The organism is Teichococcus globiformis, from assembly GCF_042646265.1.
GTDB lineage: Bacteria > Pseudomonadota > Alphaproteobacteria > Acetobacterales > Acetobacteraceae > Pseudoroseomonas > Pseudoroseomonas globiformis.
Map to the genome: position 1 here is coordinate 1 of NZ_JBHRTN010000009.1, position 57,671 is coordinate 57,671.

Here is a 57,671-nt window from a genome sequence, read left to right on the forward strand (position 1 = left end):
ACCAGCGCCCATTCGTCATCAGATACATCAGACGGGTACGGCTTGCGGGCACTCATGTCCAACAGCCTGATCGTTACCAACCCGCTGGTCCATAACAGCCTCTAAAGACATTCGCCCAAAATCATAAATCTGATCGATCTGTTACCGAACTGGGCTCCGTGCGTTAACGCCTGTGATGTTTTACACCTACCTCATCCTGGCGCGATGGAATGCTGAGCTTCTCGTTTTGGCGACGAGATCGGTAAGCGATACCTGGATGCTGCTCGTGCCAACTGCGTTCTGGTCCCGCAGGGCAGCTGCATCGATGAGCCTCGACCTAACAACTTTAGGCCTTGATCGAATGCCCTCTTCCGCGGCCGATCTACGCCTCGCTTATCGCCATGCTGCGAAGAGGGTGCACCCGGACGTTGGCGGAAGTGCAGACGCTTTTCAGGCTGTGTCAGAGGCTTTTCGACGTCTAGCACAGCAGAGTATCTGAGCTATGCGACAGGTTGTGCGCAACAATAGAGCCATCTCAAGTAAGCCAACGTCCATCGGGGCGCAGTGCGATCGGAAGTGCACAAAGGCGCGTTGCATACACCGCAGCCAAGGTCCGAAGGACACCGCTGACCGTCAGATCTGACCCGCAACTAGCGGAAGAAGGCGAGGCCAAGTTCTGCTACGCCGCTGGATACTTCAGAGGAGCTTTGATTAACTGACGTGCAGGCGCTGCCTGATTCACGACAGAAAGCGTGGCCAAGACGTCTCTGAAGAGTTGGCCCACGTCAGCATGGACGTGGTCCCTCACAGGTATGTGACCGATCCGCGGGTGTTTCCCAGCGAAACCTTCGCAGAAAACGCATCAGCCGACCGCGAGAACCTTCGAAGTGGCCAACGAATCCGAAGAGGGCGAGCAAGGGCCCGGTCAGGCTTGACTGGCACGGGCGTCTCGGAAGCTGACCAGTCTGCGTCTATCCTCGCACCACAGGGCGAGCTGAGCACAACGAAGGCTTTCTATGAGCCCAATGCTAGGTGCTTCCCTCAACTCAGGCACCTCCGCAAACACGCTGGCCAACCGATAGTTCGGGATCCGACTACTAAGATGATGGATGTGGTGGTATCCGATGTTACCGGTGAGCCAATGCATCCATCTTGGCAGGCGGTAATACGAGCAGCCGGATAATGCGGCATCTACGAACGACCATTCCATATGTCGCTCCCAGTAAGTTCCCTCAAACTGATGCTGAACATAGAACAGCCACACGCCAACCGTGCTGGCGGCCATGACGGCTGGAAGCCAGACCGTAGCGACAGCCACCGGTCCCAAGAACCAGGCCAACCCGCAGAAAAATGCCATAAGCGCTGCATTGTGCAGAAGGATGCTACCCACCATGCGGCCACGCTGGACTTTCCCTAGTCCTATAGGCAACCGGTAACGCAGCAGAAATTGCCACGCCGGTCCGAAACCGAGAAGGACGACAGGATGCCGATAAAGCCGGTATTGGAGCTTTGCTCGCCAGCCTGAGCCATTATACTCGCGCACCGTTAACGTATCGACGTCGCCGGAGCCTCGACGGTCGAGATCACCTGACGTGGCGTGGTGCTTGTTGTGGTCACGGCGCCAGTATCCATAAGGTGTTAGCGTGAACAGCGACAGCACACGCCCTGTCCAGTCACAGGCCGTCGTATTGCGAAAGAAGGACCGGTGTCCGCAGTCGTGTTGGATCACGAACAGGCGAACGATGAGCAAACCAGCCAGGAATGAGAATGGCAGACTCGCCATTCCGTAGAAGGCGTGGGCGACGTGGCCGGCGGTGACGCTGGCCACGAACAACGTCAAACTAAGGACGAGTTGCCCAATGCTGCGGCGGTGGTCTGCACCCATATAAGGTGCAAGCCGCTGGCTCCACTGCGCGGCGGTGGATTGCATAGGCGGGTTCCGACAGAGGTTCATGCTTTAACCACCAAGCCCATCTGTTGTTGCCCCTGAGCCCCGGAACAAGGTCAGATTCGATATAGCTGTTGTGATGACATGCCGAGAGGTGTCGCCAAAGCCATCTGCTCCGGAGCGCAAGGCGGAGATCCAGCAAACTCCGTTCTGTGCCTCACTCTTGCATGCTGCACCAGGAGCCGATGACGAGGTGTCAGCATTGGCGTTATCCGTGCAAGCCGCAGACGTCCAGCGCTGGTACAATGCTCCCATCGACAACGGTTCCTAGCATGTGCTCAACAACCATTTCAGTCACTACGGCTGTCTGGCGTGTTTACTGCATCCTCAAAGGTTCATCCGGGTCGCTGAGGCATCCAATCGGACCTGAATCTATGCTTCACGCCTGGTTTAGGTGAGACTGTCCAGAGATCATGCTGCGGACTGGAGGGTTGGAGGAGTGACCACACCGGCGCAGCGCTGATGCTCGACTCCTTGCCTTCCGGACGTGACCGGATCGGTGCTCGGCTATAACAGCAACGGCTTCATCCGGTCCCCCTTTGGCCGGCGGCATCAAGCCGTGGATCGCGTGACCTTCGATCCGGGAGCAGCACAAACTGCGGCACTGCATCGGAGATCCATTGAGCATATCCGGTGACGCATCCCGCTTCGCCATGCGTTACGACCGCCACATCCATGCCTTCTCCGCCTCTGCTTCGTAAAGGCAGTGCTTTTCTACATCAGCTGCCGCTGAATGTTGGTCAGCGGCGCCCCTCGGTCGACAGGCTCAGATCACCAGAAGAGTGCGGCACCGCCCGAGGTGCCGCAAGTTAAGGGAGGACATCATGAACCTATGCGGATGCCGGGGCCGACGCACCCGATGATGTTTAGCGTGCGTAGTGCAGATGGTCGTTAAACTGGATTTCGTTCCGAGCTAACCATCAGCCTTTATCCCTTGTACCACATACTTTGCCGCCAGAAGGTTCTTGTTGCTTACACAGCAAACTGCGCCCCGGCGATGCTTCACATCCGCGGCATACCGAAAGATTTCTTACGGCTAACGAACAAAGATTGATCTGGATTAGCGGCATCTCAGCCGAGGGTGAGCGAGGGTGTCGCCATGAACAGCGCCTTCCCCTCAGACGCGAGCTTCTTCTGCTGCCTGGACGGAGTCTGGCAACTGATCCCGCATCCATCCTCTCCAGGAGCAATCTCAACCGTGGCACCACGCGATGCCCATCAGGCAGAAGCCTACATCGCCACGCTCGAAGGCCTCAACCAGACCCTGCGGCTTGAAGCTCAGAGATCGGCGGATCAAGCGCAGTTCCGTCTGGCCGAGGTGGAACACCGGTTGAAGAACACCTTTTCTACTATCGCCGCGTTGGCGAAGCAGTCTGCTCGGCGTGGCGACACCGGAGAAGCATTTCGCGAGTGCTTTGAAGCCCGGTTGCTTGCCCTGGCCCGGTCGCATGAGCTTCTAGGTCCGCACCATCCCGACGGAGTGCCATTGACCGAGGTGGTAGGGCGATGTTTGCAGCCTTATGATGATGCCCTCGCGCGGACTTCTGTGATCGGGCCGACAGTACATCTGTCGCCGCGTCACGTGCCTGCGCTGGGTCTTGCCTTCCACGAACTGACCACCAATGCTGTCAAATACGGGGCGTTATCAATTCCTGAGGGACGGGTTGCTGTGGAATGGCAGTTCGAGCAACCGGCTAAGGATGAAGCACCCGCCGTCGCAATTATTTGGCAGGAGCGCAATGGGCCGACTGTTGAAGCACCAGAGCGCCGCGGCTTTGGCTCGCACCTTCTGGAGTTCGGATTGGCTTACGAGCTTGGCGGCACCGCGCAACTCGAGTTTGCGCCGCATGGGGTGAATTGTCGTATTCGGATGCCGCTCACCGCCGACAGATAGTCCGATCTGAAGTGGCCTGGTACGAACTGCCCGCAGGAACTTCCTAATGGTGGAAAGCATGAACGGTGTTCCGAAGCCATGCATAGGGTTCAGGAAAGCTTGCTGCTAGCATCGTCTCAGGCCTTATCTGGCGAAGAAGCGTTGGCGTGAAGGGCTGATGATCGAGCCTCTACTCCATGATCTTGGAAAGTCACGACCTTGGCTTGCCAGATGGCATCATAGAGGGTCTAGGGTTTAGGTGGCGCACCTCTACAACGATGAACGGCGTTGCACGCTCCTGATTTCACCCAATGCGCCTTGTTGGATGCGTCGCATCATCCAACAAGCGTATGCAGTGGTGCAGAGTTCCGCACATCCTCGAGGTGAAGAGGCTTCGTGTCCTCCTGGCTCAGCCCGCAGCGTCATTGGCCAAAGCGCTTGACGATCCTATGGCAGACGCTGATCAGCCCCTGCCTGACCACTGGGTGAGCATTACCATGGTGCTGCACACTCATGGTTTTGCTGATCGTCCCTCCAAAGCATTGAAGTAGCGGACGATCTCGGCCGATGCTCCGCCGAGATGAAGGTAACTGCTGTTGAAGCCCGCTATCGACTGAAGTCTGTCGACGTTCAGCAGGCTGAGCATCTTCTGACTGATCGAGATGAGGCCCTGCTCTCGAAAGCCCTTAAGGACTCGGTTGACGTGTACCGGCGTCAGCCCGAGCGTGTCACCCAGCTCTGTCTGCGTTAGTGGCAACTTGAACACGTCGCCGAAAGTCAGTCCCACCGCGGCGTGCCGCCACAACAACTCACAGAGCAGATACGCAACTCGGCCCCGTGCGTCGCGACGACCGAGTGAGACAATCCGCTCTCGCAGCATTGCTTCCTCCTGCAGGGAGCTCCACCACAAGGCGGCGGAAATCCTTGGATGGGTTCCGAACAATCCCATGATGCTCTCACGGGAAATAGGTGCCACTCGCACGGGCGTAATCGTGCCGATAGAGTGGTCCATCTCCTTGAGCAGAAAGACGTGCATGTCGCACAGATCGCCCGGAATCAGGAAGGTCATGATCTGCCGTCCGCCATCGGGTAGGTCGCGATAGCGCATTGCGATGCCTTCCTTGAGCAGAAAGACGGATCGCGGCACCGCGCCTTCGGCTGCGATGTCGACGTCGATGGCAAACTGTTCTTCCGGTTGGGCCAGATCATCCAAGATCTGCCGGTCGGAGACCGACAGCGGAACGAAGTTGGACAGCTTGCGGATCAAAGGATTGCTGCTGAGAGGACCATCGGCCTGATGCGAGTCGGAGTTCTGGGCAGCAGGCACCATACGCTGTTTCCTTTGGACGAAGATGCTTTGCGGACGGCGAGTGGGCTTACCGAAGTGCCGCAGGAGGTACCATGTTACACAATTTACAACAGCAGGTCACGCAAGGCATCGCACACTCAGAAGGAACACGGTCTCTTTTGCCAGCGTCACGCATCAGGCGCCGGTTCGCTGGCTGAGGCTGCAGCGATGCTCAGGGCGACGATCCGGAGTAGGCCGATCGATGCCACGCTGACCACAACATCTTCAGTCCGGCCCGCGACCTCCTGTTTGACTTCGACGATGCCAGCAAGCGCTTGCGTCAACTGTTCCTTGGCGATGATGCCGTTCTCGACCAGGAGAAGGGCAAGCGCCTCGCACAGCATGAAAGCAGCTTGGCCGTGAGGATCAGGGGTGAAGGTCATCCAGCAGCATAGCGCTGTGGCACCCTGAAAGGGGCGAACGTAGATCAGTATCCGCGAATCTCATGCAACAGAGCCAAGTATCTGAATCAGCGACATCGCCCGAGGTGCTGGGAATGCAGGGAGCAACCAATGGGGTTGCGGAGGCCATGGGAACGTCGCATCGCATGCTGGGCGGTCATCTAAGCCGATGCACCGCATCGTGTTGCTGAGCCTGAAGGTTCTTCAAGGAATGGAACAGCAAAAGTTCAACGGCAGTGGTTCTCCCACGGTGCAGCTACAACTTTCTATGAACTCAGAACAAACCCTAATATGGATTAGCGGCATCTCCTCCAATGGCAAGCGACATTGCCCTCATGAGCAGCGCCTTATCCTTGGATGCCAACCTCTTTCGCTACACGGACGGAAGAGGGCGCGAGATGCCCAGTCCTTCCTCGCCGGAGGTGATCTAGGATGCGCGGCATCGGCAGCAGTGGAGCCCGGAGCGCATAGCGGCTGGACCGCAGCCACTGGAGGAGGATGTGATCGATGCCCTAGTGGCCTACTCCGCGTGTTTTGATCATGGCTCTGGTGCCAACACCGTTCTGGACGGATGCAGGCGCTGCACGGGCTGGGCCCGAGGGCGAGCAGGCGGTGTTGGATCGAGTGGAGCGGACCATGAGCCAGCCTGACGGCAGCGCCTTTCCGCGAATGACGCCATTGATGCGGGCCTTGCAGGCTTACCGCGCTCGCTTCGGTGAAGCCGCCACACTCGTCAACGTCCCGAGGCAGCGCCAAGCCGAGTATGCGGAGCTACTATGCGCGAAGACGCGTGAGGGCCGTCCGCTGGCGGAAGAGGACGTTCTGCACTGGCTAAGGCAAAGCCCAGGTCCGGTGGGGGGCGGTGGTGATGCCGCACCAACCGGCCGGGACGGCCCTCGCAAACCCTTTGGTTCTCGGCCCTGGACCTTGCGGCTCGTGCAGGAGGCCGGCCCGCTCGTGCTGCGCTTGCGGCGGGAAGGCGCTACCTACGACGCCATTGCCGCCGAGTTGACCCGGCGGGGCGTGCCGTCCCCGGGCTGGCGACCCTGGGTCAAGCAGACGGCCACAAACCTGGTCCGCGCGGCTGAGCGGCATCTCGGGAGCTAGGCTGCGCGATCTGCAAGGATGGAGGTCGACCAGGACTAGGAGCAAGCCGGCATTCGTGCCTTGCTGCTGCACGAAACGGCCGCTCTCGTACAGCAGTCCGTATGAGGGGTGCGGTTTGACTGGTCCTGGCATCAGGTCTACCGACCCCTTGGAGGGAGCAGTCGCGCTCATGGCGAGCCTCGAAGGCTCTATCCGGCGCAGCGGCAAGACTGCTGCACGGCCTGGATGAGGAGAAACGACCGTGAGCTCGCACATTGACTACTTCGTCTCGCTGAACTCGCCCTGGACCCATTTGGGAGCTGCACGGCTGGAAGCGATGGTGACACGTCACGGTGCTACGTTGAGGATCTATCCCGTAGCATTCAGCACCATCTTTTCCGCCTCGGGCGGACTGCCGCTCCCCAAAAGATCACCCCAGCGCCAAGCCTACCGGCTGCAGGAGCTGGCCCGGTGGCGCGACCACCTGGGCATCTCCATCCACCTTCGGCCTCGCTTCTTTCCGTCCGATGAGGGGCTCGCCGCCCGGTGCGTCATTGCCGCACGCGAGACCATCGGAGATGGTCCGGCCGTCGCCCTGGCGCACCGCGTGCTGAGAGCCCTCTGGGAGGAGGAGCGCGACCCTGGCGAACGGGAGGTTCTCGCAACGCTCATTGGTGAGGTCGGTCTCAGCGCCACGTCCTTGCTGGCGCTGGCTGCACAGGAGCGATGGGCAGAGCAGCGAGTGCTCGACACACAGTCGGCGCTTGCCCGGGGCGTCTTCGGCGCACCAAGTTACGTTATTGGCGAAGACATCTTTTGGGGGCAGGACCGGCTGGAGTTCCTGGAGCGCCGATTGAGCGAAGTGGGTAAGGTCCGCACCAGAGCTGATGCAGAACCCCGGTAACGTTTTGCACTTCCCGCATGTGCCTGACCGTGCAGCATCTTCCACAGCGATGATCGTAAGAACGCGATGGTGAGGATGTAGTGGGTCGGGCTCTCCCTTGTCAGAATAGAGCGTCTCGGCATCGATGTGGCAGAGAAGGCCTGCGAACCAGCTCCCAGTCGCCGCGGTTGCCCATGTTGCCAGCGAGGTTTTTGCCAGCGGCGGTCCTACAGTTTCCGACACCCGGTCCGACGCGGATTATCTACGCTGCTACCATCCGCTGTGGATGACGCGCCTGGTCAGCCGATTGTGCAATCCGTAGCAATCCGATCCAGCACGGGCATGATCTCGTCCGGCAGTTGTAGATCAGCCGCCGCAAGATTCTCGCGAAGATGGGCAAGCGAAGAGGTGCCGGGGATCAGCAGGATGTTGGGTGAGCGACGCACCAGCCAGGCCAGCGCCACCTGCATCGGCGTGGCGCCCAGGTACTGTGCCGCGGCAGACAGCGCCGAGGATTGCAACGGATTGAAGCCGCCCAGCGGGAAGAAGGGCACATAGGCGATGCCCCGCCGCGCCAGTTCGTCGATCAGCGCGTCGTCGCCGCGATGCACCAGGTTGTACTGGTTCTGCACGCAGACAATGTCGCAGATACTCCGGCCCTGCGCGACCTGAGCGGCGGTGACGTTGCTGAGGCCGATATGGCGCAGCTTGCCTTGGCGCTGCAGTTCGGCGAGCGCAGTCAGTGGCGCCTCGATGGAGCCTTCGGCCGGGCCATGCACGTCGAACATGACACGAAGATTGACCACCTCCAGTATGTCCAGGCCAAGATTGCGCAGATTGCTCTCCACCGCCTGGGCCAGCTCCGCCGCGCCGATGGCCGGCAGCCAAGCGGCCTTGTCGTCCCGCATGGCGCCGATCTTGGTCACCAGGGCAAGGTTGTCAGGGTAGGGCGAGAGCGCCTCCCGGATCAGCTGGTTTGTGACGTGCGGGCCATAGAAATCGCTGGTGTCGATGTGGTTCACCCCCGGCTGCGACGGCCTCGTGCAGCACGGCCAACCCCGCGTGACGGTCGCGGGGCGGGCCGAAGACGCCGGGGCCGGCGAGTTGCATGGCGCCATATCCAAGGCGGTTCACCTCGCGGCTTCCCAGGCGGAAGGTACCGGCGCGATCGATGCGGGTCATGATGGTTCTCCTGTGGAACGAAGCCGATCTAGCGCTTGGGTCGTATCGCGATAATCGGGCACAATCTTCACGGGCTGTGCGGGATGGCGGACAGTGGTGGCGGATCTGAACGACCTGAACGCCTTTCTTGCCGTGGCAAGGACGGGCGGCTTCCGTGACGCGGCGCGGAGGCTGGGCGCCAGCCCCTCGGGCGTCAGCGATGCGGTGCGCCGGCTTGAGACGAGGCTCGGTGTCCGCCTGTTGAACCGGACCACCCGCAGTGCGGTGCCGACTGAGGCCGGGGCGCGGCTGCTTGAACGGATCGCACCTGCGCTGGGCGAGGTGGAGGCGGCCCTCGACGTAATGAACCTGTTCCGCGACCGGCCGGCGGGCACGCTGCGGCTGAACGTGCCGGTCAGTGCGGCGCGGCTGGTGCTGCCGCGCATCGTGCCGGCCTTCCTGGCTGCCTATCCAGAGATCCAGCTGGAGGTCACAGCCGAGGATAGCTTCGTCGACCTGGTGGGTGCCGGCTGCGATGCCGGCATCCGCTACGATGAGCGGCTGGAGCAGGACATGATCGCCGTGCCGATCGGACCCCGGGTGCAGCGCTACGCCCTGGCTGCTTCGCCGGCCTATTTGTGCCGCCATGGTCGACCAGAGCACCCGCGCGAGTTGCTCGGCCATGCCTGTCTGAAGGGTCGTTTCAGCAGCGGCGCGATGATGATCTGGGAGTTCGAGCACGACGGTGAAGCGGTGCGGGTGGAGCCCAGAGGGCCCCTGCTGGTAGGAATCGGAGCCGCCACCGACTTGGCGGTGGAGGCGGCCGTGGCAGGTACAGGGATCATCTACCTTTTTGAGGACTGGCTCCGGCCCTACCTCGACGAAGGCAAGCTGGAGCCGATCCTGGAACCGTGGTGGCAGGCCTTTTCCGGCCCCTTCCTCTATTATCCCGGGCGGCGGCTGGTGCCGGCGCCGCTCCGGGCCTTTATCGACTTCGTTCGGCAGACGAAAACTTAGCCGATACTGGCGACGTGCGGTGTTGTGGGCCCGCAGCGCGGCATGATCTGGCCTTTTCAGATCCCCGGTTACCAAGACGAAAAGCACGTTGTTCGACAGCCGCACGTCGCAGGGCCAATGATCCTGCCGAGCTGGCCCGCGATTGGCTCCGAAAGGGGTATCGTCAATGCAAGCATCAGGAAGTACAGGGTCCCGAGGCTGGGCATCCCGTGGCCGCAGAAGGGGGCGATCTTTAAGTGAAGTTCGTACAGCGACGGCGGTGACGTGTTTCTCTGCCGAACCATGCAGTGAAGGAAGCGATCTTCAACTGCCCTCCCTGATCCGCCACTACAAATTTGCCGTGCAGCCTGTGAAGTGCGGAGCGACATCGGCCGTCAATATGCTCACGGGCTGCAAACCCTCTCCCTTACGAAGGTGAGGATTATCTTCAGTGTCGTGCCGCGATCCAGCCTGTGACACGAGCACCGGCAAATTAGGCTGATTCCCTTGATAGCTCTTGTTGCTTTGACGATCTGAGCGCCTAGTGGCTGCGCAGTTCCAGATGAAGCAGACTGCGGTTCTCCTAAGGAGACAAAGTTTGACGAAGTGGCTCGCCATGGACATAGCTCCGCGGGATCGAACGGCCATTCTGGTTTGCCTGAATTCAGAAGGTAACGCGAGCTACGCCATTGCTCTTTGGTCTTATGATCGCTGGGTGGCGTGCGCTGATGGTGTCCTGTCTCTTGATCCCGCCAACCCAACTGAGATGCTGGAGCTTCATCCTGATTGCTGGATGATGCTACCGCCGCCGCCGGAGGACCTTGCGGAGGTGACAGGCGGGGCCAGCTCAAGACCCCCATAGCGCTTAGAGAACGGGGGCAATCTATCTGCACAAGAAACGGGGGCAATCTATCTGCACAAGAAGTGTGTGCCGCCGCAGGGCGAAGTCGAACGAGTGCAGCTAGGACGGGGAAGCAGTTCTGGCGCAGGTCGATCTCGGCAGGGGTAGCTGGTAGGGCGGGACGGGGGTGCGCACCTGCCCATCTGACTGCCGCCTGCATCAAATCGCCTGGCGCTTACCTCCGGCAGCATCCCTGTAACCGCGTCGTTGTCGCTGGTGCAGATGTTCCGCCCAAGCGGAAAGCCGCGCCCCCTGCGACCATCGTGAGCGGTTCTCCATCTGTGTGCGCACCTTGCCAATTTCACATGGTCGGCGGCTCGCCTTAGAGGGGGCATGTCAAAGCGCGATAGGCTTCAGCCAATATCGCCCTTCTTCATTTTCATTATCCTGGTTGAAGGAGGCAGAATAACCAGTCTCTATTTAGACATGCCGGTAACGTGGATATTATTCAGGGGTGAGATGGGATAATTACGATAATAGTAAATCAGGATTATGTCAGTGAATTTTAAAACGATGATGCAAAGCAGCCCTGCCAAAGCTATCGAATTGTTTGCCCGTCTGGCAGAAACATCGGATGGTGCGGTGAAAACCAGGGAAAAGCTGTTCTCTGAGCTCAAGGCTGAGCTCGAGGTCCATACCAGCCTCGAGGAACAGCACCTGTTCCCGCTTCTCCGGAAGAACGCTGAGACCAAGCACCTCGTCGCCGACGCCGTCCGTGACAACAAGGAGCTTCGCGCAAAGCTGGCCGAGCTCGAGGCCGCCCCCAAGAACGATCAGGCGTTCTCTGAGAAGCTGGCCGATCTGCAGAAGGCGTTTCGCCAGCATGCCCGCGACGAGAAGAAGGAAATGCTGCCCGCAGTGGAGAGGGCGCTGAGTGAAGAACAGGTGCAGGATGTGACCGAGAAGATGGAAGCTGGCCACGCGGAGGCCGAGCAAGCCAAGCAGGATGAAGCGGAGCAACGTCGTGCAAAGGCAAGGCAGGAGCGGGAAGAGGCTCAATTCCTGACTCGTCAGGCCGAGTTGAGGACCCAGCAGGCGGCCGCTGCGGAGCGAGAGCGGGAAGCTGCTGAACAACGCACCCGCGCCGACGCCGACCGGATCATTGACGCAGCCCTCAAGCCGGTTTCCGTTGCAACGAAGGCCGCTGAAGAGGTGGCGCGTCTACCGGCAGTCCCGCCAGGAGCCGACCTCCGCAAGCGCGCTCAGGCGCAGACCGCCACGCTCACCAACATGTTCATGTGGCCTTGGATGGGTGCCATGCAGGGCACGTCGCAGCCATCCATCTTGACCAATGCGTCACGCGGTCCTTCCGGCATGGAGGAGGTCATTCCGCTCGGCGAGGAGGTTCTGGAGGTCGGCAAGCGGACCGAGAACCGCGGCACCGTGCGGGTCCACCGCTTCGTGGTCGAGACACCTGTTGAGCGGCAGATCAGTCTGCAAAGCGAAAAGGTCGTCGTGGAACGGCGCCGTCCGGTCAGCGACGAGGTGACAGGAGAGATCCTGACGGAGGTGACCGTTGAAGTTGTTGAAACGGAGGAGGTGCCCACGATCGGCAAGCGGATGCGCCTGCGCGAAGAGGTCGTCGTCCGGACTGAGCGGACCCAGCGCGTTGAAACCGTGACAGAAACAGTTCGCCACGATGAGGTCGAGATCGAGCAGGCGGGGAGGAAGCGGACCGCTCGGGCGCCTCGCCCTGTCAGCGCCGCAAGGTAAAGTCCGGAACGTTGACCGCAGTGAGCATGCCTACGCAGGCGACACACGCTGCTGCACCGGTGGAAGAGGCTGGATCGGAACACCGGCCGCGGCGGCCGGCTCGGCAGATTTCCTCGCCTGCGTTGGAAGCAACACTTGCCAGCATCTCCGAGGAAGTGACGATCCAGGCGCAGGAGCGACGCGACCGCGACGCGAAGCTCCGCTAGCGGGGTTCCTCCGGCAGGTTACCGCACTCCGCGAAGCGTCTTGTCGGTGCTATCCTCGCCCTGAACACCAGCATAACTGCCGGGGCGCTCTGGTAGGAACGGCCCACCGGCTCCTCCGCAGGGCGCCCTTCGTTATCAGGTACGGTCCGCGTACGGAGGGACGTCGACCAGAGTTCCGATGAGCCGCAAAAGGGCCTGATGTTCCGGGCCTCTGGCTTCGGTGTTCAGAAATGCGCCAAGCTCGATGTGGGACAAACGCCCACCGGATGGCCCGTTCGGCTGATGAATAATGAATGCGTAGCCATTCTGCGGCTCACGTCCCAGGAACCAGGTGTCACCGTTGGGGCTGCGATAAAGTTCACGTCGTTCAGGCACAAGAACGCCCTCCGCTTTCCCAGAAGCATAGGAGAGAGCGGCCCTCAACGCTAGTCGGGGCAGGCATGAAGCCCTGCGGCAAGCTGTTGGATTGATCGGGCTCCAGCACAGCCGGATGACTTCACCGAAGGCTGTGCCATGGGTCTGTTGCCGGATTGCCTGTAGGCGGAACCGCAGGACAAGGTGCCCGGAATTGCTAGTGGTGAAAGCGTGTCTTCTCCCACCTTGTCACCTCGCGGGATTGGCGTTCCGTGCCGGAGGGCTGAGGACGTCCGTAGAGGCTGCCAAAGTTTGGGGCTGTGCCATGCGGGTTCTGCCTTGAAAGAGGGGCGGATGAACTCACGGATCGCGGCCCTCTCCTGCTGCCTCAGGTGGTCGGTCGAGGCGGTGATCTTCCATTCAATGCGCCATAATCGAGTATCGGCAGCGGCTTTCCTGGTCCTTGCTATGAAGGTCCTGGTTGTGGAACTCGGTGGGGTTTGGCCAAAGGCGGAACGATCACTGATGACATCTCCCTATGGAGAAGCGGACGTCGCACAGAAATTCAGCCCATGTGTGCCGCCCCGGAGCTGCTGCGCAATCAATCGAAAGCATCGCGGAAGTTGAATGATCCGCTAAGGACCAGCTTCCCCTTAGAAGTCATCGCTACCGCACGCGTTCCTTCAATCCGCCGCATCCAGCCTTGCTCGAAGCAGGCGGTGCAAAGCGCTGCACCAAGGGCTCCAGCGATGTGTAGCCGCCGCTCGCTCCAATCCCAGCAAGGACGGCAGAACACCCGACCGCCGCCGCGCCGGGCCGCGCGTGCCGAGATCGCGTCCAGGTCTAACCCCAGCCCCCGCAGAAAGCCCACGCCCTCCTCGGTGAGGACGCCGCCATCCGGCGACAACTCGATTTGGCTGCGTTCAATCATCCGGTCTGCCATGGCGACGGCGATCTGCCCCGCCAGGTGGTCGTAGCAGGTTCGTGCGCGGCGCAGCGCCAAGTCTCTGGGTCCCACCCTGGTCACCTTAGCTCGGCTAACAGCCACAAGGTCGCCAGTGGTCACCGACATGATGCTTTCCAGCATCTGCGCCACGGCGGGCGAGGCCAGCCGATGGTAGCGGTGTCGTCCCTGCCGCTCCATCGCCAGCAGCCCCGCCCCGGTAAGCTGCGCCAAGTGGCCGCTGGTCGTCTGCGCCGTCACTCCGGCAACCTCCGCCAGCTCCTTCGCCGTCAGCGCCCAACCGTTCATCAGCGCCGGCACGGGCAGCCCAGGCCATCCGCCCTCTTCATTGAGCCGAAACAGGGGGGGGGCACTGGGCCCGTGGTTTCGCCTACTCGCCAACCGCCGACACCTGCGGGAGATGGATCCCCACCTTCTGCGGAAGGCCGGCTGAGACCCTCGGGCATACGGCATAAGGCCCGGTTCCGCTGCGGCGTGTCGGTCCGCCCCATGCATGGGGCAGCGGATGCGCGAATGCTTCGGTCCCGCTCGAAGCAAAAGGACGGCCTTCTCGCCTATGGCTGGACGTACTCGACCAGAGGCCAGAACCGATGATCACCTGCTTCATTCGCTACCAGATCGATCCTTTCCGTTCGGACGCATTTGCCGGATACGCGCAGAGATGGGGGCAGGCCATTCCGTGCAGCGGGGCCGATCTTGTCGGCCATTTCGGTCGATATGAAGGGTCGGCCACAACCGCATACGGGGTTTACCATGTCGAGAGTCTGGCGGCTTACGAAGCCTATCGGGCTCGGCTACGCGAAGATCCGCTGGGTCGTGAGAACTACGCCTTTGCCAGGCGCGAGCACTTCATCCGGAAGGAGGACAGGGCTTTCCTGCGCCTCATGTCTGATCCGCACGGTCCACTCGTCGCAGGTGAGCCAGAGCAATGATCGCAGTCATCTTCGAGGTTTGGCCCGCCGAGGATCAGACGCAGGACTATCTCGACCTCGCCGCAGCCTTAAGAGAGGATCTCTCTACCATTGACGGATTCCTCTGCCGGTAGAGCGCTTTCGCAGCCTCGGCGAGCCCGCGAAGCTCCTGCCGTTGTCGTTCTGGAGGGATGAGAAGGCCGTGCGGACGTGGTGAGAGCGCACTGTCCGCCGCGCGATTTAAGCAAAGGGACGTAGTGACATTTTTCGCGACTATCGCCTGCGCGTCGTGGCCGTGAAACGCGATTACGGCTTGAACGATCGGGATCAGGCGGCGGCGGCCAGTCGGGTTGCGCACCTCTGAAACCCGGGTACGAAGGCGGGCGGGAGACCGAAAAACTTCAGCTTGGACATGCGGCATCGGCATGATTCGGATGGCAGTTACCGCGGGGTTAGGAACCTCTGGCTGCGTCCATCATAACCGCGCGCCAAATCTGGGCCGGCAAACCACCACCTGACACGCCCAACATGGGTTTGTTGTCGCTGTTACCAAGCCAGATACCAGCCACGTAATGCTCGGTGAAGCCGATGAACCAAGCATCGCGGTTGCCAGTGGTTGTACCAGTTTTGCCTGCTGCCCAGAATCCAGGATCTGCCGCCTTGCCGGTCCCTCGCTGAACAACACCTGAGAGCATCTGTCGCATGGCATCAGCGTCTCGCGACGCAACGACTTGCTTGATCTCTGAAGTTGGCGGCCGTACGCGCGTCAGTGACTCGGCGCCTGTTGAATCTTGGACCCGCTGCACCGAATAGGGAATGACCATCCTGCCGCGGTTGGCAATGCTGGCAAAAGCCGCCGTCAGATCCACCAGCGTGGCCTCGTATGTACCCAGTGCCAGATCGCCAGCCTCGCCGTCCGCATGATCTCCGATGTTCATTGCCTTGATCAGTTCACGAGTTCGATCACCATGCTGCACGGCCAATCGAACCGCCGCAGTGTTGGATGACTTCTCCAATGCGGCAGCAAGAGGAATCTCATCGAGATATCGATCATCGAAGTTCCTGACGGGGCGACCGCCCAGTGTCAACTCGGCGTCGCTGATCCTCGTGTCAGAGTTGCTGCCTTCCTGAAGCGCGGCCAGATAAACGAACAGCTTGGCGACGGATCCTGGCTGCCTCCTGGCCTGCGTGGCATGATCCCACTCCTTCTCCTTGTAATCATGCCCACCGACAAGCGCCATCACAGCGCCATCGTACCGCATGACGACCGCCGCTCCCTCTTCGATGCGGTTTGTTCGTGCATAGCGGCGCAAAGCTTGCTGTAGGTGCCTCTCAACCACGGCCTGGATGCGCAGATCCAGAGTCGTGGTTATGGTTCTCGTGCCTTGCCATGCAGGGGCGACAGAGTTGGCATTGGCTTCCTTCTCGGCCCAGCGCGCAAACCACCCAATTTGGGTTCCGCGAGGGTAAACACCTCCCCAGGCGGATCGCGAGGGAGCCACATTGAGATCCTCCCGTTTGGCACGATCAGCGGCCTTCCGAGAAAGATAGCCGGCGTCCACCATCTGCTCGATGACTCGGAGGCCCCGATCTCGCGAAACCTCGAGATTGCGATGCGGGTTGTACCGATTTGGCGCAGGGAGTAGCCCGACCATCATGGCGGACTCCAGTATACTCAGATTACGCGCATACTTGTTGAAGTAGACGCGCGCAGCAGCCTCGATGCCGTATGCGTTGCCGCCAAAGAACACCCTGTTGAGGTACACGAACAGGATCTCGTCCTTGCTCAGGTTCAGTTCCAGGATCGGTGCGAGCACTGGCTCTTCCAGCAGCTTCCGCACAATGGGACTGTGTTCCTTGAGGTAGATCTCTTTGATGGCCTGTTGGGTGAGCGTGCTGCCACCTTGGGTGCGGCCGGTCAGCGTTGACCAGACAGCACGGGCCATCGCTCTGGGATCCAGCCCCCAGTGCTCATAGAATCTGCGGTCCTCACTGGCGACCAACGCGCTGATCAGATGCCCGGGAAGTTGGGCAAATGGCACCGGCGGGCCATAGTATGCCCCGCGTGCACCTATAAATTCCCCTCTTGCACTGAGCAGCCGCACACCGTCTTCGCGATTATCAGTGATCAGCCGATCTGCATCGGCAAGCTCCAGTGCTTCAGAGCTGCGAGGAGCTCCGGCCGCCAAGCCGAGCAGGGCAAGGAAACTTCGGCGATCAAGAACGGAGTCAATGGACATGGGTTGGCCGGTGCATCCCTTCTGGTACACCAGGGCCGTTCCAGCAACAGCTAACAAAATGCGGCGCTACGCAAGGGCGAGCATATGATCGGTGGCTGAATGCTTCTTGACGCCCGCTAACAGCCATACTTCAGCCGAGTGAGCCTGTCAGCTGGTTCGACGGGATTGACGCCGTTGAGCGGCCCTACTTGGCACGCCGTGACGGTAAGCGGGCGGTCGCGCATCATGATCCAGACGGCCCTCTGCCTGTCATCGCTCTGGCCACAATCCGCGATGCTGCCCGTCCTGACGTTGATGTCCGGCGCCCAGCGGTGTTGCTCGTGAGCCGTGACCTCTTCGCTAACAGGTGAGTCCACCGGGCCAGATGGACGGGCGGAGATCGCCCTATGCGCTCTCTATCCTTCTTGATCGTTGCTGAGCGCAACTGACCTTGCACATCAAGGATCAGCCCGCAGGCCACCGGATGGTATCAACGCCCACAAGCCCTTCGAAGAGCGGCCTGGCAAAATAGAAGCCCTGCATAAAGCGAACACCCACTGCCCGCAGTGCGTCGACCTCCTCACTCCGCTCGATCCCTTCGGCAACGACCTTGATCCCGACGTCTGTCCCCAAGGCAACCATGCTGGTGATGATCGACAGCCGCATCTTATCGGTGTCGCAATCCTTAACCAGTGCACGGTCTAGCTTGATGATGTCCGGTCGCAGATCGGCAAGCCTCGCAAGGCCGGAATAGCCCGTTGCGAAGTCGTCCAGGGCGATCTTGAAGCCATGACGGCGATACTCTTCAATGATGGAGAGGAGATGCCGTTCATCAGAAATCTGCTCGCCCTCGGTGAACTCGAAGGTCAGACGATCTAAAGGGAATCCGGTTCGCGCAGCCGCGCTTAGGGTTTGACGGATGCAAGCCTTCGGCTGATAGACGGCGTTCGGCAGGAAGTTAATGTTAAGCCGATTGTCCATCTTCAGGCGAGCCGCCAGTTCGATAGCTTTTACCCGACAGGCCTGGTCGAAGGCATAAAGGTTCTGCGCGTCAAGCTGCGCCAGCACTGCCGCCGCGCTTTCGCCGGCCGGTCCCCGCACCAAGGCTTCGTGGGCATCGATCCGATTTTCCCGCAGATCAACGATCGGCTGGAACGCCATTGTAAAAGGGTAAGCAAACTGTTCTTGCTGGCACCCCGGGCAGGCGTTTGGTCGGTTCGACATGACGTACCTGTGCCCGTTCGCGATCTCAGTTCCAGAGGTACATTATGCCTCGTTCCAAAGAGGTCGTGCAACGCCGTGCATGATTATCTGTGCCTTAATCCAACGCTTGCCTGACGTCAGGTGAAGCACATCGGCAGGAGTAAGAAGACCCGTTGCCATAGAAGGCACCCTGCGGCGCACAGAACAGGTGGACCATTCTTGCCCCTGCGCGCTCAGTTGAAGACTCGCAACTGCGGCAAGGATGACGCTCGTCAACACCTTTGCGAGGCGTCTCGACCGCGCAACCGCTCTATTTTCTGAATTTCGATTTCATGGTGCAGAGGAGCGGCAGACCGAACCCAGGAGCGCCGTTCCAATTCGGTAACTGCCTCGTGGCGTTGGAACATGATCGTGCGAATGCGCAGTTTAGTGGCCGGTCAGGCGAAGTGCTGGCATCCTTCCCAGGGATCGGCCGTTTCTCCACCGATCCCATCATGAAAGCTAGCATGGCCGTTTGGCCGGCACAGACGGGCTTGGGTTGCTTCGACCCCAGATGCGTATGGGTAGGAATCTGTTTGCCAATGTTTGGACGACGACCAGCTGCCATCCTCGTCCTGTTGCTGCAGGGACCGGTCATGATGCCACTGCTGCCGACGACCCTGGCGACGTCGGCCATCGTCCTTGCTGGCACCACTTCCGCGGAGGCGCGGCCGCGATCGAGCGGTGGGTATTCCCGTCCAGGCGGTTCCTACCGCACGCCTTCGGTCGGAGGCGCCAGTCGGTCTTACCGGCCACGCACACCATCGTCCGGCGGTTACGCCCTGCCGAGGTCCAGTGGCCCCGCAACACCCTATAGCAGCGGAGCCTCGGCTGGTGACCGCGGCTACAGCCGCTCTCAGGCCGCGGATGCGCTGCGCCGGATGCGTGAAAGCCAGCTTCCTACCCCGGTTCCCTCCGCGCAGCAGCGACTGCCTGCACCCGGGCCCCAGCGTCCGCTTCCGCCCGCGGGTGGTGGATACAGATACCCCGGCGGCATGGCTCCAACCGGCAGCTCCGGCGGCTGGTACCGGGACCGGGGCTGGTCCGTGCCAGGCTCTGTTCTGAGCGGACCTCGCTCCTTCGGAATGTGGGACGCGGCCTTCTTGTGGTTCATGCTCAGCTCCTTGAACCAACCAGGCCACTCAGACTTCTTCCGCAATCATCGCGACGACCCGGGTTATCGCGAATGGCGCCAAGAAGCTGAGCGGCAAGCCACGGGCGATGCCGAGATCCGCCGCCAGCTGGATGAACTGGATCGTCGCGTCGCCGAGGGCGCGAACCAGCCTCGTGATCCAAATTACCTGCCCCCTGGTGTCCCGGCCGAAGTGGCAACAGGCCGCGAAATCCCGTCGCCGGCCGACCGCCGTACACCCAGCACGACCCCAGAGGAGGGGGGCGGCAGTCCTGCTTCGGTGTTCGGCGTTGTCCTGCTGGGTGGTGCGGCAATAACCGTATTGGCTTGGCGTCGCTCAAGATCAAACGGACAGCCGGCAAGTGGAGGCGGAGGAAGGCGTGTGGGATCACGAACGGCAATCGAAAGCGCCGCGGGAATGCTTCGCCACAAGATGTCGGGCAAAGAGTATGCTCCATCGCGCTTTCGGGTCGGCATGACTATGACGCTGGACCCGACGCCCTTCCTCCTGGCGGCCGGTGCCACGCACGTTACTCAGCCAGCAGGCATTGGCGGGCGGGTGAGCGTGGAGGAGGTCGGCCGGATCGGGGGGGATGCCGCTGGCGGATTGGTGCGCCTTTACTTGCCAGGCGACCGCGCGATGCTCCAGCTCCACCTCGGTCCAGGGAACGAGCCGGATGAGTGCCGCTACTTCGCACCGCTCGACGAGGTGACCCCTGCCGATGAGGCGGAATGGGGCGTATGGCTCGATCCCGTGGAAGGAATGATAGGTTGGTCAGAATTTCAGACCCGTGACGGAAAGGTCTATGCCCGAATCTGGTCCCCTGGCCCGGCACGGGTTCAGCCGAGGGCTCTGCAGGAGGAGGTGGAGGGCGCCGGCGGAGGCCGCACTGTCCACCACCAGGCCATGCTTTACGGCGCTCCGACCAACCTCGATGTTCCGGCGCCCCAGACCGAGTACATCCTCGTCTCGGCGGTGGAAGATGCGGGGCAGGCCTGGGTCGAGATCCGTGCCGGCCTTGACGTGAATCCTGCCTCGCTGTCGCTGGCCTGACCGTTCATGGTCGGCGGCGCCGGACCCTACAACGAAGGACGAAGCGACAGCCATGGACGTGATCCTCGAAGCACTTCAGGCCGGGCTGCCCGTGCTGGCCATCCAATTCGCGCTTACGCTCGCGCTTCTGGCTCTGGGGGTTGCGGTTTACATGCTCCTCACGCCGTTCCATGAGGTACGCTTGATCCGTGAAGGCAATGCCGCGGCGGGGATCGTGTTGGCGGGTACGCTGATCGCCCTGGCCCTACCGCTGGCGGCGACATTGGCGACCAGTCGGCTGACTCTGGACATACTGATCTGGGGACTGGTGGCGCTTGTCCTGCAACTTCTCGCATTTTTTGCTGCTACGGCGGTGATCCGTGGCCTGCGCGACATGATCGAGGGCGGCAACGTCGCCGCGGCATGGATGCTTGCGGGTATCCAGATCGCCGTGGCTTTGCTCAATGCCGGCGCCATGGCCGGCTGACTTCAGGCTACCGAACAGGAGAATGCCATGCTCGCTTTTATTCGCAACATGGTCGGTGTGAAGACCGATCAGGCCATCAACAATGCCGTCGAGGCTATTGTCCGCTGGGATCCGCAATCCGCCACGGAAGCCGAGCTTCGGACCATGGAGCAGCATCTCGACGGGCTCGGCCTTCAGGTGGCCGAGGCCCGTCAGTCTTTCGAACGCGAGAAGCGCGAGGCTGATACGATCCAGGCCCTGTCGCAGCAGCGCCTCGCCGCTGCCGAGCAGTTGCAGGGCCGTGCAGAAACAGAAACTGATCCGGCAAAGAAGGCCGAGCTGGAACGCTCCCTCGGCACGCTCCTGACCATGCTGGAGGAGATGGCGACTGAAGTCGAGCGTGAGAAGCAGGACGCCGCCGATGCGCAGGATTTCCTGAACACGCTACAGCAGACCTATGAGCAGGCCGGCACCAAGCTGAAGACGGCCCGGGCCGAACTGTCGCGCGCGCAGCGGGATATGGGCCGTGCCGACATGCAGCGCGAGGCGGCGGAGCGGCGTGCAGAGGCCGCACGGCAGGCGGCCGGCCTTTCGAGTGCCACCACCGGGTTGAGCGTGGCACTAAAAGCCATGCAGGATGCCGCTGCGCGAGACCTGGCACAAGCGGAGGCTGCCAACGCGAAGGCCAAGCTGCTCACGCCCACACAGCCAGAGCAGGAAGACCCGAACATCGCTGCGGCCTTGCATGCCGCCGCAGGTCGGGCACCAGTGCCGACGGCGCTCAAGGACCGCTTGGCGGCGATACGGCAGAAGCAGAGCTGATGGATGGTTCAGCGTCATGTCCCACATCCCTTCCTGATGTTCTGCAGGCGGGCTGCGTTGCTGCTCGTCTTTCGGGCCGAAGCAGGCCCAGCGCCGTTGACGGTGATGCATCACTAGCCACCTGGGGCAGTGAGGCTGGCGCCTCGTAGTTGGCGCTCCAGCCCAGCGCCGATGCATAGTGCTGCAGGTCGCGGAGCATAGCATCGGCCGCAGCTGCAGGGGGCGGCTCCCGAGCGATATGATGCTGTGGCAGGCTACGACGGCACAATCCAGCCAATAAGGCCGAAACTGACAAGGTGCAGTGATCCTGTGCCCGGCATGAGGAGCTTGCTCTGCAGGCCTTGGGATTCAGCATTCAGGGCATAGCCGCATCCGACCCTCTGTGATCTCAACCTGTGGGAGAACACATCCCTGGATCGAAGTCGGTGATACCACGGTGCTCCGCTGGAGGCTGGCCGTTGAGACTGCCAATTTTAGCCTCGACGTGGAGGAGCCCACCATTGCGACAAGCAAGCAATTCGATACGTCATGATTGGCGTTACGGACAACGGACTGGGCATGTGGACCGGGGTAGAAGCGCGTGACTGAGACCAAGCCTTCATAATCCAGCTTGCGCGCGAGGGAGCCGGCTTCGCTTCTCCACCACCTACGGGGTTCGACGCCTGCTGTGGAGGAGCCCACGGATCGCTGGTGAAGGGATACATCGCTACATTTCTCCGGCTCCTTAAGGTGCTCGTTTCTGGCTGTCGTCCATCTTGCCGCCGCCGTCAGCGAGCAGTTACGAGGCCCGCTTTAAGATCCCTGGAGCCTCATTCGTCTTCGAGATGCGGCTATTTCCGTGATCGAACGGCGTGTTAAGACCCGAGAGGACCGAATACTGACCAGCCGGTCCGCATCGATAGCATCTCCAATGCGCGCACACCGAGAATGGAGTTGCCATGACTGTCAAGGTTCGGTGACCAGACTGCAATCGATGCCTGTTCCGGGGCGATGGCCAGGATGCCGCCGCCGACACCGCTCTTGGCAGGCAGGCCGACGCGGACGGCGAAGTCCCCGGACCCGTCATAGTGGCCACATGTCATCATCAGCGCGAGAACGCTCCTTATACGCTGCGCCCGCTTCATCTCGCTGTCGACGTCTGGGTCCAGACGTGTCCGGGTCAAGAACCGTCCGGCAAGCGCCAGACCGGCGCAGTCGACCGAAATCGCACACTGTTTGCTGTATGCATCCATGACGTGTTTGATGGATGAATGAAGATTGCCATGATGCTTCATGAAGCTGAGCATCGCCTGATTGAGGTGGCCATCCTCATTAAGCACCGCATCGTCAAGCGACGTGGCTCGCCCGGCCAGTTGCTCACGGACGAAATCAACGACCAAGTTGCCGTCCGGATGCGCCGCTACCAGCATGTCGACAACAACCAGCGCACCCGCATTGATGAACGGATTGCGCGGTACACCGAGCGTCCTTTCGAGATCGATTACCGAATTGAAGGGATCTCCCGATGGCTCACGGCCAACCCGCTCGAACACCCGGTCTCCAAGTTGCCGAAGTGCAAGATCGAGAGCCAGGACCTTCGAGATGCTTTGGATCGGGAAGGCGATATCGGCGGCACCGGTCGTTAGGATGGCATCAGCGGTGGCCACGGCCATACCAAATGGGCCCGGCTCTGACGTTTCTTCCTTGGCTTTTGCTGCTGCCTCGATCTCGGCCGCACTGGCCTCGATCTCGTCGCTGATGTCGCTGATGATATGCTGCAGGTCCATTGCGTTGGAACAGGCGGCTCGGCCGTCGGGTTTCTGCTGCACCACTGGTTCCTAGACAGCCATCTGCTCGCATGGATGAGGAAGGGCGGCTGAACCAGCGGGACCACGGAGCAGCAGCCCCACTGTTCAGTTCCAGAACCCTGCCAGGAGCCTGCGGAGCTACCGACTTGGCGCCCCAGTTGCACCCTGACCTTCAGGCGTGGCACGCAGGCGGGCCACTTCAGCTTCCAGCGAAGAGAGCGCCTGGCGTCGCTCATTGACTTGCTGCTCCAATCCAGCCGCTTCGGCACGAAGCCGCTCCAGCCCACCGCCTGCCGTTGCAACATCTGCCTCCAGCGTCGTGGCACGACCTTCCAGGGCCCGGACACGGGCGGTCGCTTCCTCGACACTGCGGACCGCCTCGGCGCTGCGGGCCGCTGCAGCTTCGGCTTCCGCACGGCGGGCAGCCAGCGCGGTCTCAGCGGCACTTCCCGCGTCGCGCAACGATGTTAACCGCTGCTCCGCCTCGCCCAGCGCCTGCTGTCGGCCGGCCAGTGCCGCTTCGGCCTCACTGACCTGCGTGCGCAGCACAGTCGCGCGCTCCTCAGCCTCTGTGGTACGGCGCGCTGCCTCAGCGACGCCCTGCTCCGCTGCGGCCAAGCGAGTGTTCACCTCGTCCAGGCGTGCCTCCGCTTGGGCTATGGCGTTTTGGCGCGCCACAAGATCGGCCTCGGCGGCCAGGATCGTTTGACGAAGTGACTGCGTCCGGTTCTCGGCGCCCGCCATGGCCGCCTGCTGCGCCGTCAGGGCTTCCTGTGTCCGGCCGGTGTCCGCGATGAGATCCGCAAGCCGCCGCTGCGCAGCCTCTGCTCCGGCTGAAAGGTCAGCCACGCGGCTCTCGGCCTGCTGCGCCGCGTTCGCGGCCGTCTCCTGCTGCGCAGCGAGCTGCGCCAGAGCCGCCTGGCGTTGCGTTGTCGCAGCCTCGGCCGCCGTTGCTTCCTGGCGCAACTGCGCGACGCTGGCTTGCGCGGCACCTGCCGCACCTGTGAGGTCAGCCAACTGCTTCTCGGCGGCGGTGATCTGCGGACCAAGCTCGGCAAAGCGGGCCTCCAGCCGTGAGATGCCCTCTGCGAGTTCGCGGTTCCGCGTCTCGGCCGCCGCGGCTGCCGTACGGCTTGCCTCGACCTGTTTGTTTAATGCGGCAAGATCACCGGCGACCTGCCGCTCCTGCGCCAGGCTGCTTTCCAACGCTGCCACCCGGGTAGTCTGGACGCGATTAATCTCCTCGGCGGTTTCCAGGCTCCCGCCGCGCGACAAGGCGAGCCACCAGCCCAGTATCAGCAGGATCAGCAGCGCCCCGACAGCGCCAATGACCGGCCAGGATAGTCCGAAAAGGCCCGGTGGGCTTCCGGCGGTGGGCGAGCTGCCGCTTCCGCCGCGCTGCACGTTTGCCATCATCATGTCCCCCGAAGACGCTGTGTGCGGTACATAGGCTCTTGTGGAGATTGGCACAGGGAAGGTTCGGCTACGAAAAGGGCTGGTTGATCACTCTTCTGTTCGCGCGAACGCTGCAGCTTCCACCGGCGCGGCGGTCAACAAAGTTCAGCCCAGGACCTCCAGGATAAATCGCCGCGTACCTGTGAAGCTCTTCAAAGGCGGCAAGAGCCTCATTCGGCGTGACGGGGGAGGCGCAGAGGCGCGGAGTTCCAGGCGGCACCTATGGGCATTGGTGGCTGGGTCGGCCGAGTTGGTAGGGGAGGGGGGGGGCAAGCTGAGCCCGAAAGGCCAATGCTCTGACTGCTGCCCAGCAACTATTTTAGTCACCCAAACGGGCCGGCAATTGCCTGTAAGGCGAACAGCGTGGCCCTTTTGTATGCTTGATCTCACACGGCCTCCTTCAGCAGGCGGGGCAGGGCGCGCAGCAGGATGTCTCGCGCCATCTGCACTCGGGGCAATGCTGCGGCCTGCTCGTGGATCAGCAGCCAAAGGTCGGGCGCGAGTTGTTGTGCGTCGAGCGAGGCGGCTTGGAGCCCGACGGGTTTGGCTGCGAAGGTCGGAAGAACGGCCCAGCCTAATCCTTGCTGCGCCGCCACGAGCTGCGCGCCAAGGGATGAGAGGCGCAGTGCCGGTTGCAACCGGGGACACAGCTTGTCCAGCCAAGTGGCCATGAGAAGACCGCGCAGATCATCGGTCCATCCGAGGATCCGATGCTGATGCAGCTCCGTAACGCGGCTGGGTGTGCCATGCCGCATGATGTGCGCTTGCGAGGCGTAAAGACCGAAGCTCACTTGGCCCACTCGGCGTTGGCGATAGCGCCCTCGCTCCGGGCGTATTAAACGCAGGACGATGTCGGCTTCCTCGCCTGTCAGCCGCACCGATCGCACGCCGGATCGCAATTCGACCCGGATCTCCGGATGATTTTCGATGAACCCGGCCAGTGCGGGCAGCACCATGTCTTGTCCTAGTAGTTCCGGCGCCTCAATGCGGACGGGTCCGACCAATTCGCCCTCCTTTTCCCGCGCGCAACGCTCGAAGAGGCGCATCTGTGCTTCCGCGCGTTCCGCGGCGGGCAACAGCTTCAGTCCAGCCTCGGTCAGGCGGTAACCATCCGGGCGATGGCGGAACAGGCGGACCTGCAGCCCCGCCTCCAACACCCCGATCCGACGCGAGACGGTGGAGGGGCTGACACCGAGTTGCTCGGAGGCCCCGGAAAGGGAGCCCGTACCGGCAACAGCCAGGAAAAAGCGCAGATCATTCCAATCCATGGTGCTTTTCATTTCTGCAAAGCGCATTGCGAAAGCAGAGATCGATACGGCACACCATAAGCGGGAGAGTAGCCGCAACCGAGAGGAAATCACCATCATGCCGACCAGAGCCAGTGCCTTCCAGCTTTCTGAATTCGGCAAGCCGGATGTCCTACGGTTCCAGGAGATCGAACTTCCGGCTCCGGCCGCGGGGGAAATTCAGATCCGTCATCTGGCTATCGGTGTGAACTTCATCGACGTGTATCACCGACAGGGCATCTTTGCGGCACCCCTTCGCCTGCCCGGCGGCCTGGGTGTGGAAGGCGTCGGTGAAATCATCGGCCGCGGCAAGGGTGTGGCGGCGTTCAAGGTCGGTGACCGTGTGGCCTATGTCGGTGGTCCACCCGGAGCTTATGCCACGCACCGCAACCTGCCCGCCGCCCGCGCCCTGCTTGTTCCGGCGTCGCTGGAGAGCGAAACCGTGGCTGCCCTCATCTTCAAAGGGCTCACTGCGGAGTACCTCATTCATCGCTGCGTGCCGGTGCAGTCGGGCGACGCAGTGCTATTCCACGCAGCGGCAGGCGGCGTGGGATCCATCGCCTGTCAATGGCTGAAGCACCTAGGCGCGACAGTGATCGGCACGGTTGGCACGGAAGAGAAAGCGGAACGCGCACGCGTGAACGGCTGCGACTACGCAATTGTTTATACGACGGAAGACTTTCAGGCCCAGGTGATGAACATCACCGGCGGCAAGGGAGTGCGCGTGGCCTTTGACTCAGTCGGTGCCGAGACCTTCGCCAAGTCGCTGGACTGTTTGCAGCCGCGTGGCACGCTTGTCAGCTTCGGTGAGGCTTCCGGCCCAGTGCCGGGAGTGTCTATGGGGTCGCTGGGCGCCAAGGGCTCCCTCTTCGTCACCCGGCCTTCCATCGCGCACTACACGGCGGACCGAGGCGAATACGAGGCGGCTGCGGACAGGCTGTTCGAGGCTGTCCTCAGCGACGCCGTCCGGCGGCCTGCCATGACGACCTATCCCCTGCATGATGCGTCTCAAGCCCATGAGGATCTGGAAGCGCGCCGCACCTCCGGCTCAATCGTGCTGCTGCCCTGAAGCCACCGCAGCGGGCACCACAAACATGCCTGGTACGATCGCCCAGCCTCGACCGCCGCAAAGCCGTTCACTCGCACTGCTCCGCCGAAGGGTCCGCCAAACGCCATGAACTGGCAGGCCTCCTTCTCGGCAGGGATGTTCGCCATGGTGGTCGCCTTACCTAAGCTGCGGCCACTTCAGGCCAGACATTCCCCTGTTCAATGGTTACGGGCTTTCCGACTCGAACCGGAAAGCGCCCTCTATCCGGCCCCAGCATAGATCCATCGAGCCTATTAAGCCCTGATCAAGCTTGTAGCCTCATTCGAGCCACCATTGACCGCGCAGATCCAGGCAGAAGACCCGCCGCCCACACGAACCCGTTTGGCGCACGATGAAGAAGTCCCGCCGCCAAACCTGCCCAGCGCATCGGCCGCCGCCACGCCCGCGCGAGATCCGCATGGAAATCCGGCGCCGGAACCGCAGCGGAGATTGCCGCCGCAGCCGCGATCCCGCTCGCGAGGGCCATGTCCATCCCCTCTCCGGCCAGCGAAGGGATCACCGCGAACTGATCGCCAACGCGGAAGAGCGCCGGATCCGCTCTCCCGACGTCGCGATGCAGGAACCCGTAGGGCAGCCCGCCTACGGCGAGCGGCCGCTTCCACAGTGGCACTGCGTCTGCCAGAAGCGCGGCGGCGAGATCGGAGCCCGCAGCCACCTTGGCGAGCAAGTTGTAGGGCTCTCCCACCCTCCCGTCGGCTGCTCGCAAGGCAAGACAAAGGTTGGCCCGGCCATCCGCGCTGGGTTGAAGCCCGGCATAGCCACCGCGAAGGGGCAGCAGGAGCACCTCCGCCAAGGGTCCCGAGAGGCGTAGCGGCAGCTTCAATCCGACATGGTGCCCTCGCCAAGCCCTCGGCTGTCCTCTCAACTCGTGCTTACCGGTGGCCAGCACGAGAACAGGGGCGGTTAGCACCACACTGTCCGAGAGGTGCACGCGCCACCCCCCGACGACCCGCTCGGCACGGCGTGCGGCATGGCCGCGCAGGATGCAGGCCCCCGCATCCCGCGCGGCCGTGAGCAACGCCTCGTCCAGCTTGGCGCGCGGCAGGCCCCAAGCAGCGAAGGGCAGGCCGATGGCCGCCATGCGCGCGCCCACTGCGAGGCGTGCTCCTCCGATAGGTACGGCACCGAGAGCGGACAGGTCGATACCGAGAGTTCGCAACCTCCGAGCAGCGTTGGCTCCCAGGAACTCGCCACACACCTTCTCGCGCGGTGCCGCCTCGCGCTCGACCAAGGTGACGGGCAGACCGGCGCGCGCGAGGCAGAGTGCTGCCGCCGCACCGGCAGGGCCGCCACCCAGCACCAGCGCCGCGGTCACGCGGCGGCATCGCCCGAAACGGCCCAGCGGAACGGGAATGCCCAGGCAATGTTTGTTGCGACACCGGCACGGACCGATAGGTGCTGCCAATCGGCACGCGAGAAACCCCGCGCGATCGACACGGTGCTGTCGTGCACCACCATCGGGTTCATGTGCAGCAGCCGCACTCCCGCCCAGACCGCCGCCCAAGGGAGAGGATGGCGGTGCAGGTCGTTGATCAGCCAACCAAGGCGGCAGCGTGCACTGAGCCAGCCGAGGAAGCGAACCAATGCCTCGTCCTCCAGATGGTGGGCGAAAAGGGAGCACAGCACCACGTCGAAACGCTCGGCGGAGCCGAGGGCGAAAAGGTCGGCAGTGATCCAGCGCACCTTGAGGTCGGGGTGCCGTGCGCGCGCGTGCCCGGCCGCATGCGCCGACCGGTCGAGCGCAGTGAGATCCAGCGCCACATTGCGCCGGGAACCCCAGACCGCGATCCGGGCCAGCATGTCACCCCCGCCGGCGCCGACGTCGAGCACGCTGAGCTGGCTCGTGCCATGCCGCTGCGCCACCTTGTCGAGCCAACGTAGGGTCGGCCGGTATGCCAGTGTGAGCCGGTTGATCCTTTCAAGATCGGTGAGCGCAGCGGAGAAGGCGGCGAAGTCCTGTTCGGCATTGTCCATGATCTCGGGAGCTAAAATGCGCCTGCGCAGCATTGACACGCTTCCTCCCGGATCGATCCGGATCAAGCCACAGTGAAGCGCAGGGTTTCTGCCGAGAGGCCAGGCCCAAAGGCCATTGCCACCCCCCGCTGCCCCGGAGAGGCCGTTCGCAGCATCTCTTCCAGCACAAAAACAACAGTGGGAGATGACATGTTGCCGCAGGTCGCCAGCACGGTGCGGGAGGCGACCAGGGCTCCATCCGGCGGTTGGCAGGCCGTCTCCACTGCGTCCAGCACGGATCGTCCACCCGGGTGCACCGCCCAGAGCGGAAAGCAGGAAGCCTCCTCGCCGCCCAGGATGGCGGGAAGGTGCTTTGGCAGGGCGTCGCCGAGACTCTTGGGGACCTCGCCTGAAAGAACAATGTCGAAGCCGTCGTCGCCGACGTGCCAGGCGATCTGCTCCCTCGCCTCCGGCAGCAGGACGTTGCGGAAGGCGTCGAGGCGCAGTCCTTCAGGCTCGGCAGACACCAGTGCGGCGGAACACCCATCTCCGAAGAGCAGGAAGCAGAGCAGCTGCTCTAGGTCCGCCTTCTCTTGAAGGTGGAGCGTGCAAAGCTCGAGGTTGACTACAAGGACCCGTGCCGCCGGATCGGCCCGAACGGCGTCGCGTGCCAGCCGCAATGCCACGATTGCGGCTTGGCACCCCATGAAACCGATGTTTGCCCGTGCCACTCCATCGCCCAGCCCAAGATGAGCGCAGATGGCATGATCCAGCCCAGGGGCAGCAAATCCTGTACAGGACGCTGTGAAGAGGTGGGTGATGCCTGCGACTGGCCCCAGATGCTCCAGTGCCTGGAAGGCGAGCGGCACCGCATCCTGCTCCCACCGCTGCATACGTTTTCCCGTAGTAGGGAAGCTGCCCGGCACGTAGAAGCCCTCAGAATCTACAAGACCAGGCCGTCCGTCTGGGCGCAGCACCGACCAGCGTCGCTCGATCCCTGCGCGCTCGGCCATGCGGCGGAATACGCGTCGGCCACGAGGATCAGCAATCAACTGCTCCGCAAAGGCCCTGAAGGTCCCGTGGACCTCGTGCGAGGGCGTCGCGGCGCCAATGCGGTTCAGGAAGACGTCGGTTCGATTCATCATCGCATCATGTTGGATCGATGGCTGACTCCGCCAGTCCAAAGCGCTTCATTAAACTGAAGAGGGTGACATCCTGGATCCCCACAACCAATCCTCTTCATTGTCGAGGGCGCCGCGAATGGAAGATGTCCGGCATCATCCGGGTGGGGCATGCGCCCCACCCGGAGCAGTGTAGTGTCAGCGCTTGTTCGGGTTTGTGCCGCTGATGTCGGTGCCAAGTGCTTTGTCGGTGGTGCGGCTAGCGACGGTCCCGGGCGGGTTGCTTTTCGTGGAAGTAGCGGTACCTGTCGCGGCGTTGCGCGTGGCTCCAGTGGTGTCGTCGATGTCGACCTCCGTATGTCGTACCGTGTCGTGCACCGTCTCCACCCTCTCGGAGGTACCCTTCTGGATCACCAACTCCTCCGTCACACGTGCTTCCTTGGCCACAACGGCTTCCTCATCCGTCTCTATCGCCTCGATGGTGCGCTCCTGGAACATCTGCGCGGCATCGGTGATGGGGCGGTCAACCGTGCGCCGGTGGACATCCACATGCTCGTCTCGCAGCGTCACCTGCTCGGCGACTGGCGTCTCGACAACGTAGGACCGGACGCGCACCCGGCCGCGTTCTACATCCCGCTTGCCAACGCGGAGTTGCTCCTCCACCACGGGGATGACTTCCTCCGTGCTGGACTGCGCGACGCCTGTGCCGGGCGTCTTTGCGGCGCCGGCTGTAGCACTCATGCCGCTCGCCGCATATGCTCCGTCGGTCTGCGCCATGCCAATCCCGATCTCGTCGGAGTAGCCGGCAGCAACAACTCCGGGAGTGGTGCCATCCGCCATGCTGGAGGCCATGACCGGTTGATAACCTGACCAACCGGACTTGCGCCACTCGGCTTCCTGGGCATCGAGATCGACAGCACCCTGCTCTTCCAGGATGTCCATGGCCGTATCATGCATGGCGTCATCGACCTGCACGGACACCACGGACCCGCCACGCCGCATACCCTCAGCGTAGGTATGGCGATCTTCATCCGAGACGAACAGGTTCTTGAGTGAGGCCCAGAAGCCTTCGTCAGAGCTTGCTGTCTCCGTTGTGCCTGAGGCGCCTGCTTCGGCGGCATGCACGCTAACCTGGTCGCGATTGATGGAGAGCCTGCTCACAAGCTCGATGAGAGCTGCGTCGGCTGTACTGCGATCTGGGAACATCGCGGTGATGGTATGGGTCATTCTTCAGTTCCTTGTATTGGCTTCGCCGGTTCAGGAGCCGCTGAGGAGGCGTCCTGAGGCGGCAGTCGTTCGATGTTGGCGCGTTGGGTCCGGCGGGAAATGAGTTGCTCAACGGCTGTTTCGCTATCGATGAAGTGCAGCCGGATCTCTTCCTTGAGCACCAAGCGCTTCTCGATAACGAGGATCTCTTCCACCACGGGGATGATCAGCACATCGCCTTCCTGGCGGGGCTGCGGGACTTCCGTCACCTCACGGTCGAGCGATACGCGCTCGACCTCAGCGTGGCGGGTTTGAAGCGTTTCCCGGACAACGTCTTCTGCAGTCTCGTTGGTGACCGAGATCCGCACTCGACCCGTTTCGACCACACGCTTCCTGCTGATCAGCCGCTCCTCGATGAGAGGAACAGCGGTGTGACCCGCTGCTTCTTCCCCGGCTTCGCTTGACTGAACTTCTGGGTCAGAGGCCACGGGCCGCCTGAACAGCCAGCACATGGCGGGTCCCGCGACGGGCCCCCAAGATGGCTGCAATGGCCCCTAGCAGCATGATGCCGAACACTGCGAAGCCGGCTGTGGCGGCGCCTGTGGCAGCGGCGTCAGCGGCGTTTCGAGCGGTTTCCTCCGCTTGGCGCGCGGCCTCGGTCGCCTGCTGTTCGGCCTGCTGCACCCGCTGCTGCGCTTCCTGGGCGTTCAGATCATACTCCGCAGCCACTAGGCGGTTCAGACGCTCGCGGTCCTGCTGCGACAACTGTCCGTCAGTAACACGCCGGGTTACAAGCGATGTCATCTCGGCGTGGCGTTGATCGCTGTTCATGGCCGCCGGATCACGGCCAGTACCTTCGAGGGCACCCTGGACCCGATTGATCAGTCCTTGCGCCGCTGACTGCAAAGTTCCGGTGTCGGTGCGGTTCGCCGCCTGCTCGCCAACCGCCGAAACGGCTGAGCCCGCGCCCTGAGCCACACCTCCGATCAGGCTCGAAGCACCGGACACAGCGAAGGAGGTCATTCCAGCTACTAGGTTGCCGAGCAACACCGCGGAGATCAGGAAGGTCGTTCCCCAAACGGCGAGACCGTGCAGTGTTCCATCGGTGTTGTCCGCCGTGCCGGACAGCCGCGCGGCCACGTAGCCGCCAAGTGCCAGACCGATCAGGTTGGAGATCAGCATCCAGACGGCGGCGCCAATGCCAAAGCTCGAGGCGGCCGGCGTTTCACGCGCCGCAGTGTCGATCGTGGTGGCGCCGATGCCTGCGCCAAGCGCGTTCAGCATCAACCCAGTGGTCACGGCAACAACGGCACCGGCGATGATGGCGCCCCAGGAAATCCGAGAGCGGAGTGATGGCGCCCCTTCGGGAAGAACAGCGGTTCCGACGGGCGAAGCACCGTGACGGCTCATGGAGGAGGGTGTGTTTGCCATGCTGGTCCTTGACCGTGGTTGTAGAACATCCAGTCGAGCGGACATCGCTGCGACAAATCTTGCGGCGAAAGTCAATCGCCCCTCGTTAGCGGCAGCAGAGCCGGCGGTGCTGACCGCGGCTCAAACATTCCTGGCTGCCACAGGCCAACTCGGTGATGAATTCGGGAGCAATGGGCCACTTCAACGTTCATGGTTGGAGCGGCAAATTGGGCGCTTCAGGCGCTAGCCTTGCTTTTGCTCTTTGGCGTCTTGCTGGAAGTTCCGTCGTCTCCGGGAGTGGCATCCTCATCCACCGCCATTTCAGCGGCTGGACCTTCGGCAATCTGGGTCAGCAATGCGTCGGTCTTTTTCTCCTCCTCAAGGGTCTCGGCAAGCAAAGCTTCCGCTTCGCTATAGCCCAGCTTGGAGGCCCAGCTTTTCAGCAGACCATAGCGGGCGATCTCGTAATGCTCGATCGCCTGGGCGCACCCGATCAGCACGTCGTCGCCGGCTTCGGTGCCGCCAAAATCACCGAGATCTTCCTCCATCTCGGCCGTCAGGCCCGCCATGGCTTCGCAGGTCTTGGCGCGAGGAGATTTGTTGATGGCCTCGAACACTTGGACCAGCCGCTCAACCTGAACAGCACTTTCTTCGGCGTGTTTGGTGAACGCCTGCTTCAGTTCCGGCGCTTGCGCGGCCTTAGCAGACTTCTTCAGCGCTTTCACCGACTGCTTCTCGGCGTAATAGACGTCCTTCAGGGTTTCATAGAAGGCATCAGTCAAGGTCTTCTCAGACATGCATGGGGTCCTTTGCTTCCATGACGGAAGCCATTGGGGATGGAGCGGGGTGGAGAAAAGCCGTTCAGGAAGCAGGTTAGAGCCCACTTCCCAACCTCTCGGCCGCTGAACAAACGCTCGCCGCCGTCAATCGCTCTATGAGGCGCTATACTAGGAACAATGGGACAGGCATTTAGTTCCTCCACAGGTTACAAATACCTTGAAAGTCATTCCTGGCAGGCCGCGGTATGGAAGCGGCTGTGCAGTATTTCTGCAATCTTCACACATCTTGGTGCTTACCAAGCCGCAACCACTTTCCTGCATGCCGGCCGATAGGCTTCATGGTTGGTGCATTCGGCGCAGCCTGCATCAAGGAAGAGGTCTTTGCCTGATCGACAGCCGGCCCTTCGCTTTCGCGGCTTCGGGTTCCGCCAGAGAAGTCGTCGCAGGTGCTAGGAACCGCGCGAGAAATCCCCTGTCCCCTTGTAATTCCACCGAGGGGTCGCGCGGCCGCCTGGGATCTAAGGGAAGGGGTTGCCTGAGAGGCCGCCGTGCCTCCTGCTGCGCATTCTGGATACAGAAATTTTCTTTTTTTGCTGGCTAACTTTTTCTCAACAACACGCACAGTGGCGCCTCGTAGCAGGGACCTCTGATGAAAGGTGTTTGAAATGCTGGCCAGCTGTTGAAGCTGCCCGCACCCCATCGATCAGCTTGTTCGAAGGGGTTTTGGGCAGGCAGTTCGCAGAGGCCCCTCGGATGAGGGCACAGGGGGCCTCTGGTGCTTTCAGGCAGCGCTCTTACGCCCGCTGGTTACCTTTCCTTGTCGCTCAGAACCGGATGGTGAGCGCTGGGATGTAGCTGACAAGGGCGAGCAGCCCGATCGCCACCCAGAAAAAGGGCCAGAGTGCCTTCACCGTCTCTCCCATGGAGCTCCCTGCTATGGTGGACGATATAAACAGCGTCGTTCCCACAGGCGGTGTGTAAAGGCCAACCCCGAGGTTCATCACCATCATCAGTCCGAGTTGCAGCGGGTCCAGCCCAATCTGCGCCGCCAGCGGCACGAAGATGGGTGCCAGCAGCAGAATGGCGGGAGCAAGATCCAAGGGGCCACCAATAGCGAGCATAATGAGGTTCATCGCCAGGATGACCAGCCAGGGTGACTGCAGGGTGGCGGAGACCCACTCTGCAAAACGCTGTGGCACCTGGTCGTAGGTCAGGATCCAGCTCGCGACCGCGCTTCCCATGATCACCATCATGACGATACCCGTGGCGATGCCGGCGTCGATCATCGCCTTGCGGAAACGGGACCATGACAGGTCACGATAGAGCAGGAGGCTGGTCAGCAATGCGTAGATCACCGCCATCACCGCGATCTCGGTTGGTGTGGCGAAGCCGAAGCGCAGGGCAAGGAGGATCAGCACCGGCAGGATCAGGGCAGGCAGCGCATAGAAGCCGAGCCGCGCCAATCGGCGGACGTTTAAGGGCGGGGCTTCAGCTTCAATCTCCAATCCACGCGCCTTCCACCAACACACGGCAATGAAACCCGCCGCCATCAGGATGCCTGGCAGCACGCCAGCCATGAACAGATCGCCGATGCTGACACCGCTGACCACGGCATAGAGGATCATCGGAATGGATGGCGGGATCAGGATGTCGATCACCGCCGAAGTCGCGTTGTTCGCGGCGCAGAGCCCGGCCGGGTAGCCCTGCCGCTTCTGCCAGGGGATGAGAACCGAGCCAAGCGCGCTGGCGTTGGCCACCGCGCTGCCAGAGACACCGCCGAAGACCACGGAGCCAACCACGGTCGTCGACAATGCACCACCGCGGATCCGCTGCATGACCTCGCCGGAGAAGCGGAGCAGCTCCTCACCCAGCTTCCCCTCCATGATCAGGGTGCCAGCGAGGATGAAGAAGGGAAGGGCCAGCATGGGAAAAGACTGGGTCTGCTGAAAGACCTGCTGAGCAATGAGCATCAGCGGCATCCCGCCGTCCCAGATCAGGGCGGCACCGGACGCGATGACCAGGGCATGCGCAACCGGGATCACCGCGACCATCAACGCCACGAAAGCAATGATCAGGGCGAGGCTCATGTTGGCATCTCCTCCGGCCTGGGCGTCGGCAAGGCTTCAGGTCCGATCAGCGCGATGCGGATCGCGATAGCGACAGTGCCGATTGCGATCAGGACGCAGCCGGCCGCGATGGCCCAGTAGCCATAGCTGCCGGGCAGGCCGAGGGCAGGGCTGCGCTCGATGGCCACGATCTCGGCCACCTCCAGCGCCTGCCAGCAGAGGATCAGGTAAGCGATCGCGACCAGGGCGTGCCCCAGAAGAAGGAGGACACGCCGCCCATTCCGCCCAAGGAAGCCCATCAGCCACTCCACTGCGATGTGCCCACCGCGCTGCACAGCCAGTGCCACTCCTGCCATGATGAACCATGGGAAGAGCTGCTGCGGCACCTCCTCTGCCCAGTCGAAGCCGCCGGATGCCAGGATGTACCGCGCCACGACGTTGGCGGTCATCACCACCATGAGGCCGGTGCCGGCGACGAGAAGAACACCCTGGCAGAGAACTGCAATGCCGCGCTCCACCGTTGCGGTTACCGTGATCAGGGCGCCATGCGGCGTTCTCCGCTCTGGAGAAGGCGCTCCACCACCGGACGATGCAAGCGGCCTGGGAGAGCGTCCCATCTCAAGCGACCGCCGCCCGCAGGCGCTTGACGAAATCTCCGAAGGGGCGGGCTTCCCAACGATTGGCCACGGCCGCCGTTGCGGCGCGGAACGGTGCTTGATCCACGGCATTCACCGCCATGTTGGGATTGGCCCGGAACTCGCCCAGCAGCTTCGCGTCGATCTCCTGGGACAGCGTGCGCTGCTCCGCCGCCGCTTCCTTCACCGCGTCCCGGAGAAGGTTACGATCCTCAGCACGCAGCCGGCCCCAGGCGACCCGTGAGATCAGCACGGGGTTGCACTCCCATTTGTGACCGGTCAGCGAGATGAAGCGGTTTACCTCGTACAGTTTGGAGGACTGGATGTTGGTCAGGGGGTTCTCCTGCCCGTCCACGACCCCTTGCTGCAAAGCCACGTAGAGCTCGTTGAAGTTGATCTGCTGGGTTGCAGCACCAAGGGACTGGAAGATGTCGATCGTCATCGGGTCGGGCGGCGTACGGATCTTCAGGCCGCGCAGGTCCTCGGGGCGGGTGATCGGGCGCTTGCTGTTGCTGGTGTGGCGGATGCCATTGTCCCAAAAGCCGAGAGAGATGACGCCAACGCCCTCGAAACGCTTCGCCAGCTCCTCTCCCACAGCACCATCGACCACATGATAGGCTGCCGCAGGATTGGGGAAGAGAAAGGGCAAGCCGAGAGCTGCGAGTTCCGGCAGCACTGCCGAGGATGCGCCCTGGCTGTTCACCGAAAGATCCAGTGTGCCGGTCCGCAGCGCCGTCAGCATCGCCGCATCGTCGCCGAGCTGGGCGGAGCCGGCCACGCGCATTTCGATCCGGCCAGCGCTTTGTTCCCGCAACCGGGACGCCATGCGCTCGGCCGCTAGACTGCGCGGGTTACCCGGTGCAGCCCCATGGCCCAGCGTGAGCCGCACTTGGCCCTGCGCGCGGAGAACGGCGGGGGCGGCTAGGAGGCCGGCGGTGCCGAGCAGCACCGCCCGGCGGGTGATCCTGATTGTCATTCTTTTGTTTCCCCACTGTGAACGGCTGGGTCAGAGCCAGCTCTTGATGCTTTTCACCATGGCTTCCGCCGAGATCCCGTACCTGTCATGCAGGGTTGGAAGTGCGCCGGCATCAAGGAAGGCGTCGGGCAGGGCGACCTGCCGGAATCGAGGTGGGACGACACCGGAGCGCAGCAGGAGGCCTGCCACGGCCTCACCCAGGCCACCGATCACGGTATGGTTCTCCGCCACCACCGTCAGACGGGCGGTCCGTCCGACCTCCCGTAGAATGGTTTCCTCGTCCAAAGGCTTGATCGTCGGAACGTGCAGCACAGCGACCTGAACCCGATCTGCCTCCAGCAGCTTCGCCGTTTCAAGGGCCCGCATGGTCATGAAGCCGGAGGACACGATCAGAGCGTCAGGACCATCCCGCAGCAACTTCGCGCGGCCGAGTTCGAAGCGGTAGCCGTACTCATCCAGAACGAGGGGCACCTTGCCGCGCAACAGGCGCATGTAGACCGGTCCGTCATGCGCTGCGATGGCGGGCACCGCTTGCTCGATATCGAGAGCATCGCAGGGGTCGACGATGACGAGATCGGGCATACCGCGGAAGATCGCGATGTCCTCCGTCGCCTGGTGGCTCGGGCCGTAGCCCGTCGTCAGACCCGGAAGGGCGCAGCAGATCTTAACGTTCAGCCCCTCCTCGGCAATGCCCTGGCTGACGAAGTCAAAGGTGCGGCGGGAAGCGAAGGCGGCGTAGGTGGTCACGAAGGGCACGAAACCCTCATGGGCCAGTCCCGCCGCAGCCAGCATCAGCAGCTGCTCCGCCATGCCCATCTGATAGAAACGGTCGGGATGCGCCTGGGCGAAGACGTGCAGATCGGTGTACTTCGCGAGGTCCGCGGTAAGCCCGAGGATCTCGGGGCGGCTTCGTGCCAGTTCTGCAAGGGCGTGGCCGAAGGGAGCCGGGCTTGTTCGCTGTCCCTCCGCAGCGAGGGAAGCAATCATGGCCGAAGTCGTCAGGCGCGGCCTGTCCGACAACTGGTTCTGTGGCGCGACGCCCCGCCAGGGGGCACGTTTGACGCGACTCATGCGGCCCTCCCGGCGTCCAGCGCCTCCAGGGCAAGGGCCCATTCATGGCTTTCCACGCGCAGGAAATGCGATTTCTCTCGCGCTTCCAGGAATGGCACGCCTTTGGCCATCTTCGTGTCGCAGATAATCACGCGCGGCTTCGGCTCATCGAGTTCCCGAGCAGCGTCGAAGGCCGCGACGAGGGCGGGGATGTTGTTGCCGTCGACACGTTGGACATGCCAGCCGAAAGCCGCCCACTTCTCCGGGAGGGGCTCAAAGTTCAGCACCCCGACGGATGGACCGTCCGCCTGCATGCGGTTCACATCCACCAGACAGATGAGATTGGATAGCTTCCAGTGCCCGGCAGACATGGCCGCCTCCCAGGTCGGTCCCTCGTCCAACTCACCATCAGACATCAGATTATAGACGAAGCGGTCCGATCCCTTGCGTCGCAGGGCCAGCGCCATGCCGACGGCAATGCCGAGCCCGATGCCGAGCGAGCCGCCGCTGATTTCCATGCCTGGCGTGTAGCTCGCCATGCCCGACATCGGCAGGCGGCTGTCATCGGTACCATAGGTCTCCAGCTCTTCCGCCGGGATGATCCCCGCCTCGAGGAGCGCGGCATAAAGGGCGATGGCGTAATGGCCGATTGAGAGCAGGAAGCGGTCTCTCCCTTCCCAGGCGGGTTCCTCTGGCCGGTAGCGGGTCGCGTGGAAGTAGGATACGGCGAGCACGTCGGCGATGCCGAGGGCCTGCGCAATGTAGCCCTGGCCTTGCACCTCTCCCATCCGCAATGCGTTGCGGCGGATGCGCCAAGCACGCTCCTCCAGGCTGGGCACGTTCGAGAGCACCCCTTCGCGCATGTTCATGCGCGTCTCCTTCCCTGCTTATGGCGTAAGATCGGCTCGGGCCGGACCTTTCAATGGATCAGCATGCCGCCGTTGACGTCGATCACTGCGCCAGTGACGTAGGAGGACAGGTCGGAGGCGAGGAAGAGGTAGATCCGCGCCACATCGACAGCCTCTCCAAGGCGGCCGAGCGGGATACCCTTGATGATGTCCGCCCTCATCTCGTCGGTCAGCTTGCCACCGGTGATGTCGGTCTGGATCAGGCCGGGCGTGACGCTGTTCACCCTGATATTGTCCGGCCCCAACTCTCGCGCCATGGCTTTGGCCAGCCCCAGCACTCCGGCCTTGGCCGCCGAGTAATGCGGCCCCCCGAAGATGCCGCCGCCACGCTGTGCCGAAACGGAAGACATGCAGGCGATCGATCCCCGCCGACGTTCCCGCATATGCGGGATGAAGGCTTGGCTAAGATAGAGCACGCCGCTCATGTTGACGTCGACGATGCGTGCCCAATCTTCCGGCGCGATCTCCATCGTCTTCACCGGCTGGGAGATGCCGGCATTGTTGATCAGGATGTCCACCTGCCCGAGGGCCGCGATCGCCTGCGCGGCGGCCTTTCGGCAATGAGCAACGTTGGTGACGTTGCAGCCGATGCCGAGGTGACGCTCGCCCAGCTCAGCGGCCGCCTGCATGGCACCCTGTTCATCCAGATCGAGAATGGCGACCCGTGCACCATGCTCCGCGAAAAGCCGCGCCGTCGCCCGGCCGATTCCTCTGGCGCTGGCTGCACCCGAGATCACCGCGGCTTTGCCTGCAAGCAGCATCCGACGTCCTCCGTTCCATTGTTGAAACGGATGTTTGTTGCTTACACCTTTCTGAACAAGCGAGAAATTCGCGCCTTATGGTGAAATGGATTCACCTGTCAGTCCGGCATCTCTCTTGTGATGGCGAGATCGACGTCAACGCCCAGCTCCTTCCCGAGCCAGTCCAGGAACAGCACCATGGACCGTGCGTAGCGGCGGCTGCTTGGAAAGACGAGCCAGTGCCCGGTATAGACCACATCCTCGCAGATGCCCTGCAATGGCCGCACGAGCCGACCGGCGGCTAGCTCCCGCTCCGCCAACATGGTCGATTCGAGCGCCACCCCGAGCCCGTCCGCCGCCGCGCTGATGGAGATAAAACTGCGGTCGAAGCGGGGTCCGCGGGGCGGCGGCGCAGGGAGTCCATTTGCCGCGAACCACGCGGGCCATCGCACACGCTTGTTGTCGCTCTCGATGAGGGTTTGGTCGAACAAGTCGCGCGCGTCGCGGATCCGCTTTGCGAGAGAAGGCGCGCAGAGTGGCGTGACGACTTCGGTTCCAAGGGGAAGCATGACCATGCCTTGCGAGCTGGCATGTCCGAGGAAATCCGAGGATGGAGCACCGTACACAACGTCGGCATCGAACTCGTCGGCGAGGAAGCGCGTGTAATCCGTGCCGGCCGCGATCCGCAGTTCCAGCCCTTCGCACTCCGTCAGCAGCCGTCCCAGACGCGGCACCAGCCATTGAGCTGCGAAGCTGGGCGCGCTATGCAATTTGAGAAGTTGCGGCCGGCGTGCGGCGACACTGCTGATTCCAAGTTGCAGCTCTCCGAAGCCGCGTTCCACATGCCGCATCAGGGTGTCACCCTCGGGTGTCAGGCGGACTGACCGGCCTTCCCGCTCAAAAAGCACTGTTCCGAGGTCACGTTCCAAGGTGCGGATTGCATGGCTGACCGCGCTCGGCGTCAGGCCAAGGTCTTCAGCCGCACGTCGAAAGGTGCCGGTGCGTGCAGCAGCCTCGAAAGCTCGGAGTGAACTCAGGGGAAGGTGGTGGAACATAGGTGAGCATAGGCAGTGGTGCGCCTATTCAGGTGATCAGGGGCATGCTTTGCAAGGGAAAGGAAGAAGCGTTGGAACGCCAAACAGCGCTTGCCGTCTCTCATTGCGGCAGATTCCCGGACCATGGCTCTGCCGGCCAGTTGCTTTGCGAACTCAAGAAAGTTCTCGTCGCCATAGGCTTCACGATCTGAGGCATGGCCATCTAGCACTGGCTTTCATCGGCCAGACTTGCTGCGGAGGACGACTTCGACCATGCCTCGCCTTCCATCGCAAGACTATCACTGTTTCGCACCGCCCAATTCTATTCGCTGTCGCCGCCCGGGCTGGATCCCATCTTCGAAGGCCCTCGAGAAAGCTGATCACCGCTGATCCCGCGTGGTGGCGCTGAGCAGCCTCTCCATGAGAGCCAGGATGGCTCTTTGCATCGCCGGCGCAGCGTACTGGCTGTGTAGCGTGTCGAGGTCCGAAGCAGAGGGCTTCAGAATACTGCTCCTGGACGCGCCATCTTCCGTTCCCGTCGAGTTTGGCCGAAAGTAGCCTGGACCATCCGAGGAGAGAAACCCTGATAGGGAAACTCGGCCAACTTACGCCCGGCGCAGGGGGCAACCAGCCAGCGCCCCTCAATGCAGGGTGACGCAGGCGCCTGCGATGCTGACCTTGCCCGTAGCGTTCACTCTGACCACGATACGCTTATCACACCCGACGCAGCGGCCCTGAGCAGCAAGGTCTTCGACCCCGCCAGCGCGCAGCAGGCCGCGGGTGCGTCGGAGGCTGGCTACGCTGCTGCTACGGCACAAACGGCGTCCACATTCACAAAGGACGGCACTGCCCCCCCGGCCTCGCGATGCTAACAATTGAAATGATCATCGTCCGAAAGGGCCCGCCCAAGTCGGGAGTGCAGCCATGCCGGGGAAGAGTTCCTGCTGGTGATCGAGGGGCTCGTCCCGATAGACCTGGGTCACAGGAGCCGGTGCATCGGAAGGGCGGCAACAGCATCTACATGGATAATCACGTTCCGCCCGGTTGAGGGAAGGCGGCTGGCGTCCCGTGAGCCACGATCCAAACCGGACGTCCAGCCGAGCTCCAAATGACGCGGAAGATGGTACCTGAGGCTGTTAGGAGGTTCAAACAGGCGCCAACCAGCTTCTGGCATCCGTAGTCTGACGCTCCTGACGCAGCGTTGGACGAAGTCTGCGACCACCCAACTCCACGCCACCACGATTCTTCTAGAGCCGTTTCTGATATGTGTTATATCACTTTAATGCAGCGAAATCAGGGTGTGGTCCTTGATGAGGCTTTTTCTTCCATCCAGCGCGTCGAAACGCTGGCGGACCAGGCTCGTAATGCCTTGTGCGCTGGCCTGCGCCAAGGTCTGCTTGCTCCAGGTGAGCGGATAACGACCCGACGTGTCGCCACAATGCTCAATATCAGTCTGACCCCGGCCCGTGAGGCGTTGAACCGCCTCTTGGCCGAACGCGTACTCGACCAGGGACCCAACCGCACTGTCGCTGTGCCAGTTCTTACCCGCACTCGCTATGCAGAACTGTGCCTTATCCGACTGGAACTGGAGGCGCTGGCGGCTCGACACGCCTCTCCCCTGATCTCAGCTGCCGACATCGATCGACTGGAAACCTTGTTCGACGCGCACGGCCATGCCTTCGCGACCAAGGATTCCAAGCGTTCCTTGCAACTGAACGAGGCGTTCCATTTCACCATCTACGCTGCCTCCGGGCTGTCTGTCTTGGTTGAGATGCTAGATGCCCTGTGGCTTCAAGTCGGTCCATCGATGAACCTGCTTTTTCCTGCAGCGTTCGAAGGAAGGTGGACTGGCGGGCGCAATCATCGCGTCATGCTCGACGCGTTGCGTGCCCGCGATGCCGAGGCGCTGGTCGCCGCCGTCCGCAAAGACTTGATCGAGGGACGGGCTCGCCTGAACACCGTGCTTCCCGCCGAGGCTGCCCACTGATCCGCTTCTCGCATCATGAGGTGCTCCCATATGAGGACCGTCCTGCTTGCCTCCATCCTGCACGAAGCGAATAGCTTCGCCAGACGTGCCGCACCGTTGGCGCATTATGAGCGGCAGGGCATCTTCCGCGGTGCCGAAGTATCAGAGCGATTCCGTGAAACCCACACAGAGATGGGAGGCTTCCTGGAAGCCGCGGATCGAGAGGGCTGGCAAGTCGTTACGCCCATCGCGGTACCTTGCGCCCCCGCGGGGCCGATGGGGGCGGAGGCGTTTGCAGTTTTTCGTGACACACTGCTGCAGGGCCTGCGGGAGGCGGGTCAGGTCGATGGCGTGCTTCTGGCGCTGCATGGCGCCAATGTCGCTGAAGGGGAAGACGATCCCGATGGCGCCATTGCTCAGGCAGTGCGCGAAACGGTAGGGCCTGACGTGCCAATCATGCTGACGCTGGACCCGCATGCCAATGTCTCCGAGCGCCTGGCGATGGCGGTGAACGGCCTGACGGCCTACCGCACGCATCCGCATACTGATCACAAGGAAACAGGGCTGCGGGCCGCCGCGATGCTGACCCGTGTCATGGAGCGCGGGATCCTGCCAAGCGTGCATCTGGCGAGGGGATACCAGATGCGCGGCTTCGACAGCTGCCGCACCGCACCTCCCGATGGTCCAATGCAGCGCGCTTTGACATTGGCGCGCGGTCTGGAAGGCCAGGAGCCCGGCATCCTGGAGGTTAGCATCCAATCCGGCTTTGTGCTGGCTGACGTTTGGCATGTGGGCCCAAGCGTTGCCGTCACCGCCGAGGGCACCGACCCACGCTTCCGGCAGATGGCCGAAGGCTTGCTGCGCTTTGCCTGGGATGAGCGGCGTAATGACACGGTGCCGATGATCAGCGTCGGTGAGGCGCTAGCCCAGGCCAGGGCGGTGCCACCTGGGACCGGCCCAATCGTCATAGCCGATTTTGGCGATGCGCCGGGCGGCGGAGGATACGGGGATGCCACAGCCCTGCTACGCGGCCTGCTCGACGCACCTTTCGAGAAGGATATCGTCTTCCTGCCGCTACTCGATCCAGAAGCGGTGCGGGCGGCGCGTATGGCCGGTCCGGGTGCACGCCTGCGTCTCGCTCTGGGGGGACATACGGCGCCGCAACATGGTGGTGGTCCGATCGAGGAAGAGTACGAGGTGCTGCGCTTCTCTGATGGCCGCTTTGTGCATGAAGGTCCTTATACCGCCGGCATGATCGGCAATTTCGGCGATTCCGTGCTGCTTTCCTGTCGCGGAGTGCGCATCGTTGTGACGACCTTCCAGCGCAATATCGTCGACCTTTCACAGCTGCGCATCTTCGGCATCGTGCCCGAGCAATGCGGGCTGATCGCCTTGAAATGCATGGACGCTTTCCGTGCGGCCTTTGCACCGATTGCGCGCAGCATGATCGCCTGCGAGTCTGGCGGCGTGTCCAGCCGCGTACAGACCACCCTGACCTGGGAGAAGGTTCGCCGACCGATATGGCCCCTGGATCCGGAGGAAGTGGTTGCTCAGGCCGCGGGGTACACAACATGAGACGCGCGGCCCTCACAGCTTTTCTAGCCCTGACGCTGCTCGGCTCGCCTATCGCTGATGGGGTAGCTCAGACGCCCGCACGCACCACACTTCGGTATGTTCCGGTTGGCGATCTGCGTGTGCTGGATCCGATCTGGACCAGTGCGGCCATCACCTTGATCCATGCTCAGCTTGTCTACGACGTGCTGGTCACGATGGACAGCAAGATGCAGCCGCAGCTCCAGATGGCGGAAAGCTACACCAAGAGTTCAGACGGGCTGCGTTGGAGCTTCACGCTGCGGCCTGGCCTGGTATTTCACGACGGCTCCCCGGTCCGTGCCCGTGACGTTGCGGCCTCCATCCGTCGCTGGGGAGAAAGGGTGACTGCGGGACAGGCGCTCATGTCCCATGTGGCGTCCATATCGCCTGTGAATGATCGCACGCTGGAGATCCTCTTTAGCCGCCCGTTCGGGCCAGTGCTGGAGGCGTTGGCTTCACCGATTCTCGCACCTTTTGTCATGCGGGAGCAGGAGGCGAACACGGATGCGTTCACGCAGATCCGCACCGTCATCGGCTCTGGCCCTTTCATGTTTGTTCCTGAGGCCTTTCGCGCCGGTGACCGTGCGCTCTATCGCCGCTTTCCCGGCTATGTGCCGCGCAGCGAGCCAGCGGATGGCTATGCTGGCGGCAAGGTTGCCAAGATAGACGAGGTTGAGTGGAAGTACCTGCCGGATAGTTCCACCGCTACCCAGGCGCTCCAAACGGGAGAGGTCGATCTTCTCGAAAGCTTCCCTGCCGACCTGCAGCCGCTGCTGGAGGGCAGGCAGGACATCAAACTCCAGGTGCTGAACAGTGCCGGGTTGATCGGCACGATTCGGCCCAATACAGCCCACCCCCCCTTCAACGACGCCCGCGCTCGGCAGGCGCTGCTGCTGATCGTTGATCAGGCAGAGTTTGCCGGTGCCATCGCTGCAAAGCCGGAACTGGCAAGGGCCTGCCTGGCTGTCTTTGTTTGCGGCACGCCCTATGCCACCGAGGTCGCAAGCGCCCCCTGGGCGCGCACTGACTTTGCACGCGCCCGCCAGCTCCTGGCGGAGGCCGGCTACAAGGGAGAACCAGTAGTGCTGCTGGACCCGGTCGATCAGCCCGACATCCACATGATCGCCCAGCTTACCGCAGATGCCCTGCGCCGCGCCGGCGTCACCGTAGATGTGCAGGCAATGGATTGGAGCACGTTGATCACCCGTCGCAACACGCGGGAAGCGCCGTCGCTTAATCCCGCGGGTTGGCACCTTGCGTTTACCTTTTGGGGCGGCTTTAGCCTTTCAAGCCCGCTACACAACACGCCACTGGTCTCGAGCTGCGACGGCAAGAACCTTTATGGTTGGCCTTGTGACGCGGAGATTGAGCGTCTGCGTGCTGCGTTCTTCAGCGAGGCGACGCAGGAAGGGCGGATGCGGATCATCGAGGCCCTGCAAGCTCGTTACTACGAGACTGTGCCCTACGTGAGCACCGGCATTTATCAGAGGTCCGTGGCCTATCGCTCCAATCTGCATGGGGTTCTAACCACTCCTTATCCCGTCATGTGGAACATCGAGAAGCGCTGAGCACAACGAGGCCTCACGGCACGATCGCGCGGAGGAGTAGGCAACGATGATTCTCGCTGACGAAGCGGCCTATCTTGGACGTGGAAGGCCATGAGGCGCAGTTTCCCGCAGGCGGGCATGGAGCGGAAGGAGATCGACGCCGCTTTCACCGCGATGGCCGGTGAAGACGCAGACTGGCGCCATGGCCGCGTGCCACTCTACGTCTTCGGCGCTACGCCGGAAGTCGCCGAGGTTGGACGCAGTGCCTTCATGCAGTTCTTCACGGAGAATGCTCTCGGATCGAAGCGGGCCTTTGCCAGTCTCCGCCGCATGGAGGAGGAGGTCATTGGCATGACGCTCGACCTCTTTCATGGCCCAGAAGAAGCCACCGGCACCATGACGTCCGGTGGAACCGAAAGCATTCTCCTCGCAGTCAAGGCCTGCCGTGATGCAGCCCGCGCCCATCGCGGTGACGCCATGCACCGGGGCAACCTGGTGCTGCCTTCCACGGCGCACCCTGCCTTCGACAAGGCGGCCTTGCTGATGGATCTGCCTGTGCGGCGCATCTCGGTTGGCGTTGACCTGCGGGCCGACGTTGCAGCAATGGGGGCAGCCGTCGACGCAGATACGATTATGCTTGTTGGCTCAGTGCCTTGCTTCCCCTACGGGGTGGTTGATCCACTACCGGCACTTTCCGAATTGGCCCTGTCGTGCGAGGTTTGGCTGCACGTCGATGCTTGCGTTGGTGGATATTTTGCGCCTTTCGCGCGGGAGGTGGGGCGCCCCATCCCCAGCTTCGACTTTGACCTGCCGGGAGTGATGTCGCTTTCGGCCGATCTGCACAAGTTCGGCTTCTGCCCCAAGCCCGCCTCCACGGTGTTCTTCCGCACAGCAGGACCGGTAGCGGAACGTGGGTTCGATCTGGATGTCTGGCCCAGCGGCCGCTTCACCACCGCAACTTTCGTTGGAACCCGCCCGGGCGGCGGCGTTGCAGGCGCCTGGGCTGTCCTGAATCATCTGGGCCGAGAGGGTTATCGCGCACTTGCCACAAGGCTACTAACCATGCGCGACGCCTATGTGGCCGGGATCGAAGCTATTCCCGGCCTGCAGATACATGGCGTTCCAGATCTTTCCATCCTCGCTTTCGGTGGGCCCAAGCTGGATATGGGTCAAGTCGCGGCTGGCATGAGCGCGCGCGGATGGGTGCCGGGGATGGTGCGTGAGCCACCAGGTCTCCATGCGATGATGTCGCTGCTACACGAACCATCGCGCGAGGCTTACCTCTCTGACCTTCAAGCCTCGGTAGCAGAGGCGTCAACGCGAAGTGGTCAGTCGATCCGAGCAGTCTATTGAAGGGTAGGCATCTTGCCGCAATCCGCGTCGATATTGAGGAAGGCGACCGAATCAGCTGGCAATGTCGCATCACCTGCCGCGCAGTGCCTTCCACCGCATTGCTTTGTAGCGCCACATCAGGGTAGCGGCCTGCGCTTCATACCAGGACGTCGGCCGAGTATCACCGCCACTGCCAGACGCTGCCAAGCCAGCGATAGCATCGCCTTACCGATGGAGTTCTCGCGACACTGCCATCCCGATCTCCGTCTAGCCGGCTCAATCCGGAATGTTGCAGGGCAACCACGCCTCGGCGCGGCTGCTCATCCCACAGCCTGGCCAATCACCTTAAAGCGGAAGGTGCGCAAGGCTGGGGTGCCCTCGGCCGTTTCCGGGTAGGCACGGCAACTGGCCGCTTCGCCGCGCCACGTCTGCCAGAACGGCGTCACAAGCCGCCATCGATGACCTCCCGCTCAATCTAAAAGCATGGCGCCCAGGCGATACCAAGGTCGATCACAAAGGTCTCGGCCACCATAGCGATGTGCTGCATCAGCAGCCCGCAGAGCCGATCCACACCTTCCACGCCGGCCTGGTCCAGCCATTTTACCCAGCCGCATGGTCTGCTGGATCAGCACTCCCCGGGCCAGACCGGACGGTATGCACAGCTGGGCACGATGGTGGCGGCGCAGACGGGCATGCGGGCATCAGCGATCAGCCGATGGCGCGCAATCCCAAGCACCCCTTCGCTGCGAAGTCGAGCAGCATGCGATGCGTAGCGTAGTTCAAGTTCAGCGACACCCCAAGATAGGCAGCACAGAAGGTCCGTACGCGAGGTGTGGGCCAACGCGTGCCGAAGGTAGGGGGACACAAGCAAGGTTCAACGTGACGCCGACGCCGCGATACGCCAGCAATTCCTGCGTCGCCTTTTCGAGCCGGGCGAGGCTGACGCGCACGCGCGGCGCACAGGCGCTGCCTGCGGGAGTCGGCACAAGGCCTTGCCAGATGCAATTGAACAGCCGTAGGCCAGTTCCCGCAGGCATACGCAAGGCAGGCCTCCGCCTTCGCGGCAGCTACCTCCCGGCGGCAAAGGCTCCGCACGGGATGCCATACCCGCTCTCTCGGCCAGGTTCGCCTGTGGCACAGGCCCAGCACGCAGGTCTAGCTGGCGCGCGACATCCTGCCATGTCCAGAAGGGTGGGCGAGCCTTCACGACCGATACCAGGTCAGTGTCTGGAGGGCCTTTGCAAGGCGTGGACCCGCGTTTTCGAGCCTGTCGGAGCGGAGCAACAGCAAAGCCGAAGCGCCCCCGAGCTTAGTGGCAGCCGAGCGGTGCAGCAGGCTGACCCGCGGATGATGGCCGTGGCCGGAAAATGACCGCTCCATCTGGAACGCACCGGTCGGCCTCTTCACGCCTGGCATGCCAATGGCCAGTACGGAGGGCATGGCTGCCTTTAACGCCATGCCCAACTATGCCGAGGTGAGACAGGAACTCAAGGCGCCCGGCTACAAGGGTGAGAGGGTGGTCCTGCTGGGCGTGACCGATCCTGCCTTCATCCACGGGCTGAGTGAGGTGGCCGCCCACATGCTGCGGAAATGTGGCATGAACGTCGATCACCAGCGTCCGACTGGGGCGCGTTGACGGCACGCAGGTCGGGCCGCGAAGCGGTGGAGAAGGGTGGTTGAAGTTGCTACATGACCGCCATGACGGGGATCGATCTCGCCAATACTGTGTTGTATGCGGCATTGCGTGGTAACGGTTCCAGCGCCATCGCCGGCTGGCCTGATCTGCCAGCGATCGAGGCGCTGGTGGCTGAGTGGTTCGCAGCGCCCGGTGGCGAAATCCGTATAATCAGATTTATGTAAAAGTGATAGAGTTAGGTATACCTCACTTGAGGTCAGCAATGGAACACTGGGACCTTTCAGGCCGATCGACGCATCCCAGCATCAATGCAGCCCTCGTCATCGCCACAGGTACTTCGAACCACCGCCCGACTAGGCCTTTTTGCGACGTGTTCGGGAGACCTCCTTGAACGCCAACACGTCGAGTACTCTTTTGATGCGGTTGCTGACGCTGGCGTAGGCCCGGCAGGGCAGTCACGTCCAGGAGGTTCAGTTCGGAGAACCCCGCTACTGGCGAGATTGCTCACGATGCCGATCTCAGCATTGCCGGACCTTATGTGATTCGTCGCGCAGAGCCGGTCAGGCTTGTTCCTGGCTCAAACGCCGTTGATGGTCAGGTCATCCCAAAGGCGCCTGACAACAGGGTCCACTGCTGACCATAAGCGCGACGGGCTGGAGTTCAGTAGGGCTGCTTCCGACGTTGCGGCCTAGTTTCAGGACGCCGATCCGGGCGGGGACCCGCTGGACGCATTGCAACCCGCGGTAATAACCAGGTCGGTCAGCCCAGATTTGTGCTCCGGTTGCTCCAGCAGATCGATGATCCGAAGCTGCACTGAGACATCGAGGGCCGCTACTGCGAATTGGGCGGGCGGTGTCGCGGGTTGACGGCCTGATACGTCGCGCATCGAGGCACTCCGCAATGCCTTGGCTACAGGCGCCGGACGACGCCACCCAAGAAAGTTTTACCACGGATCTGCAACGCCGTGCCTTCGATCCGCCCGATGTACAAACTGGCCAAGCGCTACCGCCTATAGCCTGTCGCACCACGATCAGCGGCGTGCTCCCCGGCCTCTACCCCTTGTTCTGGAACCAACACAAGGGCTGACAGCCGAGGCAACAAATGGCGATATCCGCCCTATGGCCAACGCGGCGAAGCCTGCCGCTCCCTGGCGTCAAAGCAGAGAATATCTTGCACCTGACCCTCGACCACAGCGAGATTTTCCCACGGCTCCATATAACCATTTCATATCGTGCTATATTTCGCCGTCACCTTCTATCAGAACTGTTGATCTAGTCGCCAAAAAATTTACGCCGTCGCCCTAAGGTCAGTCCGGCCTAATTTTTGAATTAAATCCGATCGTTATGCAGATTGCAGCCTTCAGCGAATATTTCTCTCTTACCACGGTGGAAATTAAATTCATTGACGACGTTTTGTCGTTGAATAAGGCTGAGGCGGTCAGCTTTCGTGTCAGGTGCCCAGATGAGCCTCTCCCGCCGCCACTTCATGACGATCAGCCTGGGCCTTGCCATGGTCCCCGCTAGTCAATGCCTGAACGGGATGCAGGCGGCGGCTCAGCCTGCACGTGGGGGCACGCTGATCTATCTGGAGCAGCAGACCTACACCAACCTGTACCCTCCAGCCGGCGGCTTCTACCCAAATGGGGGCGTGCTCAATCAGATCACCGACAAACTGACCTACCAGGATCCGAGTACGCTGGAGATCGAGCCCTGGATCGCCGAAAGTTGGACGGTCAGCCCCGATGCCACGGAGTACGTGTTCCGTCTGCGTCCAAACGTCACCTTCTCAGACGGCACGGCACTGGATGCGGCGGCGGTTGCCCTGAACTTTGACACTTATGGCCTGGGCAACAAGGAGTTGCGCTATCCGGTCTCCGAGGTCATCACCAACTACCTGCGCAGCGAGGTCGTCGATCCACTGACCGTGCGCTTCCTGTTCCGCGCACCGTCGCCGGGCTTCCTGCAAGGCACCTCGGTGATCGGATCGGGGCTGGTGTCGCCGCGCACCCTGGCCTTGCCCTTCGACCAGCTTGGCGACGCGACCAAGATCATCGGCTCCGGCCCCTTCACAGTCAGCCGGCAAGTGTTAGGCCGCGAACTCGCCCTTCTCGCCCGGCCCGATTATAACTGGGGACCGGGGAAACATCCGCACCAGGGCCGTGCACTGCTCGACGGCATCCGCATCCTTGTCACCGGCGAGGACAGCGTGCGCATCGGCGCTCTGCTGTCCGGGCAGGCGCATGCCATCCGCCAAGTGCAGGCCTATGACGAGGAACGCGTGAAGTCGCGCGGATTCCAGATCTTCGCGCCCTCCACGCGCGGCGTGAACAACACCATCGCCTTCCGCCCCGACAACCCGCTGGTTGCCGATCTGCGCGTGCGGCAGGCGTTGCGCTACGCCACCAACACGCGCGAAGTGGTGGACACGCTGTTCTCGCCCAACTATCCGCGCGCTACCTCGGTGATCGCCTCCACCGCGCAGGGCTATGTCGATCTGTCCGATCGCCTAGGCTTTGATGCAGCCCGCGCCATGGCGCTGCTGGACGAGGCCGGCTGGACGCCTGGGCCTGGGGGCATCCGTCAGAAGGATGGGCGCGAGCTGGTACTGACCGCCTACGAATCGCCGCCGCAGCCCCGCAACAAGGACACGTTGCAACTCGTGGCGCAGCAATGGAACCGCGTCGGCGTGCGGCTCACCGTGCTGGCCGGCGATTCCGGCAGCCGCGTGGCCGACAACCTCGACCCGACGCGCACCCCGGTCTCGCCCTCCATGGTCGGGCGCGCCGATCCCGACGTGATACGCTCCAACTACCATCCGCTGACCCGCAACGCGCTGCTGCAACAGGGCGGCGTCAGCCAGAAGGTGCAATCCTTCAAGGATGAGCGGCTGAACGCCCTGCTCGACGGCATCGCCTCGGAGCCGGACCGCGCCAAGCGCCTCGCCCTTGTCGAAGACGTCCAGCGCCACCTCCTGGACCAAGCCTATGTGATTCCGATCTTCGAGGAGCCGCAGGTCTTCGCCGCCGTGCCGCGCCTGCAAGGGCTCGGCTTCGAGGCGGTAGGGCGGCCCAGCTTCTACGGCGCATGGCTCGCCCCGCGATGAGCACGCAGCTTCTGCGCAGGCTCGGGCAGGCGTTGCTGGTGCTGGTTGCCGCCTTCACTTTAGCCTTCATTCTGTTGCAGGCCCTGCCGGGCGACGCGGTGCTGATCAAGTTCCTGGGTTCTGATATGGGGCTGACGGCCGATCAAATCGCTGAGCTGCGGATCGCCTATGGCGCCGATGCGCCCGTCTGGGAGCAATATCTGCGCACGCTGGGCAACTTCCTGACGGGCGATTTCGGCTATTCCATGCGTGCCGGTGTTCCCGTGGCGACGCTGATCGCCGAGAACTTGCCATCGACCTTGCTGCTATCAGCGCTGGCCTTCGCCCTGGCCTCGCTGATTGCGCTGGTGCTGGCGCTGCTCAGCCAGTCCGGCTTCGGCCCGGCCCGCGACCTGGTGCGGATCATGCCGCCCTTCTTCGTCGCCGTGCCGGTGTTCTGGCTCGGCATCATGCTGATCCAGACCTTTTCCTTCCAGCTCGGCCTCGTCTCCGTCATCGCGCCCGGCCCCTGGGAGGAGCTGGTGCTGCCGGTGATCACCCTGGCGGTGCCGATCTCGGCGCCTCTGGCACAGCTCATGATCCGCAACATCGATCGCGTGCTGGCCGAGCCCTTCATCGCCGTCGCTCGCGCCAAGGGCGCCTCGCATGGCTGGGTGCTGCGCTGGCATGTGGCACGCAACGCCCTGCCGCCGACCCTGACCATGGCCGGCGTGCTGTTCGGCGAACTGCTCGGCGGCGCCGTGGTCACGGAATCAGTGTTCGGCCTCGGCGGCCTTGGCGGACTGACGCAACAGGCCGTCGCCAACCAGGATGTCGCCGTGCTGCAGGCCATCGTCGTGCTGTCCGCCGCCGCCTTCGTCAGCATCAGCCTGGCGGTCGATCTGCTGCTGCCGCGCATCGACCCGCGTCTGGCGCAGCGCGCCGGCGGTGCTGCATGAGCGGCGCGAACCCGGCGGCTACCGCCCTGCCCTTCCGCCTGCCGCCATTCTCCCTGCTGCTGGCCTGGGCGGTGCTGGGCCTCCTGGTCCTTTGCGCGGTGGCGCCCGGCCTGTTCACCAGCCAGGACCCGCTCCAGGGCGTCGCCGGCCGGCAGCTCGAGGCGCCGGGCGCCGAGCACCTGCTAGGCACGGACGGGCTCGGGCGCGACATGCTGGCGCGCGTGGTGCATGGCGCGAGGCAATCGCTCTCTGGCGCCTTCCTGGCCGTCGGGCTGGGCCTTGCCGCCGGCACCGCCCTCGGCCTGCTGGCCGGCGCGCGGGGCGGCTTCATCGATGCTGCCGTGATGCGGCTGGTGGACACGCTTCTTGCCGTCCCCTCGCTCCTGCTCTCGCTGTCGGTCATCATTCTGCTTGGCTTCGGCTCGATCAACGCGGCTGTCGCGGTAGGCTGCGTGTCGATCGCGCATTTCGCACGGCTGTCGCGGGCCGAGGTGCTCCGCGTGCGTCGTGCCGACTTTGTCGAGGCCGCCTTCGGCAGCGGCGGTCGTTTCCTGCCCGTGCTATGGCGGCATGTGCTGCCCAATGCGCTGACCTCGGTGCTGGCCCTCGCTGCGCTGCAATTCGGCTCGGCTATCCTGGCGCTGGCGACCCTCGGCTTCTTGGGCTACGGCGCGCCGCCACCAACGCCCGAATGGGGGCTGCTGATCGCCGAGGGGCGCGACTTCATGGCCACCGCCTGGTGGCTGACTGCTGCCCCCGGCATCGTCACCGTGCTCGCCGTACTATCGGCCGAACGCATCAGCCGCGGCCTAGGGGACCGCCGGTGATGAACCTCATCCTGGCCGAACGTGCGCTACCCGCGAGCCGTGCCCCCGCGCCATTGCTGCAGGTCGAGGATCTCGCTATCGGCTACGCCGGCAGCCGGACTTCGCGGCGCGTGGTGGATGGCGTTACCTTTACCATCGCCCCAGGCGAGGTGCTGGCGCTTGTGGGCGAATCCGGCTCCGGCAAGACCACCACCGCTCAGGCGGTGCTGGGGTTGCTGCCGCCCAATGGCCGCATCGAGCGCGGTGCCATCCGCCTCGGTGACGAGGACATCGCCCACTGGCCGGAACGGCGCCTGGCCGCGCTGCGCGGCACGCGCATCAGCCTGATCCCGCAGGATCCGACAACCTCGCTCAACCCGGTGCGCACAGTGGGCGCGCAGATTGCGGAGATCCTGCGCATCCATGGCGAGCATGACCCGGCCCTGCTGCGCGCCCGTGTCCTCGACCTACTCGGCCGCGTCGGGCTGGAGCCTGCTGCGACACGGGCCGGCCAGTATCCGCACCAGCTCTCCGGCGGCATGCGGCAGCGCGTACTGATCGCCATCGCCGTTGCACTGCGGCCCGAGCTGATCGTCGCGGACGAGCCAACCAGCGCGCTCGACGTCACCGTGCAACGCCGCATCCTCGACCTGCTGGACGAGCTGCGGCAACAGGACGGCACGGCGGTCCTGCTGGTGACGCATGATCTGGGCGTCGCCGCCGACCGCGCGGACCGTGCCGTGGTGCTGCGGCACGGCCAAGTGCAGGAGGCAGGGTCGGTGCGCCAGGTGCTGGCCGCCCCGCGCAGCGCTTATGCACGGCAATTGCTGGCCGACGCCCCCTCCCTCGCCACACCGCGCCTGCGCCCGCCTGTACCGGAGAATGCGCCGCAGCTGGTAACGGTTGAAAGGCTGGTGCAGGACTACCCCAGCAGCGCCGGAACGCCATTCCGGGCGGTGGACGGAGTGGGCTTCTCGGTCGCCGCCGGCACCACCCACGCGCTGGTAGGTGAATCCGGCTCCGGCAAGACCACTACGGCGCGCATCATCGCAGGCTTCCTGCGGCCCACCGCCGGCTACGTCGCGGTGGACGGCACCGATGTCGCGCGCCTCTCGGGCGAGGCGCTGCGGCAATACCGCCGCACCGCACAGCTGGTGTTCCAGAACCCCTTCGCCTCACTCGACCCTCGGCAGCCGATCGGCGCCATCATCGGGGAGCCACTGCGCAATTTCGGCGGCGCCTCGCGTGCCACGCGGGAGGGGCAGGTACGCGCCATGGCGGCCCGCGTCGGTTTGCCCGAGGATGCGCTGGACCGCCTGCCCACCGCGCTCTCAGGTGGGCAACGGCAGCGTGTCGCGATCGCTCGCGCCCTGGTTCTGCAACCGCGCCTGGTGGTGCTGGATGAGGCAGTGTCCGCCCTCGACGTAACGGTGCAGGCACGCATCCTCGACCTGCTCCGCGAACTGCAAAGGGATCTCGGACTGACCTACATCTTCGTCTCGCACGATCTTTCGGTGGTGCGGCTGATCGCTGACACCGTCTCGGTGATGCGCGCCGGCCGAGTGGTGGAAACCGGCCCGGTGGAGGCGGTGTTCCGCAACCCGGCCGATCCCTATACGCGCGATCTGATCGCCGCCATCCCGGGCGGCGCGGCAGGGGCCAGGGAGGTAGTGCCATGACGGCGCGGCGCGGACTCAGGCTCGGCTTCTTCACGCGGTTGCTGGACGAGGGCAGCGCCGCGGAGCGCTACCGCTTGGCGCTGGAGCAGATCCGCCATGCCGAGGCGCAAGGCTTCGACAGTGCCTGGGTGGCGCAGCATCATTTCCATGCCGATGAAGGTGGGCTGCCCTCCCCCTTCGTCTTCCTCGCGCAGGTGGCGGCGCTGACCCGCCGCATTCGCATTGGCACCGGCATCGTTACCTTGCCGATGGAGCTGCCGATCCGCGTGGCCGAGGATGCAGCGGTGCTCGACCTGATCTCGGGCGGTCGGCTGGAACTGGGCGTGGGCTCGGGCGGCAATCCGGAAGCTTTCGCCGCCTTCGGCCTGCAGGACGCCGACCGCCGGCGGATCTTCTCCGGCAAGCTGGACGAGTTGGTTTCGGCCCTGGAAGGCGCGTCGCTGCGCGGCGGAGACAGCGTCTACCCGGCGCATCCCGGCCTGCGGCAACGGTTGTGGTACGCCACCTTTTCCGTCGACGGGGCCCGCGCGGCAGGCCAGCTGGGCGCCGGGCTGCTGCTTTCCCGCACCCAGCCTCGCCCGAAGGATGCGCCGGAGGCGAGCCTCGCTGACATCCAGGATCCGATGGTGGATGCCTATCTGGCCGCGTTGCCACGCGGCATCGCGCCTCGCATCCTGGCTTCCCGCTCGGTCTTCGTGGCCGATCGGCGCGATGACGCGCTGCGTCTGGCCGAAGCCGGGCTGCGCCGCTTCGATGCGCGCCTGGTGGCGCTGGGCCGCGTTGCCGAGGCGCCGCGTACACTGGAGGAGATCATCCGTCGCCAGGACTCCCACATCGGCACGGTGGAGGAGGTCGCCGCCTCGCTGCAGGCTGACCGGGTTCTCGACCGCGCCACCGAGCTGGCGGTGCAGGTGCATTCCATCGACCCGCCGCACGCCTTCACCCTGCGCTCCATCGAACTGGTCGCCACCGGCGTCGCGCCGGCCCTGGGCTGGGAAGCCGGTGGCCTCCAGCCCGCCACCATCGCAGCCGAGGAGATCCCGGCCCAATGAGCACCACGCAACCCGGCGACCTGATCGACAGCCTGGCCGGCATCGCCCCCGGCTCGGCGCTGGATGCCATCCGCGCCGGCCGCCCTGCGGCCCGCACCCATGCCGAGGCCAGCCACCGCGCCCTGCTTCTGCCCGAGGCACCCGGCCCGGTGAGCCATGCCGAGCGCTTCGCCATCGCCGCCTATGTGGCCGGGCTGCACCGCGCGCCGGAAGCCAAGGCGCATTACGCCGCCGGGCTCGCCGGGCATGGCGGCGCCACCCTGGCCGACGCCGTGGCCCGCGCCACCGGGGAGACGCTGGCCCAGGGCCCACGCGGCCATTACCCGTCTGGCCCGCTCACCGCCGAGGACACCGCGCCCCCTTCCTTCGGCCTCTCCCCCGACGTGACGGAGGCGCTGGGCGCCCGGCTTGCCGCCGCCTTCGCCTACGCCCATTTCCTGGTCTTCCACCCGCGCGACGCGGCGCCGGACCGCTTTCCACCGCTGGAGGCGGCCGGTTGGAGCACGGATGGCATCGTCACCCTGTCGCAGGTCGTGGCGTTCCTGGCCTTCCAGATCCGCGTCGCCGCCGGGCTGCGCGTGCTCGCCGCCACGCCCTGATCCCGGAGACATCGCAATGCCCGACAGCAACCCGGCAGTCGCACCCAACGTCTTCACCCGCGACCAGCTCGGCTGGTCGTCCTGGCTCCCGCCTTTGGAGGAGCACGAGCTCACCGAACGTCACCTCAAGGCGCTGATCGACGCGGCGCGCGCAAAGAACCCGTATTTCCGCCTGCTGGCGCGTGACCCGGATGCGCTCGAGCACCGCACGCTGACCGACAAGGACATCTTCTACAATCCCGAGGGCGGGGCGCCCCGCGCCGATCGCG

47 protein-coding genes and 1 pseudogene (1 of these 48 running past the window's edge) are annotated in these 57,671 nt (G+C 63.2%); 23 read left to right on the plus strand and 25 right to left on the minus strand.

Translation table 11 applies throughout. The features are described from left to right. Window positions 1-904 precede the first annotated feature (904 nt). On the minus strand, window positions 905-1,909 hold the full coding sequence (locus tag ACFOD4_RS10065; protein WP_379596087.1) for a fatty acid desaturase: 1,005 nt from the start codon (window positions 1,907-1,909) through the stop codon (window positions 905-907). A gap of 1,117 nt (window positions 1,910-3,026) precedes the next feature. On the opposite strand from ACFOD4_RS10065, the gene ACFOD4_RS10070 reads away from it, so the two are divergent. Beyond that, entirely contained in the window at window positions 3,027-3,821 is a 795-nt protein-coding gene (locus ACFOD4_RS10070) for a sensor histidine kinase (protein WP_379596089.1), read from the plus strand. A gap of 490 nt (window positions 3,822-4,311) precedes the next feature. Here the strand turns inward: ACFOD4_RS10070 and ACFOD4_RS10075 are convergent, their stop codons facing one another. After that, window positions 4,312-5,130, minus strand: a complete 819-nt coding sequence (locus ACFOD4_RS10075; RefSeq protein WP_379596091.1) for a Crp/Fnr family transcriptional regulator — start codon at window positions 5,128-5,130, stop codon at window positions 4,312-4,314. 146 nt (window positions 5,131-5,276) lie between these two features. After that, window positions 5,277-5,531 carry a hypothetical protein gene (locus ACFOD4_RS10080; RefSeq protein ID WP_379596093.1) on the minus strand — a complete coding sequence of 85 codons (255 nt, stop codon included), beginning with the start codon at window positions 5,529-5,531 and terminating at the stop codon, window positions 5,277-5,279. Between the two features lie 654 nt (window positions 5,532-6,185). On the opposite strand from ACFOD4_RS10080, the gene ACFOD4_RS10085 reads away from it, so the two are divergent. Together ACFOD4_RS10085 and ACFOD4_RS10090 are read left to right on the plus strand one after the other, a co-directional pair. Beyond that, complete coding sequence (locus ACFOD4_RS10085) at window positions 6,186-6,656, plus strand: hypothetical protein (protein ID WP_379596094.1); 471 nt, start codon at window positions 6,186-6,188, stop codon at window positions 6,654-6,656. 241 nt (window positions 6,657-6,897) lie between these two features. Beyond that, window positions 6,898-7,539: a 2-hydroxychromene-2-carboxylate isomerase gene (locus ACFOD4_RS10090; protein ID WP_379596096.1), complete on the plus strand. Its 642-nt coding sequence runs from the start codon at window positions 6,898-6,900 to the stop codon at window positions 7,537-7,539. Window positions 7,540-7,817: 278 nt separating this feature from the next. Here ACFOD4_RS10090 and ACFOD4_RS10095 read toward each other — a convergent pair whose 3' ends face one another. Then, entirely contained in the window at window positions 7,818-8,540 is a 723-nt protein-coding gene (locus tag ACFOD4_RS10095; RefSeq protein ID WP_379596098.1) for an oxidoreductase, read from the minus strand. A 256-nt stretch (window positions 8,541-8,796) separates the two neighbouring features. Here ACFOD4_RS10095 and ACFOD4_RS10100 point away from each other — a divergent pair, with 256 nt between their 5' ends. Together ACFOD4_RS10100 and ACFOD4_RS10105 are read left to right on the plus strand one after the other, a co-directional pair. Further along, complete coding sequence (locus ACFOD4_RS10100; RefSeq protein ID WP_456316883.1) at window positions 8,797-9,696, plus strand: LysR family transcriptional regulator; 900 nt, start codon at window positions 8,797-8,799, stop codon at window positions 9,694-9,696. Window positions 9,697-11,074: 1,378 nt separating this feature from the next. Then, on the plus strand, window positions 11,075-12,289 hold the full coding sequence (locus tag ACFOD4_RS10105; protein ID WP_379596100.1) for a DUF2382 domain-containing protein: 1,215 nt from the start codon (window positions 11,075-11,077) through the stop codon (window positions 12,287-12,289). Window positions 12,290-13,450: 1,161 nt separating this feature from the next. On the opposite strand, the gene ACFOD4_RS10110 is transcribed toward ACFOD4_RS10105, so the two are convergent. Next, window positions 13,451-14,113, minus strand: a complete 663-nt coding sequence (locus tag ACFOD4_RS10110) for an ArsR/SmtB family transcription factor (RefSeq protein WP_379596102.1) — start codon at window positions 14,111-14,113, stop codon at window positions 13,451-13,453. Between the two features lie 290 nt (window positions 14,114-14,403). Between ACFOD4_RS10110 and ACFOD4_RS10115 the strand changes: the two genes are divergently transcribed. Beyond that, window positions 14,404-14,745 (plus strand): NIPSNAP family protein, encoded by a 342-nt coding sequence (locus ACFOD4_RS10115; RefSeq protein WP_379596104.1) that lies wholly within the window; start codon window positions 14,404-14,406, stop codon window positions 14,743-14,745. Between the two features lie 431 nt (window positions 14,746-15,176). Here the strand turns inward: ACFOD4_RS10115 and ACFOD4_RS10120 are convergent, their stop codons facing one another. Together ACFOD4_RS10120 and ACFOD4_RS10125 are read right to left on the minus strand one after the other, a co-directional pair. After that, a complete protein-coding gene (locus ACFOD4_RS10120) occupies window positions 15,177-16,964 on the minus strand; it encodes a transglycosylase domain-containing protein (RefSeq protein WP_379596106.1) in 1,788 nt (595 codons plus the stop codon). Window positions 16,965-17,408: 444 nt separating this feature from the next. After that, entirely contained in the window at window positions 17,409-18,167 is a 759-nt protein-coding gene (locus tag ACFOD4_RS10125) for an EAL domain-containing protein (protein ID WP_379596108.1), read from the minus strand. 1,583 nt (window positions 18,168-19,750) lie between these two features. Between ACFOD4_RS10125 and ACFOD4_RS10130 the strand changes: the two genes are divergently transcribed. From ACFOD4_RS10130 to ACFOD4_RS10140, 3 genes are read left to right on the plus strand one after another with little or no spacing between them, the layout of a single operon-like run. Next, window positions 19,751-20,371, plus strand: a complete 621-nt coding sequence (locus ACFOD4_RS10130) for a DUF2491 family protein (protein WP_379596109.1) — start codon at window positions 19,751-19,753, stop codon at window positions 20,369-20,371. Window positions 20,372-20,423: 52 nt separating this feature from the next. Then, on the plus strand, window positions 20,424-20,837 hold the full coding sequence (locus ACFOD4_RS10135; protein ID WP_379596110.1) for a DUF350 domain-containing protein: 414 nt from the start codon (window positions 20,424-20,426) through the stop codon (window positions 20,835-20,837). A gap of 27 nt (window positions 20,838-20,864) precedes the next feature. After that, a complete protein-coding gene (locus tag ACFOD4_RS10140; RefSeq protein WP_379596111.1) occupies window positions 20,865-21,638 on the plus strand; it encodes a hypothetical protein in 774 nt (257 codons plus the stop codon). An 854-nt stretch (window positions 21,639-22,492) separates the two neighbouring features. Here the strand turns inward: ACFOD4_RS10140 and glsA are convergent. The 3 genes from glsA to ACFOD4_RS10155 all read right to left on the minus strand — a co-directional run bounded on the left by glsA (window position 22,493) and on the right by ACFOD4_RS10155 (window position 26,148). Continuing rightward, window positions 22,493-23,446 carry a glutaminase A gene (glsA, locus tag ACFOD4_RS10145; RefSeq protein WP_379596112.1) on the minus strand — a complete coding sequence of 318 codons (954 nt, stop codon included), beginning with the start codon at window positions 23,444-23,446 and terminating at the stop codon, window positions 22,493-22,495. Window positions 23,447-23,563: 117 nt separating this feature from the next. Beyond that, window positions 23,564-24,838 carry a coiled-coil domain-containing protein gene (locus ACFOD4_RS10150; protein ID WP_379596113.1) on the minus strand — a complete coding sequence of 425 codons (1,275 nt, stop codon included), beginning with the start codon at window positions 24,836-24,838 and terminating at the stop codon, window positions 23,564-23,566. A 428-nt stretch (window positions 24,839-25,266) separates the two neighbouring features. Continuing rightward, complete coding sequence (locus ACFOD4_RS10155) at window positions 25,267-26,148, minus strand: LysR family transcriptional regulator (RefSeq protein WP_379596115.1); 882 nt, start codon at window positions 26,146-26,148, stop codon at window positions 25,267-25,269. A gap of 97 nt (window positions 26,149-26,245) precedes the next feature. Between ACFOD4_RS10155 and ACFOD4_RS10160 the strand changes: the two genes are divergently transcribed. Next, the gene (locus ACFOD4_RS10160) at window positions 26,246-27,235 is read left to right on the plus strand and encodes a quinone oxidoreductase family protein (protein ID WP_379596116.1); all 990 of its coding nucleotides are present in this window, start codon (window positions 26,246-26,248) and stop codon (window positions 27,233-27,235) included. Between the two features lie 283 nt (window positions 27,236-27,518). Here the strand turns inward: ACFOD4_RS10160 and ACFOD4_RS10165 are convergent, their stop codons facing one another. The 15 genes and pseudogenes from ACFOD4_RS10165 to ACFOD4_RS10235 form a co-directional block, all read right to left on the minus strand. Further along, window positions 27,519-28,589, minus strand: a complete 1,071-nt coding sequence (locus ACFOD4_RS10165) for an NAD(P)/FAD-dependent oxidoreductase (protein WP_379596117.1) — start codon at window positions 28,587-28,589, stop codon at window positions 27,519-27,521. Continuing rightward, complete coding sequence (locus tag ACFOD4_RS10170; protein ID WP_379596118.1) at window positions 28,586-29,281, minus strand: methyltransferase domain-containing protein; 696 nt, start codon at window positions 29,279-29,281, stop codon at window positions 28,586-28,588. The genes ACFOD4_RS10165 and ACFOD4_RS10170 overlap by 4 nt, the downstream gene beginning before the upstream one ends. A 29-nt stretch (window positions 29,282-29,310) precedes the next feature. Beyond that, entirely contained in the window at window positions 29,311-30,369 is a 1,059-nt protein-coding gene (locus tag ACFOD4_RS10175) for a type III polyketide synthase (RefSeq protein WP_379596120.1), read from the minus strand. 177 nt (window positions 30,370-30,546) lie between these two features. Next, window positions 30,547-31,575 (minus strand): YsnF/AvaK domain-containing protein, encoded by a 1,029-nt coding sequence (locus ACFOD4_RS10180; protein WP_379596122.1) that lies wholly within the window; start codon window positions 31,573-31,575, stop codon window positions 30,547-30,549. Beyond that, window positions 31,572-32,066 (minus strand): YsnF/AvaK domain-containing protein, encoded by a 495-nt coding sequence (locus ACFOD4_RS10185; protein ID WP_379596124.1) that lies wholly within the window; start codon window positions 32,064-32,066, stop codon window positions 31,572-31,574. Before ACFOD4_RS10185 ends, ACFOD4_RS10180 begins: the two co-directional genes overlap by 4 nt. Continuing rightward, on the minus strand, window positions 32,032-32,985 hold the full coding sequence (locus tag ACFOD4_RS10190; RefSeq protein WP_379596126.1) for a hypothetical protein: 954 nt from the start codon (window positions 32,983-32,985) through the stop codon (window positions 32,032-32,034). The genes ACFOD4_RS10185 and ACFOD4_RS10190 overlap by 35 nt, the downstream gene beginning before the upstream one ends. A gap of 215 nt (window positions 32,986-33,200) precedes the next feature. After that, window positions 33,201-33,761 (minus strand): YciE/YciF ferroxidase family protein, encoded by a 561-nt coding sequence (locus ACFOD4_RS10195; RefSeq protein WP_379596128.1) that lies wholly within the window; start codon window positions 33,759-33,761, stop codon window positions 33,201-33,203. An 806-nt stretch (window positions 33,762-34,567) separates the two neighbouring features. Further along, complete coding sequence (locus tag ACFOD4_RS10200; RefSeq protein ID WP_379596130.1) at window positions 34,568-35,830, minus strand: TRAP transporter large permease; 1,263 nt, start codon at window positions 35,828-35,830, stop codon at window positions 34,568-34,570. Further along, a complete protein-coding gene (locus tag ACFOD4_RS10205) occupies window positions 35,827-36,426 on the minus strand; it encodes a TRAP transporter small permease (RefSeq protein WP_379596132.1) in 600 nt (199 codons plus the stop codon). The genes ACFOD4_RS10200 and ACFOD4_RS10205 overlap by 4 nt, the downstream gene beginning before the upstream one ends. 1 nt (window position 36,427) lies before the next feature. Further along, a complete protein-coding gene (locus tag ACFOD4_RS10210) occupies window positions 36,428-37,420 on the minus strand; it encodes a TRAP transporter substrate-binding protein (protein WP_379596134.1) in 993 nt (330 codons plus the stop codon). A gap of 30 nt (window positions 37,421-37,450) precedes the next feature. Then, the gene (locus ACFOD4_RS10215) at window positions 37,451-38,491 is read right to left on the minus strand and encodes a transketolase family protein (RefSeq protein WP_379596136.1); all 1,041 of its coding nucleotides are present in this window, start codon (window positions 38,489-38,491) and stop codon (window positions 37,451-37,453) included. Then, a complete protein-coding gene (locus tag ACFOD4_RS10220; RefSeq protein ID WP_379596138.1) occupies window positions 38,488-39,339 on the minus strand; it encodes a transketolase in 852 nt (283 codons plus the stop codon). Before ACFOD4_RS10220 ends, ACFOD4_RS10215 begins: the two co-directional genes overlap by 4 nt. Window positions 39,340-39,389: 50 nt before the next feature. Continuing rightward, window positions 39,390-40,139 carry an SDR family NAD(P)-dependent oxidoreductase gene (locus ACFOD4_RS10225; protein WP_379596139.1) on the minus strand — a complete coding sequence of 250 codons (750 nt, stop codon included), beginning with the start codon at window positions 40,137-40,139 and terminating at the stop codon, window positions 39,390-39,392. A 98-nt stretch (window positions 40,140-40,237) separates the two neighbouring features. Further along, complete coding sequence (locus ACFOD4_RS10230; protein WP_379596353.1) at window positions 40,238-40,969, minus strand: LysR substrate-binding domain-containing protein; 732 nt, start codon at window positions 40,967-40,969, stop codon at window positions 40,238-40,240. 21 nt (window positions 40,970-40,990) lie between these two features. After that, window positions 40,991-41,173: pseudogene (locus tag ACFOD4_RS10235) on the minus strand (LysR family transcriptional regulator); the annotation flags it as partial. A 1,243-nt stretch (window positions 41,174-42,416) separates the two neighbouring features. Between ACFOD4_RS10235 and ACFOD4_RS10240 the strand changes: the two are divergent. The 13 genes from ACFOD4_RS10240 to ACFOD4_RS10300 all read left to right on the plus strand — a co-directional run. After that, window positions 42,417-43,139 carry a GntR family transcriptional regulator gene (locus ACFOD4_RS10240; RefSeq protein ID WP_379596141.1) on the plus strand — a complete coding sequence of 241 codons (723 nt, stop codon included), beginning with the start codon at window positions 42,417-42,419 and terminating at the stop codon, window positions 43,137-43,139. A 30-nt stretch (window positions 43,140-43,169) separates the two neighbouring features. Continuing rightward, the gene (locus ACFOD4_RS10245) at window positions 43,170-44,693 is read left to right on the plus strand and encodes a M81 family metallopeptidase (RefSeq protein ID WP_379596142.1); all 1,524 of its coding nucleotides are present in this window, start codon (window positions 43,170-43,172) and stop codon (window positions 44,691-44,693) included. Beyond that, window positions 44,690-46,279: an ABC transporter substrate-binding protein gene (locus ACFOD4_RS10250; RefSeq protein ID WP_379596143.1), complete on the plus strand. Its 1,590-nt coding sequence runs from the start codon at window positions 44,690-44,692 to the stop codon at window positions 46,277-46,279. Before ACFOD4_RS10245 ends, ACFOD4_RS10250 begins: the two co-directional genes overlap by 4 nt. 309 nt (window positions 46,280-46,588) lie before the next feature. Then, a complete protein-coding gene (locus ACFOD4_RS10255) occupies window positions 46,589-47,611 on the plus strand; it encodes a pyridoxal-dependent decarboxylase (protein ID WP_379596355.1) in 1,023 nt (340 codons plus the stop codon). A 1,417-nt stretch (window positions 47,612-49,028) separates the two neighbouring features. Next, window positions 49,029-49,226: a hypothetical protein gene (locus ACFOD4_RS10260; RefSeq protein ID WP_379596145.1), complete on the plus strand. Its 198-nt coding sequence runs from the start codon at window positions 49,029-49,031 to the stop codon at window positions 49,224-49,226. A 53-nt stretch (window positions 49,227-49,279) separates the two neighbouring features. Then, complete coding sequence (locus ACFOD4_RS10265; protein ID WP_379596147.1) at window positions 49,280-49,450, plus strand: hypothetical protein; 171 nt, start codon at window positions 49,280-49,282, stop codon at window positions 49,448-49,450. A 1,237-nt stretch (window positions 49,451-50,687) separates the two neighbouring features. Next, a complete protein-coding gene (locus ACFOD4_RS10270) occupies window positions 50,688-52,328 on the plus strand; it encodes a TIGR04028 family ABC transporter substrate-binding protein (RefSeq protein ID WP_379596149.1) in 1,641 nt (546 codons plus the stop codon). Next, complete coding sequence (locus ACFOD4_RS10275; protein ID WP_379596151.1) at window positions 52,325-53,266, plus strand: ABC transporter permease; 942 nt, start codon at window positions 52,325-52,327, stop codon at window positions 53,264-53,266. Before ACFOD4_RS10270 ends, ACFOD4_RS10275 begins: the two co-directional genes overlap by 4 nt. Beyond that, window positions 53,263-54,093 carry an ABC transporter permease gene (locus ACFOD4_RS10280; protein WP_379596153.1) on the plus strand — a complete coding sequence of 277 codons (831 nt, stop codon included), beginning with the start codon at window positions 53,263-53,265 and terminating at the stop codon, window positions 54,091-54,093. The genes ACFOD4_RS10275 and ACFOD4_RS10280 overlap by 4 nt, the downstream gene beginning before the upstream one ends. After that, window positions 54,093-55,751: a dipeptide ABC transporter ATP-binding protein gene (locus ACFOD4_RS10285; RefSeq protein ID WP_379596155.1), complete on the plus strand. Its 1,659-nt coding sequence runs from the start codon at window positions 54,093-54,095 to the stop codon at window positions 55,749-55,751. The genes ACFOD4_RS10280 and ACFOD4_RS10285 overlap by 1 nt, the downstream gene beginning before the upstream one ends. Beyond that, window positions 55,748-56,803, plus strand: a complete 1,056-nt coding sequence (locus ACFOD4_RS10290) for a putative FMN-dependent luciferase-like monooxygenase (RefSeq protein ID WP_379596157.1) — start codon at window positions 55,748-55,750, stop codon at window positions 56,801-56,803. The genes ACFOD4_RS10285 and ACFOD4_RS10290 overlap by 4 nt, the downstream gene beginning before the upstream one ends. After that, window positions 56,800-57,402 carry a CMD domain protein gene (locus tag ACFOD4_RS10295; protein ID WP_379596159.1) on the plus strand — a complete coding sequence of 201 codons (603 nt, stop codon included), beginning with the start codon at window positions 56,800-56,802 and terminating at the stop codon, window positions 57,400-57,402. The genes ACFOD4_RS10290 and ACFOD4_RS10295 overlap by 4 nt, the downstream gene beginning before the upstream one ends. Before the next feature lie 16 nt (window positions 57,403-57,418). Continuing rightward, window positions 57,419-57,671: the 5' end (the start) of an alkylhydroperoxidase domain protein gene (locus tag ACFOD4_RS10300; protein ID WP_379596161.1), read on the plus strand. 341 nt of this gene lie beyond the right edge of the window; 253 of the gene's 594 nt are visible here — the first part of the coding sequence; its start codon is at window positions 57,419-57,421; its stop codon lies off the right edge, out of view.

Excerpts from the sequence above, each read along its gene's own strand:
- ACFOD4_RS10255 (WP_379596355.1), top strand. The coding sequence starts at position 46,589 with ATGGAGGAGGAGGTCATTGGCATGACGCTCGACCTCTTTCATGGCCCA.
- ACFOD4_RS10205 (WP_379596132.1), bottom strand. The coding sequence starts at position 36,426 with ATGGGACGCTCTCCCAGGCCGCTTGCATCGTCCGGTGGTGGAGCGCCT.
- ACFOD4_RS10225 (WP_379596139.1), bottom strand. The coding sequence starts at position 40,139 with ATGCTGCTTGCAGGCAAAGCCGCGGTGATCTCGGGTGCAGCCAGCGCC.
- ACFOD4_RS10270 (WP_379596149.1), top strand. The coding sequence starts at position 50,688 with ATGAGCCTCTCCCGCCGCCACTTCATGACGATCAGCCTGGGCCTTGCC.
- ACFOD4_RS10130 (WP_379596109.1), top strand. The coding sequence starts at position 19,751 with ATGTCGGGCAAAGAGTATGCTCCATCGCGCTTTCGGGTCGGCATGACT.
- ACFOD4_RS10245 (WP_379596142.1), top strand. The coding sequence starts at position 43,170 with ATGAGGACCGTCCTGCTTGCCTCCATCCTGCACGAAGCGAATAGCTTC.
- ACFOD4_RS10115 (WP_379596104.1), top strand. The coding sequence starts at position 14,404 with ATGATCACCTGCTTCATTCGCTACCAGATCGATCCTTTCCGTTCGGAC.
- ACFOD4_RS10150 (WP_379596113.1), bottom strand. The coding sequence starts at position 24,838 with ATGGCAAACGTGCAGCGCGGCGGAAGCGGCAGCTCGCCCACCGCCGGA.
- ACFOD4_RS10240 (WP_379596141.1), top strand. The coding sequence starts at position 42,417 with ATGTGTTATATCACTTTAATGCAGCGAAATCAGGGTGTGGTCCTTGAT.
- ACFOD4_RS10280 (WP_379596153.1), top strand. The coding sequence starts at position 53,263 with ATGAGCGGCGCGAACCCGGCGGCTACCGCCCTGCCCTTCCGCCTGCCG.
- ACFOD4_RS10260 (WP_379596145.1), top strand. The coding sequence starts at position 49,029 with ATGGCTGCCTTTAACGCCATGCCCAACTATGCCGAGGTGAGACAGGAA.
- ACFOD4_RS10285 (WP_379596155.1), top strand. The coding sequence starts at position 54,093 with ATGAACCTCATCCTGGCCGAACGTGCGCTACCCGCGAGCCGTGCCCCC.
- ACFOD4_RS10085 (WP_379596094.1), top strand. The coding sequence starts at position 6,186 with ATGAGCCAGCCTGACGGCAGCGCCTTTCCGCGAATGACGCCATTGATG.
- ACFOD4_RS10215 (WP_379596136.1), bottom strand. The coding sequence starts at position 38,491 with ATGAGTCGCGTCAAACGTGCCCCCTGGCGGGGCGTCGCGCCACAGAAC.
- ACFOD4_RS10160 (WP_379596116.1), top strand. The coding sequence starts at position 26,246 with ATGCCGACCAGAGCCAGTGCCTTCCAGCTTTCTGAATTCGGCAAGCCG.
- ACFOD4_RS10185 (WP_379596124.1), bottom strand. The coding sequence starts at position 32,066 with ATGTGCTGGCTGTTCAGGCGGCCCGTGGCCTCTGACCCAGAAGTTCAG.
- ACFOD4_RS10070 (WP_379596089.1), top strand. The coding sequence starts at position 3,027 with ATGAACAGCGCCTTCCCCTCAGACGCGAGCTTCTTCTGCTGCCTGGAC.
- ACFOD4_RS10265 (WP_379596147.1), top strand. The coding sequence starts at position 49,280 with ATGACCGCCATGACGGGGATCGATCTCGCCAATACTGTGTTGTATGCG.
- ACFOD4_RS10140 (WP_379596111.1), top strand. The coding sequence starts at position 20,865 with ATGCTCGCTTTTATTCGCAACATGGTCGGTGTGAAGACCGATCAGGCC.
- ACFOD4_RS10065 (WP_379596087.1), bottom strand. The coding sequence starts at position 1,909 with ATGCAATCCACCGCCGCGCAGTGGAGCCAGCGGCTTGCACCTTATATG.
- ACFOD4_RS10220 (WP_379596138.1), bottom strand. The coding sequence starts at position 39,339 with ATGAACATGCGCGAAGGGGTGCTCTCGAACGTGCCCAGCCTGGAGGAG.
- ACFOD4_RS10125 (WP_379596108.1), bottom strand. The coding sequence starts at position 18,167 with ATGTCGAACCGACCAAACGCCTGCCCGGGGTGCCAGCAAGAACAGTTT.
- ACFOD4_RS10190 (WP_379596126.1), bottom strand. The coding sequence starts at position 32,985 with ATGGCAAACACACCCTCCTCCATGAGCCGTCACGGTGCTTCGCCCGTC.
- ACFOD4_RS10200 (WP_379596130.1), bottom strand. The coding sequence starts at position 35,830 with ATGAGCCTCGCCCTGATCATTGCTTTCGTGGCGTTGATGGTCGCGGTG.
- ACFOD4_RS10250 (WP_379596143.1), top strand. The coding sequence starts at position 44,690 with ATGAGACGCGCGGCCCTCACAGCTTTTCTAGCCCTGACGCTGCTCGGC.
- ACFOD4_RS10135 (WP_379596110.1), top strand. The coding sequence starts at position 20,424 with ATGGACGTGATCCTCGAAGCACTTCAGGCCGGGCTGCCCGTGCTGGCC.
- ACFOD4_RS10275 (WP_379596151.1), top strand. The coding sequence starts at position 52,325 with ATGAGCACGCAGCTTCTGCGCAGGCTCGGGCAGGCGTTGCTGGTGCTG.
- ACFOD4_RS10290 (WP_379596157.1), top strand. The coding sequence starts at position 55,748 with ATGACGGCGCGGCGCGGACTCAGGCTCGGCTTCTTCACGCGGTTGCTG.
- ACFOD4_RS10195 (WP_379596128.1), bottom strand. The coding sequence starts at position 33,761 with ATGTCTGAGAAGACCTTGACTGATGCCTTCTATGAAACCCTGAAGGAC.
- ACFOD4_RS10210 (WP_379596134.1), bottom strand. The coding sequence starts at position 37,420 with ATGACAATCAGGATCACCCGCCGGGCGGTGCTGCTCGGCACCGCCGGC.
- ACFOD4_RS10155 (WP_379596115.1), bottom strand. The coding sequence starts at position 26,148 with ATGGATTGGAATGATCTGCGCTTTTTCCTGGCTGTTGCCGGTACGGGC.
- ACFOD4_RS10295 (WP_379596159.1), top strand. The coding sequence starts at position 56,800 with ATGAGCACCACGCAACCCGGCGACCTGATCGACAGCCTGGCCGGCATC.
- ACFOD4_RS10175 (WP_379596120.1), bottom strand. The coding sequence starts at position 30,369 with ATGAATCGAACCGACGTCTTCCTGAACCGCATTGGCGCCGCGACGCCC.
- ACFOD4_RS10120 (WP_379596106.1), bottom strand. The coding sequence starts at position 16,964 with ATGTCCATTGACTCCGTTCTTGATCGCCGAAGTTTCCTTGCCCTGCTC.
- ACFOD4_RS10075 (WP_379596091.1), bottom strand. The coding sequence starts at position 5,130 with ATGGTGCCTGCTGCCCAGAACTCCGACTCGCATCAGGCCGATGGTCCT.
- ACFOD4_RS10180 (WP_379596122.1), bottom strand. The coding sequence starts at position 31,575 with ATGACCCATACCATCACCGCGATGTTCCCAGATCGCAGTACAGCCGAC.
- ACFOD4_RS10230 (WP_379596353.1), bottom strand. The coding sequence starts at position 40,969 with ATGCGGCATGTGGAACGCGGCTTCGGAGAGCTGCAACTTGGAATCAGC.
- ACFOD4_RS10170 (WP_379596118.1), bottom strand. The coding sequence starts at position 29,281 with ATGCTGCGCAGGCGCATTTTAGCTCCCGAGATCATGGACAATGCCGAA.
- ACFOD4_RS10080 (WP_379596093.1), bottom strand. The coding sequence starts at position 5,531 with ATGACCTTCACCCCTGATCCTCACGGCCAAGCTGCTTTCATGCTGTGC.